Here is a 57285-nt window from a genome sequence, read left to right as displayed (position 1 = left end):
GATGGGCGCGCGCAGGTGCGCGACGTTGAGCTGGGCCAGATGCATGGGGCTCAGCACATCACTCTCGCGGCTTCTATGTCAATCTTCATTTGTTTTAGAAAGCGAGACGCAGCACTCCCCCGGCCGCGGATCCAGCCGCGCCCTGCCCGGGTCCTCGCCCATGCCCTCCAGCAGCCCCTGGCACAGCGCCAGGTTCATCGAGCACACCAGCAGCGGCTGCTCCTGCGACAGCAGGTGGAAGGGGCAGTTGCGCAGCCGCAGCGCGCCGCCCTCGTCGTAGGGCTCGTAGCCGCGCTCGCGCAGCACCCGGCCGACGGGCTCGCCGCCGCGCCCCCTGCCGATGCGCGCGCCCGCCCGGCGGGCCGCCTGCTCGGCCTGCTCCTCGGCGCCGAGCAGCTCCACCACGTCGGCCAGCACCGCGGCGGGCGTGGCGTAGTCGCGCGGGGGCAGGCTGACCGTGCGCTCGCCCTTGGCCCTGCGGTAGACCTTGGCCGGGCGGCCGCTGCCGGGGCCCTTCCTGTCCTGGGGGCGAAAGCCGCTCTCCAGCAGCCCGGCCTCGACGAGCTTGTCGAGGTGGTGGCCGGCCAGCGTCCTGGACACGCCGGCCGCCTCGGCGGCCTCGCCCCTGCCGACGTCGCCGCCGCCGGCCGTCACGGCCTCGTACAGGCTGCGGCGCACGGGGTCGTGCAGCAGGCCGAGCGCCTGCAGGTCGTCGTCACTGCTCACAGCCGGAGTCTACGGAGCCTCAGTAGGCGGCCAGGACGTCCACGACGAACACGAGGGTGTCGGAGCCCTTGATCCCGTACGCGGGATGGCCCGGCGCGCCGTAGCCGTAGGCGGGCGGGACGACCATCAGCACCCGGCTGCCGACCGGCACGCCGACCAGCGCCTTGTCCCACGCCTTGATCACGGTGCCGTCGCCGATCCGGAACGCCTTCGGCAGGCCGGTCGACCAGGTGGCGTCGAAGACCTCGCGCCGGGCCCAGACCGCGCCCTCGTACTGGGTGACCAGGAGCTGCCCGGCCCGCGCCGGGCCGCCGCTCCCCCGCCGCAGCACCTTGGCGGCGAAGGCGCGCGGCGGCGCGGCGGCCGGGATCGACACCTTCGGCCGCTCGCCGCCGGTCACCCGGACGCCGGCCAGCGACCCGCCGGCCGCCTCGACCGAGGCGCCCTTGCGGTGGGCGCCCAAAATGTCCACGACGTAGACCAGGTCGTCGGCCGGGCCGACGCCGCGCGGCGGGGCGGCGCCGAAGCCCTGATCGGGCGGGACGGCCGCGAGCACCCTGCTGCCCACCGTGCGGCCGCGCAGCGCCCTGCCGAGCCCCGGCAGCAGCGAGCCCACCGGGAAGGCCGCCGGGGCGCCCCGGTTGAAGCTGGAGTCGACCAGGCGGTTGTCGCGGCCGTCCCAGACGTGCGCGGTGTACTGGACGACCGCGACGTCGTCGTCGCCCAGCCGGTCGCCGCCGCCCGTGGTCAGCTCGTCCACCTGGAGATCGGCGGCGGGCCGGCCGGCGGGGAAGACGATCGTGGGCCGGGCGCCGAACGCGCCGCCCACCTTCAGGTCGAGTTTCTCCGCCGCCTTGGGCGCGGGCTCGCCGGCCGTCGGGCCCGTGCAGGCGGCGGCCAGCAGCAGCGACGCCAGCGACGGCACGATCGTACGGCGGCGCATCTGCCCTCCCACGACAAAGTGGCCCGGCGGCGAGACGCCACCGGGCCACGAGATGCTACCGCGTCGTCGGACGGCCCGTCAGGAGATCACCCGGTCAGGAGGCCGCCAGCACGTCGACCACGAACACCAGCGTGCTCTTGGCGGGGATCTTGTCCTGGGCCTGGTCGCCGTAGCCGAGGTCCGGCGGGATGCTCATCACGACCCGGCTGCCGACCGGCACCCCGGCCAGGCCCTTCTGCCAGCCCTGGATCACGTTCGCGAGCGGGAACTCGGCCGGCTCGCCGCGCTCCCAGCTGGAGTCGAACTGGCTGTCGGTGCCCCAGATCTTGCCCGTGTAGTGGACGGTCAGCGTCTGGGTGGGCTGCACCTTGGCGCCGGTGCCCTCGATGATGGTCTTGACCACCAGCTCCTTGGACGGCTTGTCGCCGGTCTTGGTGGTCAGCGTCGGGGCCTTCTCCCCACCCGGGTTGTCCACCTTGACGCCCTTGAGGGTCTGGCCGGTCTCCTTGCCCGTGGCCGCCTTCAGCGCCGGGGGCCGGGCGCCGACCACGTCGAGCACGAACACCTTCGTCGGCTCGGCGCCGGCCGTGGCCTGCCCCGCCGGGGCCGAGTCGTTGGCCAGCACGGCCAGCAGCCGGCCGCCGTGCTTGACCTTCGTGAAGCCGTCGCGCAGCACCTGCGGCAGCTGCTCGTTGACCGGGACGGTCTCGGGCTGCTTGGTGTCGTAGGAGGAGCCCTGGATCGCGTTGCCCTTGCCGTCCCAGTTGTAGACGGTCAGGTTGACGATCAGCTTGTCGCCGGTCTTGACCTCCGGGCCGGTGCCCGGCTGGATCACCTTGTAGGACGACTTCGTCGCCGGCGAGCCGGCGGGGAAGGTCACCGTGGGTTTGACGCCCACGTTCCCGGTGACGGTGAGCCCGGCCGCGTCGGTGCCGGTGGTGGCGCCTCCGTTCGCCCCGGCGTCGGTGTCGCCGCACGCGGCGGTGACGAAGATCAAAGGCACGGCTGCCAGTACGGCCAGAGCGCGGCGCATGGACTTCCCTCGGAAAAGACGTCAGATTCGCGTCACCCTACCCGACATCGAGGTAGGGCCGAGGTAAACACCACGCCCCGGCCGTCGCCTCACATGCCGGCGATGAGCTTGTCGACGCGCTCGTCCACGCTGCGGAAGGGGTCCTTGCACAGCACCGTGCGCTGGGCCTGGTCGTTCAGCTTCAGGTGAACCCAGTCGACGGTGAAGTCGCGCCGCTTCTCCTGCGCCTTGCGGATGAACTCGCCGCGCAGACGCGCCCTGGTGGTCTGCGGCGGCACCGACTTGGCCTCGAAGATCTTCAGGTCGGAGGCCACCCGCTCGACCGAGCCGCGCTTCTGCAGCAGGTAGAACAGGCCGCGCTTGCGGTGGACGTCGTGGTAGGCCAGGTCGAGCTGGGCCACCCTGGGCGAGGACAGCGGCAGGTCGTACTTCTTGCGGTAGCGCTCGATCAGCTGGTATTTGGTCACCCAGTCGATCTCGCGCGAGACCAGGTCGAGGTCGCCGGTCTCGACCGCGCGCAGCGTGCGCTCCCACAGCTCCAGCACCCGGCGGGTGATGGCGTCGCCGCCGCGCCGGTCGACGAAGTCCTGGGCCTTGGACAGGTACTCCTGCTGGATCTCCAGGCTGGAGGCCTCCCGGCCGTTGGCCAGGCGCACCCGGCGGCGGCCGGTCATGTCGTGGGAGACCTCGCGGATGGCCCTGATCGGGTTCTCCAGGGACAGGTCGCGCATCACCGTGCCGGCCTCGATCATGCGCAGCACCAGGTCGGTCGCGCCGACCTTGAGCAGCATCGTGGTCTCGCTCATGTTCGAGTCGCCGACGATCACGTGCAGGCGGCGGAAGCGCTCGGCGTCGGCGTGCGGCTCGTCGCGGGTGTTGATGATCGGCCGGGACCGGGTGGTGGCGCTGGAGACGCCCTCCCAGATGTGCTCGGCCCGCTGCGAGACGCAGTAGACGGCGCCGCGCGGCGTCTGGAGCACCTTGCCCGCCCCGCACACGATCTGCCGGGTCACCAGGAACGGGATCAGCACGTCGGCCAGGCGGCCGAACTCGCCGTGCCGGCCCACCAGGTAGTTCTCGTGGCAGCCGTAGGAGTTGCCGGCCGAGTCGGTGTTGTTCTTGAACAGGTAGATGTCACCCGCGATGCCCTCTTCGCGCAGGCGTTTCTCGGCGTCGACGAGAAGGCCCTCAAGGATGCGCTCGCCCGCCTTGTCATGGGTGACGAGTTCGATGACGTTGTCACACTCGGGTGTTGCGTACTCAGGATGGCTGCCCACGTCGAGGTAGAGACGTGCGCCGTTGCGGAGGAAGACGTTGCTCGATCGGCCCCAGGACACGACCCGCCGGAACAGGTAGCGCGCGACCTCGTCGGGGGACAGCCTGCGCTGTCCCCTGAACGTGCAGGTCACGCCGTACTCGTTCTCCAGCCCGAAGATGCGACGATCCATCACCTCACACTATGCCCACGGATCGGCGATCGGGAGAGATCTTCACAGGTGTTTTCCGGTGGACGTCCCATTTGCCAGATTTGCTGGGTGGGTTTTACCAGGTCCGCGCCCGCCCCCGCGAAGCGCGGAGCCGGGATCACGGGGTGTAGATCTCCTGCACCTTGACGATCTTGCCCTGGTGCACCGTGATGAGCGACGGCTGCCGCTGCTTGTCGTGCCGCTTGACCAGGACGGACGCGGGGCAGCGCTTGGCGCCCAGGCCGGTGTTGCGGTCGACGGTCATGGCCGCCATCACCGGCTTGCAGCCGTAGGCCGACAGGAAGACGACGTCCTTGGCGATCGGGGAGGCGTAGGCCGTCACGTCGCCCTCGGGCGGGCCGACGAAGTAGCCCTCGGTGGTCTTGGACCGCTTCCACTTGATGGGCTCGTACTCGGCGACGCCGTCGCGCACGTCGGTGATCCAGCCGCGCAGGATGCCGTTGTGGCGGGAGTGGATGCCCTTGGTGAAGTCGTGGCCGGGGTCGGCCTGGAAGCTCGTGCCGAAGATCGCGGGCTTCTTGTACGCCGGGTAGGCGGTGACGGCCTGGCTCGCGGTGGCGGTGGCGGTGGCCGTGGCCGCGTGGGCGGCGACGCCGGAGGCCAGCAGCGCGGCGGCGGCGGTGCCGCCGGCGAGGAGGGTGCGCATCGTTGTGTTCACGCTTGCTGAGATCCCACCTCGCGCCCCGGGGTTCACCGCCACGCCAGTGATACAGGTCACACAGCGCGGGCCCTGTCGCGGGCGGTGAGCTCACGGGAAAGGGCGAGGGCCGTCATGGTGGCCCTCGCCCTTTCCCGGCGGTCTTCGAAGGCTCAGAGCGGCCCGGATCCGTCGTCGACGTCGCCTTCGGGGCCCGTGGGCGGACCGGTCGGCGGCGCGGCGGGCGGGGTGGCGGGCGGGGTGGCGGGCGGGGTCTCAGGCGCCGTCTTGGACGACTCCGCGGCGGGCCCGGTCGGCGGGGCCTCGGGCGGCGTGGCGGGTTGCGTGGCGGACGTCGTCGTCTGGGCGAGCAGGCGCTCCAGCCGCGCGCCCGTCAGCCGCAGGAACTTGCGGTGCTCGCGGTTGCGGTCGAGCACCGCGACCTCCAGCTGGCTGACCGGCGGCCGCTCGCCGCCCGGCTCGGTGAGCGCGGCCAGCGCCACCTCAAGGGCGTCGGCCAGCGACATCGACTCGCGGTAGCGCTCCTTCAGCCGCCCGGCCACGGCGTCGGCCTGGCCGCCCATGGCCGCGAAGCCGTGCTCGTCGAACACCGAGCCGTCGAAGGTCAGCCGGTAGATGGCGTCGCCGTCGGGCGTGTCGCCGACCTCGGCGACGACGACCTCCACCTCCAGCGACTTGATCGACTCGGTGAAGATGCGGCCCAGGTTGGAGGCGTAGAGGTTGGCCAGCCCGCGGCCGGTCACGTCGGAGCGGTCGTAGGTGTAGCCGTTGATGTCGGCGTAGCGGATGCCGCCGAGGCGCAGCTCCTCGAACTCGTTGTAGCGGCCGACGGCGGCGAACCCGATGCGGTCGTAGATCTCACTGATCTTGTGCAGCGCCCGCGACGGGTTGGGCGCCACGAACAGGATGCCGTCGACGTACTGCAACACGACGACCGACCGGCCCCGCGCGATGCCCTTGCGCGCGTAGTCGGCCTTGTCCCGCATGATCTGCTCAGGGGACGCATATCCAAAAGGCATGGACACGGGCAGTGGTCCTTTCTAGCGCAGCGGGGCGATGGGGCCGTCGGGCGAGATCATCCGGGCCTCCAGCATCTGTTCGACCTTGGCGGCCACCTGCTGGTCGGTCAGCCTGCGGAAGCCGTCGGCGTCGATCACCGACACGATCGGCCAGATCTTCCTGGACACGTCGGGCCCGCCGGTCGCCGAGTCGTCGTCGGCCGCGTCGTAGAGGGCCTGGATCACCGTCATCACCATGTCGTCGGCCGAGGCGCCGTCGCGGTAGAGCTTCTTCAGCGAGCCGCGGGCGAAGATCGAGCCGGAGCCGATGGCGTCGTACCGGTCGCGCTCGTAGGGGCCGCCCGCCACGTCGTAGCTGAAGATGCGGCCCTCGTCGCGGTCGGGGTCGTAGGCCGCGAACAGCGGCACCACCACCAGGCCCTGCATCGCCATGCCGAGGTTGCCGCGGATCATGGTGGCCAGGCGGTTGGCCTTGCCCGCCACCGAGAGCGTGCGGCCCTCCATCTTCTCGTAGTGCTCCAGCTCCACGCGGTAGAGGCGGGCCATCTCGATGCCGGTGCTGGCCGTGCCCGCGATGCCCATGCACGAGTAGTCGTCGGAGCGGAACACCTTCTCGATGTCACGCTGCGAGATGATGTTCCCCGACGTGGCCCGCCGGTCGCCCGCCATCACCACGCCGCCGGCGAAGGTGGCGGCCACGATCGTGGTCGCGTGCGGGACCTGGTCGCCGATCGGAGTGGCCAGCGCCTGGTGACGCTGCGGCAGCAACTCGGGCGCGTAAGAGCCGACGAACTCGGTGAACGAGGAGTTCCCTGAGTTTCGGAAAAGCTGGTCCACCAGGCCGACGGGCAGATCCCTGTTCGGTGCCACGCGACTCCCTCCCAACATCAGTGTCTCTAGGCCGACCCTACTCATGTTGCGTTGCTGTCTGCACTTCCCACGATCAGCTCACGGCGAACCGTTCATCAGATCGTTTCTTTACGCCCGCCACACCCCGTGCGATTGTCGGTATGTCTGCACGTCCTGAACAGGAGGCCGACTTGCGACTTCCCAGCCGGCCCGCGCTCGTCGCGGCCGCAGCCGTCCTGGCCCTCACCTCCTGCGGCTCCGGCACCCAGTCCGGGGGCAGCATCACCCTCACCATCACCGCCAACTCCATCGAGGGCGGCAAGAACTCCGAGTCCGCCGCCTGGATCAAGAAGTGGGTCATCCCCGAGTTCGAGAAGACCCACCAGAACGTCAAGGTGCTCTTCCAGGGCAACGGCGTGGACGACGAGCAGTACAAGACCAAGATCGCCCTCGACCTCAAGTCCCGGACCGGGGCCGACGTCATCGACCTCGACGGCATCTGGGTCGGCGAGTTCGCCCAGGCCGGATACATCAAGCCGCTCACCGAGGTCGGCGGCGCCGGCGTCGAGCAGTGGGAGGGCTGGTCGCAGATCCCGCAGGCCGTCCAGGGTCTCGGCATCTTCGACGGCAAGAAGTACGGCCTGCCCCAGGGCACCGACGGCCGCGTGCTGTTCTACAACAAGGCGCTGTTCAGGAAGGCCGGGCTGCCCGAGACCTGGCAGCCGACCAGCTGGCAGCAGATCATCGACGCCGGCGTCAAGCTCAAGGCCGCGGGGGTGCCCACGCCCCTCCAGATCGACGCCGGCACCGCCATGGGCGAGGCCACCACCATGCAGGGCGTGCTGCCGCTGCTGGCCGGCGCCGGGGCGGAGATCTACGCCTCGGGCAAGTGGACCGGCGCCTCCCAGGCCGTCAAGGACGTCCTCGGCTTCTACCAGCAGGTCTACGGCGGCAGCGGGCTCGGCGACCCCAAGCTCCAGCAGGAGGCCAAGGGCCGCGACAAGTCCTTCGCGCAGTTCGCCGCCGGCAAGATCGCCATCCTGGCCGAGAGCGACTACTTCTGGCGCTCGGTCATCGAGCCCAAGGCCGGGGTCGCCCCCATGCCCGACCGCGACCAGGTCGTGGGCTACGCCAAGATCCCGGCCAGGCAGCCCGGCGGCGGCATCCGCGGCCAGGACTTCGTCAGCATGTCCGGCGGGGCGGTCCGCGTGCTCAACCCCTTCTCCAAGAACCCCAAGGCGGCCTGGGAGCTGCTGGCCTTCATGCACTCGGCCGCCGCGACCAAGTCGCAGCTGGCCGGGCAGGCCCGCGTCAGCGCCCGCACCGACGTCAACGAAGAGGTGCTGAGCGCCGACCCCATGCTCAAGTTCGTCGCCGACGAGGTGCTGCCCATCACCGCCTACCGGCCGGGCCTGGCCGTCTACCCGCAGGTCTCCACCGCCCTGCAGGAGGCCACCGCGGCCGTGGTGGCCGGGAAGAGCGCCGACGAGGCGGCCGCGGCGTACCGGAGCAAGCTGGAGGGACTGGTCGGTGGCGCGGCCAACGTCGGCGGCTGACGCCGCCGGACTGGGCCGGGGCAGGGCGGTCGCGTTCGTCCTGCCCGCCCTGGTCCTGATCGGCGTCTTCCTGCTCTTCCCTGCCCTGTGGACCATCTACCTCGGCCTGACCGACTACCGGCTGACCGGTCTGGCCGCCGCCGATCCTCAGGTCGTCGGACTGGACAACTACACCGCCGCGCTCGCCGACCCGCGGTTCCTGTCCTCGCTGTGGCTCACCCTGCTGTACGTCGGCGGCTCGGCCGTCGTCGGGCAGGCCGGGCTGGGCTTCGCCCTGGCCTGGATCCTGCGCTCGCGCACCGGCCCGCTGCGCCGGGTCGTCGAGGGCGCGGTGCTGCTGTCGTGGATCCTGCCCAGCACCGTGGTCGGCATGTTGTGGTTCGCGCTGCTCGACCGCGACGACGGCACGCTCAACGCCCTGCTGCACACGCCCGGGTTCGCCTGGCTGCTGGACTACCCGCTGTTGTCGATCATCGTCTTCAACGTGTGGCGCGGCACCGCGTTCTCGATGATGCTCTACTCGGCCGCCCTGGAGAACGTGCCGCCCTCGCACCTGGAGACCGCCCGGCTGGCCGGCGCGAGCGTGCCGCAGCAGCTGCGCGACGTGGTGCTGCCCGCCATCAGACGGCACGTCCTGACGAACCTGCTGCTGATCAGCCTGTGGACGTTCAACGACTTCACGCCGTTCGTGCTGACCGGCGGCGGGCCCGAGGGCCGCTCGGAGATCCTGCCCGTGTACGTCTACCGCGTCGCCCTCCAGGACGGGCAGCTCGGCGTGGGCGCCGCCATCTCCTTCCTCATCCTGCTGATCAACCTCGTCTTCGCCCTGGCCTACCTGCGGTTGCTGCGCGGACGTCGCCGCACGCGGGAGGTCGCGGCCGCCGGAGGACCGCCCGCATGATCCGCCACACGCTCGGACGGCTGGCCGCCACCGTGTTCGTCGCCGTCGTCCTGGCCTTCTTCGCGCTGCCCATGCTCTGGCTGGCCAGCGCGCCCTTCGACGACACGCCGACGATCACCACGTCGATCCCCGAGTTCACGTTGCGCAACTTCGCCGCCGTCCTGGACAACCCGTACGCGCTGGGCTCGATCCGCAACTCGCTCATCCAGGGGGGCGGGGCGGCGGTGCTGGTCGTCGTCCTGTCGGCGCTGGCCGCCTACGCCCTGTCGCGGGTGCGGCTGCCCGGCCGTGACGTCCTGCTCTACCTGCTTCTGCTGCTGTCGTCCGTGGTCACCGGCACCGCGGCGATGGTGCCGATCTTCGAGCTGGCCACCCGGCTCGGCCTCATCGACACCCATCTCGGCGTCGTCCTCGTGGTCTCGGCCGGTCTGCTGCCCGCCGCGATCTTCATCCTGAAGGACTTCATGGACGAGACGCCCACCTCCTACGAGGAGTCGGCCCGGGTCTTCGGCGCCTCGTCGCTGCAGATCCTGCGGCACATCGTGGTGCCGCTCGTCCGGCCGGGGCTGGCCACCATCGCCGTGTGGGCGCTGGCCAGCGTGTGGGGCGGGTTCCTGTTCCAGTTCATCCTGCTGCGCGACCCCGAGAAGGCGCCCGGCTCGATCATCCTCTACACGCTCTACACCGAGGGCGGCGCGCCCCGGCTCGACCTCATCTCCGCCTTCTCGCTGCTGTACTCCCTGCCGGTGGTGCTGATGTACCTGTTCGTCTCCCAGCGGTACGGTTTCCGCTTCCACGGAGGAATCAAGCGTTGATCTCCCTGCACGGCCTGACCAAGGTGTTCCCCGGGGGCGTGCGCGCGCTCGACGACCTCGCCCTCACCATCGAGGACGGCGAGTTCTTCGCCCTGCTCGGCCCCTCCGGCTGCGGCAAGACCACCCTCCTGCGCAGCATCGCAGGCCTGGAGACCCCCACCTCCGGGACCGTCGCCATCAACGGCAAGGACGTCACCGCGCTGCCGCCGGGCGAGCGCGACGTCGCCATGGTCTTCCAGGACTACGCGATCTTCCCCCACATGGACGTCACCGCCAACATCGCCTACCCGCTGCGCATCAGGAAGGTCCCCCGCGCCCGCCGGACGGAGAAGGCGGCCGAGGTCGCGGCCCGGCTCAGCCTCACCGAGCTGCTGCTGCGGCGTCCGTCCGAGCTGTCCGGGGGCCAGCAGCAGCGGGTGGCGCTGGCCCGCGCGATCGCCTGCCATCCGGCCGCGTTCCTGTTCGACGAGCCGCTGTCCAACCTCGACGCCCGCCTGCGCCTGGAGGCGCGCACCTTCCTCAAGCGGCTGCAGCGGGAGCTGGCCGTCACCACCGTGTTCGTCACCCACGACCAGGCCGAGGCGCTCGCACTGGCCGACCGGATCGCCGTCATGTCCAGGGGCTCGATGATCCAGGTCGGCACCCCGGCGGAGATCTTCCACCGGCCGGCCACCACGTTCGTGGCCTCCTTCATCGGCTCCACCCCGATGAACCTGCTGCCGGCCCAGGTCACCGGCTCCGGGCTCAAGGTGGCCGGCGCCCTGCGCCCCCTGCCCGACGGCCTGACCCCGGACGACGACGCCCCCGTGACGTACGGCGTGCGCCCGGAGTACATGGACCTGTCCCCCGCCGAGCGCCCCGACGCCTTCCCCGGCGTGGTCTCCGTCCTGGAGAACATGGGCACCCACACCCTCATCACCCTGGAGTCGCCGGACGCGCTCATCCAGGCCGTCGTGCCGGAGGGCGAGGAGCCGCCGCTCGGCGCCGCCCGCTGGGCCGTGCCGCGCCGCGCCCTGGTCTACCGCGACGACCGGCTGCTGTGAGCCCGGGGCGGCCCGCCTCGCATACTGGACTCATGGCCAGGTCCTGGATCCTGCACGTCGACCTCGACCAGTTCATCGCCGCCGTCGAGCTGCTGCGCCATCCCGAGCTGCGCGGCAGGCCCGTCGTCGTGGGCGGTTCCGGCGACCCCGCCCAGCCCCGCACGGTCGCCGCGACCGCCACCTACGAGGCCCGCGCGCACGGCGTGCACTCCGGCATGCCGCTGCGCACCGCGCTGCGGCGCTGCCCCGACGCCGTCTTCCTGCCCAGCGACCCGCCCGCCTACGAGGCCGCCTCCGAGCGCGTCATGGCCGCCTTGCGCGAGCTGCCGGTGCTGGTGGAGGTCTGGGGCTGGGACGAGGCGTTCGTCGGCGCCACGACCGACGACCCCGAGGCGCTGGCGGCCGACCTGCGGCGGGTCGTGCTCGACCGCACCACGCTGAGCTGCTCGGTCGGCATCGGCGACAACAAGCACCAGGCCAAGCTCGCCTCGGCCTTCGCCAAACCGGCCGGCGTCTACCGCCTGACCGGCGAGAACTGGGCCGAGGTGATGAACGACCGGCCGACCGACGCGCTGTGGGGCATCGGCGCCCGGACGGCGAAGAAGCTCACCGGGCTCGGCCTGCGCACGGTCGCCGACCTGGCCGCCGCCGACCCCGCCGAGCTGGCCCGCGCCTTCGGTCCGGTGAACGGCCCCTGGTACCGCTACCTGGCCCTCGGCAAGGGCGAGGCCGAGGTGGACACCACTCCCTGGGTGGCCCGCGGTCACAGCCGCGAGATCACCTTCCCCCGTGACCTCACCGATCGGGAGGCCGTCGCCGGCCAGGTGGCCGATCTCGCCGGGCAGGTGGCCCGCGACGCCGTGGCGGCGGGGCGTCTCTGCGCGCGGGTGACGGTCAAGGTGCGCTTCACCCCGTTCCTGACCCGTACCCGGCAGTGCACGCTCCCCGAGCCCACGGCCGACGCCGGCGCGCTGACCGAGGCGGCGCTCGCCGCGCTGGGCCGCTTCGACCTGGACCGCCCGGTCCGGCTGCTCGGCGTGGCGGTCGACTACACGGCACCCGCCTGAACAGCACCGGGCTGGTCCGAGGAGTGAGCCCCGGCCGCATCGGCCGGGGCTCATCCTTCCCCATGGTCAGAGCGGTGAGGACAAGGCCCTACTGGCCCTACTCGCCACCCTTTTGCACATAGGAACGCACGAATTCCTCTGCGTTCTCTTCGAGCACTTCGTCGATTTCGTCCAGGATCGCGTCCACATCGTCAGTGAGCTTCTCCTGTCGCTCCTGCACGTCCGGCGCCGCCGAGGCCTCGGTCTCCTCAACTTCGGCCTCACGCCGGCCGGTCTGCTTCTGCCCGCCGGTGTCCTTGGTTGCCATGTCCTACCTCCGCTTGGGGGACTGCCTCTAAGGCATATCTTCCCCGAACCGGACGACATTTCGCGTCGAACGCCCTGCGATCTTGGCGGCTTGACTGGATAGCACTCCTATCCAATAATGGATCCACCTATACACAAGGAGATCCCGACATGTCGCCTTCGTCGCTGCACACCGCAGGTGTGCTCCTCATCACAGTCCCCGGCGTCGCGTTCGGCGGCGTGACGCTGCTGCGTTTCCTCATGCGCAACGAGCCGGGCTATCTGGACAACCCCGTCCGCAGGGGCCTGTGGCGGGCCGGGCACGCGCACGCGGGCGTCCTGGTGCTGTTCAGCCTGGTCGCGATGGTGTACGTGGACCAGGCGAGCCTGTCCGAAGGCGTGAAGGCGCTGACGCGCACGCTCATCGTGGCCGCGCCCATCCTGATGCCGCTGGGCTTCTTCCTGTCGGTGCTGCGTCCGCGCGACACCAAGCCGAACCGGCTGATCTGGTTGACCGCGGTGGGCGGCGCCTCGCTGGCGGCGGGCACGCTGACGCTCGGCATCGGCCTGCTGTGAGCCCAGGGACGGCCCGGGGCCCCGGCTACTCCCCGGTGCCGGTCAGCGCCGCGACCAGCTCGGCCGCGGTGCGGCAGCGGTCGAAGAGCTCGCCGACGTGGGCCTTGGTGCCGCGCAGCGGTTCGAGCGTGGGCACGCGCTGCAGGGACTCCCGGCCGGGGATGTCGAAGATCACCGAGTCCCAGGAGGCGGCGGCCACCGACTCGCTGTACTGGCTCAGGCAGCGCCCGCGGAAGTAGGCGCGGGTGTCGGTCGGCGGCAGCTCGATCGCGCGCTCGACCTCCTCCTCGCTGATCAGGCGCTGCATGCGCCCGCGCGCCACGAGCCGGTTGTAAAGGCCGCGGTCGGGGCGGATGTCGGAGTACTGGAGGTCGACGAGCTGCAGCCGCGGGTGGGACCAGGGCAGGCTGTCGCGGGTGCGGTAGCCCTCCAGCAGCTCCAGCTTGGCGACCCAGTCGAGCTCGCGCGAGAGCTGCATCGGGTCCTCGGCCAGGCGCGTGAGCACGGACTCCCAGCGGTCGAGGACGTCCTTGTTCATCTCGTCCTGGGCGGTGCCGCGTTCCTCGACGTACTTGCGGGCCTGCTCCAGGTACTCCATCTGGAGCTGCACGGCGGTGAGCCTGCGGCCGTCGCGCATCGGGATCTCGTAGCGGCAGGTCGGGTCGTGGCTGACCGCCCGCAGTGACTGGACGGGGTTCTCCACGGCCAGGTCGCGGGTCAGGAAGCCCTCCTCGATCATGGCCAGGACGAGCGCGGTGGAGCCGAGCTTGAGATAGGTGGAGATCTCCGACATGTTGGCGTCGCCGATGATCACGTGCAGCCGGCGGTACTTCTCGGGGTCGGCGTGCGGCTCGTCGCGGGTGTTGATGATGGGCCGCTTGAGCGTGGTCTCCAGGCCCACCTCGACCTCGAAGAAGTCGGCGCGCTGGCTGATCTGGAAGCCCTCGCCCCTGGAGTCCTGGCCGATGCCGACCTTGCCCGCGCCGGTGACGACCTGCCGCGAGACGAAGAACGGCGTCAGGTGCCGGACGATGTCGGCGAACGGCGTGGCCCGCCGCATCAGGTAGTTCTCGTGGCAGCCGTAGGAGGCGCCCTTGGCGTCGGTGTTGTTCTTGTAGAGCTGGATCGGCGCGTTGGACGGGATCGCCGAGGCGCGGGTGGCCGCGTCGTACATCACGCGCTCGCCGGCCTTGTCCCAGATGACCGCGGCCCGTGGGTTGGTGCACTCCGGCGAGGAGTACTCGGGGTGGGCGTGGTCGACGTAGAGCCTGGCCCCGTTGGTGAGGATGACGTTGGCCAGCCCGAGGTCCTCGTCGGTGAGCTGGCTGGGATCGGCGACCTCGCGGGCCAGGTCGAAGCCGCGCGCGTCGCGCAGCGGGTTCTCCTCCTCGAAGTCCCATCGCGCTCTGCGCGCGCGTGCCGCCGAGGCGGCCAGGTAGGCGTTCACGACCTGGGAGGAGGTCACCATCGCGTTGGCGCCTGGCTGACCTGGTACGGAGATGCCGTATTCGGTCTCGATGCCCATCACCCGACGCACCGTCATGCAACACCCTCTGTTCGTCCGGATCTGCCTATCCGCCGTTTATATGCCCGAGCCTATGCCCTTCACAGTGCCCCGAGGCCACAGAGTTATGGCACCGACGCCTTCTGAATCTGTACGGCGGAGCTTGTTGTGGTTTGCGGTGATCTGCGGGGCTTGAGGAGTCGCTGGATCGGCCGTTCGGCAAAGGAGTAGATCAGATACGACAGCACGACGGCGGCCAGCGTCGTGACCAGGGCCACCGCCCAGGGGGGCAGGTCGCCGGTGAGCAGCGGGATGAGCGCCGCCGCGGTGACCCCATGGAAGAGGTAAAGCGGGTAAGTGGTGGCGCCCAGCGCGGTGAGCGTCCTGGACGGTTTGAGACGGATGAGGCCGAGGGCGACCAGGGCCATGGCGGCGAAGATCAGGGTGATGGTGACGATCACGCTGGTGTCGGTGACGGGCATGTTCTTGAACCCGGCGGCGTCGATGCGGCGTTGCACGCGGTCCAGCGCGGCGGGAATGGCCATGGCGTATCCGGCAGCGACGTACAGCCACGGGAGCAGGGCCTTGCGGTTCTGGTGGATGAGATAGAGGGCCATGCCGGCGACGAAATAGGGGGCGTAGTCGGGCATGACGATCTCCTTCAGCAGATCGTTCTCCACGAATCTGGCGGCCAGCGCGGCGGCCAGCCAGACGCCCGAGAAGACCAGCACGCGCCCGTACGTGACGCCGGCGATCACCAGGATCGCGATCAGCAGGTAGAAGCGCAGCTCGGCCCAGAGCGACCAGTAGACGCCGCTGGCGTCGGCCACCTTGAACAGCCGCTGGAACATGGTGGCGTTCACCAGGTACTGGCCTGGTGAAAGTTTTGGGTCCAGCGCGGTGGCGCCGGTCAGACCGTACAGGGCCGCCACCGCGCCGAGGCTCAGCCAGTACGCCGGGTAGAGCCGCACCAGCCGCGACCGGGCGAACGCCCCGAGCCCCCGCCCCCACACGGTCATGAGGATGACGAACCCGCTGATGACGAAGAACAGCTCGACGCCGAGGATGCCCAGCCCGGCGAAGGGCGCCAGCGCGGGGAACAGCGCGGCGGGCCTGGCCCCCCAGACCGAGGCGAAGGCCACCAGGTAGTGGAAGGCGACGACCGCCAGGGCGGCGAGGAAACGCAGCAGGTCGAGCTCGGCCAACCGGCCGTCTCCCCGAGCATGCTTTGGCCGGTTAGCTTGATGCACGCCCCTTTGACGACCCGCTGATCACTTTGGTTCCACGGGTCCCTCTGTTCCCACCAGCAACACGCGTGCTGCCGGGCCGAGCGCGATCGCCTCGCGGGTGCCCGGGTCGAGGGCGAGCAGCCCGGCGGCCCCCGCCGCGCCGCACTCCGACAGGGCCACCCCGCGCTCGGCCAGCAGCGCGGCGGCCTCGGCGGCCTGCTCGTCGGCCACGGTGACGAACAGGTCGGCCTGGCGGCTCAGCAGGTCGAAGGCGATCAGGGACGGCTCCAGGCAGTCGAGCCTGCCCAGACGCGTGGGCGAACCGGTCGCGTGCACCGGCCGTCCCGCGCGGGCGCTCTCCAGCAGGCAGGGCGCGCCGTCGGGCTCGACCACGACGATCCTCGGCTGCTCGCCCCAGCGGTCGCGCGTGTACCCGGCCGCGGCGGCGGCCAGCCCGCCCACCCCGGCCTGCACGAACACGTGGGTGGGCGGGATCTCGATCTCGTCGAACAGGACGGTGTAGCCGCGCATCACGTCCAGGGGGATGTCGTCGTAGCCCTCCCAGGAGGTGTCGGCGACCAGGCGCCAGCCGTGCTCCTGGGAGGCGTGCAGGGCGGCGGCCAGGCTGGCGTCGTAGTCGACGCCCTCGCGGCGGACCTCGGCGTCCAGGGCGCGCAGCCGGTGCGCGAACGGCTCGGGCACCTGCTCGCTGAGGTAGACGACGCAGTGCGCGCCGAGCTCCCTGGCCCCGGCCGCGACCGAGATGCCGTGGTTGCCGGCGCTGGCGCAGACGTACGTGGTGCCGCCGCCGTCGCGTTCGGACAGCCGGTGCACGGCGTAGGCCCCGCCGAGCGCCTTGAAGCTGCCCAGGCCCATGCGGCCGCTCTCGTCCTTGAGGTGCACGGTGCCCGCCCCGGCCAGATCGGTCAGGGTGTGCACGGGCGTGGGCCGGTAGGCCGGGTGCCGGGCGAAATGGGCGCGGGCCAGCCGGGCGTGCTCCACACCGATCAGCTCACGGTCGCGTTCGGCGTAGGGCGTGCGGCCGGGGTTGAAGAAATGCATGATCGCCATGCTAGGACGGGCCGGGCGGCGTTCCCCGGCACCTGGCGGGCGCGCCCGGCCGTATGTCACGCGGACCGGTCGCGGGCGGCGGCCACGGCGGCCTGGCCGAGGCTGAGGCCGCCGTCGCCGGGCGGCACCCGGGTGTGGGTGAGCACCCGGAACCCGGCCCCGCGCAGGCGCTCGACGGCCCTTTCCAGCAGCAGCGCGTTCTGCAGCACCGAGCCCGACAGCGCCACGGTGTTCAGGCCGGTGCCGTCCCTGAGCATGACGCAGCAGCGCACGACGGCGTCGGCCACGCCGTTGTGGAAGCGGCCCGCGATCGAGCCGGTGGCCACCCCGGCCGCGACGTCGGCGGCGGCGGCCCGGACGAGGTCGGCGGCGTGCACGACGAGCAGGTCGCCCTCGGTGATGGTCGCCGGGTACGAGCCGCTCTCGGCCGGGTCGGCGCGCTGTTCGAGCTCGGCGGCCGCCTGCCCCTCGTAGGTGACGGCGTCCCGGATGCCGAGCAGCGCCGAGACGGCGTCGAACAGCGGCCCGGCGCTGGAGGTCATGGGCGCGCCCAGCCCGGTGCGGGTCCGGGCGAGCACGTCGGGCCATTGGGCGGCGTTGCGGCGGACGACGTCCAGGCCGGGGTGCTCGTCGCGCAGGTAGGCGGCGGCCATGCGCCACGGCTGGCGGACCGCGGCGGCGCCGCCGGGCATCGGGACCAGGGCCAGGTGTCCGAGCCGGTGGCAGGAGGTCAGGTCGGCACGCAGGAACTCGCCGCCCCACAGCGTGCCGTCGAGGCCGTGGCCGGGGCCGTCGAGGGCCACGCCGATCACCGGGCCCGTCTCGCCGTTGTCGGCCAGGCAGGAGGCGATGTGGGCGTGGTGGTGCTGGACGCCGACCAGCTCGACGCCGGTCAGCTCCAGGGCGTGCCTGGTGGACAGGTAGCCGGGGTCGAGGTCGTGGGCGACGACCTCGGGACGGATGTCGAACAGGCCGCAGAAGTGGTCGATGCCCTCGACGAAGGAGCGCAGGGTCTCCTGGTCGTCCAGGTCGCCGATGTGCTGGGACAGGAACGCGCGCCGGCCGCGTACCAGGCAGAAGGTGCTGCGCAGCTCGGCGCCGCAGGCCAGCACCGGGCGGGGCGCGGGACGGCGCAGCGTGAGCGGCTCGGGCGCGTGGCCGCGGGCGCGGCGCAGCACGGTGTGCCCGCCGGACCAGGGGCGCAGCACCGAGTCGTCGGCAGGCACGTGGATGGCCCGGTCGTGGACCAGGAAGGCGTCGGCGATGCCGCCGAGCCGGGTGACCGCGTCGGCGTCCTCGTAGGCGAGGGGCTCGTCGCCGACGCTGCCGCTGGTCAGGACCATGGGCTCGGCCAGCTCCGCGAGCAGCAGGTGGTGCAGCGGCGTGCAGGGCAGCATCAGGCCGAGGTCGCGGCTGCCGGGCGCGACGGCGTCGGCGACGGGCGCGCCGGGCAGCCGGGGCAGCAGCACGATCGGGCGCGCGCGGCCGGTGAGCAGCGCGGCGCCCTGCCCGTCGACCGCGCACAGCCGGCGGGCCTGGTCGAGGTCGGCGACCATGACGGCGAACGGCTTCTCCGCGCGGTGCTTGCGGGCCCGCAGCGCAGCGGCGGCCTCCTGGTGGGCGGCGGGCACGGCCAGGTGGAACCCGCCCAGCCCCTTGACGGCGACGACGCGGCCGGCCCGCAGCAGGGTCGCGCAGGCGCTGACCGGGTCGCCGCACAGCTCGGCGCCGCGGGCGTCCAGCAGGCGCAGGGACGGGCCGCAGGCCGGGCAGCAGGTGGACTCGGCGCGGAAGTGGCGGTCGCCGGGGTCGTGGTACTCGGCCGAGCAGCCGGCGCACATCGCGAACCCGGCCATGGTGGTCAGCAGCCGGTCGTAGGGCACGCCGCGCACGACGGTGAAGCGCGGCCCGCAGTTGGCGCAGGCGATGAACGGGTAGCGGTGGCGGCGGCCTGCCGGGTCGGCCAGCTCGCGCAGGCAGTCGTCGCAGGTGGCGAGGTCGGCCGGGACGAGGGCGCGGCGCGGGCCGGCCGGGTCGCCGGCGGCGATGCTGAAGCCCCGGTGGCCGGCGGGCGCGCCGCTGACGACGGTGACGCTCTCGATCTCCGACAGGGCGGGCGCGTCGCGCTCCAGCGCGGTCAGGAACTCCTCGACCCCGGCCAGGGCGCCCTCGACCTCGATGAACACCCCCTCGACGTCGTTGCGCACGCGGCCGGCCAGGCCGAGCCTGCTGGCCAGCGAATACACGAAGGGGCGGAACCCCACGCCCTGGACGACGCCTTCGACGCGGACGTCCACCCGTTTACGGACGGTCACAGGCCCCAGTGTGCGCCTCGCCGGGGCGGCTTGTACGCCGGATGACGCGTGTCGCGGCCTTCCTCTCAGGAAGTCAACGTGCCCATCTCCCCCGGTGGGCATGGAAAGGGCCGCGCGGACGGCCGCGCGGCCCTTTCCAGACGTTCCCTACAGGTACTGGCCGGTGTTGGCGACCGTGTCGATCGAACGGCCGGCCTCGGTGCCCTGCTTGCCGGAGACCAGCGTGCGGATGTAGACGATCCGCTCGCCCTTCTTGCCGGAGATGCGGGCCCAGTCGTCGGGGTTGGTGGTGTTGGGCAGGTCTTCGTTCTCGGAGAACTCGTCGACGCAGGCGGTGAGCAGGTGTTGCACCCGCAGGCCCTTCTGACCGCTCTCCAGGAACTGCTTGATGGCCATCTTCTTGCCCCGGTCGACGATGTTCTGGATCATCGCGCCGGAGTTGAAGTCCTTGAAGTAGAGGACTTCCTTGTCACCGTTGGCGTAGGTCACCTCGAGGAAGCGGTTCTCCTCGCTCTCGGTGTACATGCGCTCCACCACACTCTGGATCATGCCGTGGATGGTCGCCTCGCGAGAGTCGCCGTGCTCGGACAGATCGTCGGGGTGCAGGGGAAGCTCGGCCAGCAGGTACTTGGAGAAGATGTCCTTGGCCGCCTCGGCGTCGGGCCGCTCGATCTTGATCTTCACGTCCAGGCGGCCCGGCCGCAGGATCGCGGGGTCGATCATGTCCTCGCGGTTGGAGGCGCCGATCACGATGACGTTCTCCAGGCCCTCGACGCCGTCGATCTCCGACAGCAGCTGAGGGACGATGGTGTTCTCCACGTCGGACGAGACGCCGGAGCCTCGGGTGCGGAAGATCGAGTCCATCTCGTCGAAGAACACGATCACCGGGGTGCCCTCGGAGGCCTTCTCACGGGCCCGCTGGAAGACCAGGCGGATGTGCCGCTCGGTCTCGCCGACGTACTTGTTGAGCAGCTCCGGGCCCTTGATGTTGAGGAAGAAGCTCTTGCCGGACTGGCCGGTCTTCTCCGCGACCTGCTTGGCCAGGGAGTTGGCGACCGCCTTGGCGATGAGCGTCTTGCCGCAGCCGGGCGGGCCGTAGAGCAGCACGCCCTTCGGGGGACGGAGTTTGTGCTCGCGGAACAGGTCGGCGTGCAGGTAGGGCAGCTCGATGGCGTCCCTGATCTGCTCGATCTGCCGCATGAGCCCGCCGATCTCCTCGTAGGAGATGTCGGGGACCTCCTCGAGCACGAGCTCTTCGACTTCGGACTTGGGTATGCGCTCGTAGACGTAGCCGGAGCGGGGTTCGAGCAGGAGCGAGTCACCGGCCCTGATGGGCTGGCCGACCAGCGAGTCGGCCAGTCGCACGACACGCTCCTCGTCGGCGTGCGAGATGACCAGGGCCCGCCTGCCCTCGTCCAGCAGTTCCTTGAGCATGACGATCTCGCCGACCTCTTCGTAGCCGAGCGCCTCGACCACGTTGAGTGCTTCGTTGAGCATGACCTCCTGGCCACGCCTCAGCGAGTCGACGTCGACGGCGGGGCTGACGTTCACCCGGAGCTTGCGCCCTCCGGTGAACACCTCGATCGTGCCGTCTTCTCGGGCTTCAAGGAAGGTGCCGAAGCCGGACGGCGGCTGCGCCAGCCGGTCGACCTCCTCCTTGAGAGCGACGATCTGGTCCCGGGCCTCCTTGAGTGTGGCCACCAGGCGCTCGTTCTGGCCTGTCACGGCCGCGAGATTCGCCTGTGCCTCATGGAGACGTTCTTCGAGGACTCTGGCCTGACGGGGTGACTCGGCCAGCTTCCGCCTCAGCGCGGTGATCTCCTCCTGGAGGAAGGAGACCTGTGTTGAAAGATCAGCGACCTCCCGTTCGCGCTGCGCGGCTCGAGCCTCAGCATCATCGCGAGCTGCCACGCCCCGTCACCTCCTTCCCAGTCGAGGGCGACTACTAAGGACCTTACCTATCTCGGGCCCCTCCGTAACCTGGCCGGGCAGTGTTCGTCGAGTGACATGCAGTATTCGGTGAATAATCCCCAATGGTGCGTTTAATACTCCCAGCATATGAACACGGCGATCTGTTCCCGTGTCACGCACCAACGCACCCTCGTGGCCAAATTGTCATAGTTCCTCGGTGGTTCCCTTCGGTCGGCGGCGTCGCGGCGGCGGCGTCACTCCGTCTGCCATGCGGCGGGCGCTGACGAGGAAGCCGGTGTGGCCGATCATCCGATGATCGGGACGAACCGCGAGCCCTTCGACATGCCAGTCGCGAACCAGGGTCTCCCACGCATGAGGCTCGGTGAAACACCCGTGATCGCGAATGGCCTCCACGGTCTTGGACATCTGGGTGGTGGTGGCGACATAGCAGCAGATGACGCCGCCCGGCGTGAGGGCCTTGGCGGCGGCGTCGACGCACTCCCAGGGGGCCAGCATGTCGAGGATGACGCGGTCGACGTCGGCCTCGTCGATCGAGGAGACCAGGTCGCCGACGACCAGGCGCCAGTTGTCCTCCATCGGGTCGCCGAAGAACTTCTCCACGTTCTTGCGGGCCACCTCGGAGAACTCCTCGCGGCGCTCGTAGGAGGTGACGTGGCCCTCGGGGCCGACGGCGCGCAGCAGGAAGCAGGTCAGGGCGCCGGAGCCGACGCCGGCCTCGATCACCCGGGCGCCGGGGAAGACGTCGGCCATGCCGACGATCATCGAGGCGTCCTTGGGATAGATGACGGCCGCGCCGCGCGGCATCGCGAGCGTGTAGTCCTGGAGCAGGTGGCGGAAGGCGAGGTAGGCGGTGCCGCCGGAGGACCGCACGACGGAGCCTTCAGGCTGCCCGATCAGCTCGCTGTGCGGGATGGCGCCCTTGTGCGTGTGGAAGACGCCGTCCTGCTTGAGCGTGATCGTGTGGCGCTTGTTCTTGGGGTCGGTGAGCTGCACCTGATCCCCTGCCTGGAACGGCCCATGCCTGCGGAAACCCATGGCGGCAAGGTTATATGGGTTTCTCACGCGCGCGGACGCGCGGTATCTATGGGGGATGCTCCCGCGCGACGTGATCTCCACCGGTCCCCTGATCCTGCGAATGCCCGCCGACCCCGACGCAGAGGCGATCGCGCGCATGATGGACGATCCCGTCACCGCCCGGCATCTGCCGCTGCTGCCGTCGCCGTACCGGATCGAGGACGCCCGCGCCTACCTGAAGTTCGCCGAGGACAAGTGGGCGTCGGGCGGCGCGGAGTGGGCCGTCACCGAGGACGGCCGGTACGCCGGCGCGATCGGGGTCCGCCCGCCCGACCGCTGGGGCACGGCCGAGATCGGCTACGTGGTGGCGCCGTGGGCGCGCGGCAGGGGCGTGGCCGCCCGGGCCGCCAGAGCGGTGTCCGACTGGCTCACCGACCAGGGTGTGCACCGGGTGGAGCTGCAGGCCGAGGTGGAGAACGTGGCCAGCCTCAGGGTCGCGCTCAGGGCCGGGTTCCGCGAGGAGGGCCGGCGGCGCAAGGCCAAGCGGCTGCGCGACGGGCGGTGGGCCGACCTGGTGTCCTTCGCCCGGATCGCCGGGGAGCCGGCGGCGGCCGAGGAGCCGTACCTGCCCTTCTTCGACGGCGGCGAGCTGACCGACGGCGTGGTGCGGCTCGTGCCGCTCTCGGTGGAGGACGCCCCGGAGTACCACCGGATGATGTGCGACCCGAGTGTGACCGCCTACTCCCTGACCCCGCCCGCCTCCCTGGAGGAGGACGAGCAGCGCTGCCGCTGCACCGGCTACTGGTGGGTCACCGGGCAGCGGATCGAACTGGCGGTCAGGGACGCCGCCACCGGCGCGTTCGCCGGGCACCTCCAGCTCATGCAGGTCGTCCCCGTGCTCGGGCAGGCCATGATCGGCTACTCGCTGGTGCCGGATTTCCGCGGCAGGGGGTTCATGACCCGCGCGGTGCGGCTGCTGGTCGACTGGGCGTTCGCGCGCACGGCCCTGCACCGGGTGGTGGCGGGCACCGACGTGGTGAACGCGGCCTCGCACGCGGTGCTGGAACGTGCCGGTTTCAGCAGGGAGAGCCTGCACCGGGAGCTGTTCCCGAAGCCGGACGGCACGCGGGCGGACGACGTGGAGTGGGTGCGGCTGCGCTCGTCGTGAACGGCTCGACCGGCCCTCCCTGCGAAATGCGGAAAAATCGCAATTTCCTGTTGAGGGGTAGTCAAGAGCCGCGTCGAGGGTGATACTCCGGGCACCGTTCGGAGTTTCGCGTGATCGGGCCGCGCGATCTCTTCCCCCCTCCACCCGAGGGAATCACCGCGATGCCAAACAACCGTGTCGATATCGCCATGCGTGAACTCATCACCGCGTTCTCCTGCCTGGAGGTCGCCGACGTGATCGATCGGCTCGCGCGCGCCGCGGCGGCCGTGGCGGGCACCGCGTACGCGGGGTTCGTGCACGTGGACGTCCTGCGGCGGGACGCCCGTCCGCTGCACGTCCACGCGCCGCCGGGAGACCCGCTGCGGGTTCGGCGCTGGTTGTCGGGGTCCGGGGTGCTGAAGGAGCTGGCCGCCGCGGAGGGGTCGCTCCGGCTGGCGCGGGACGAGACGATGGGCGAGCCGGGGTTCCTGGCCGTGCCGGTGCCGGCGCAGGTCCGCGACCACACGTTCGTGTGGGTGGCGGGACGGGGGTTCCAGGAGGGGGACGAACACCTGCTCAGCCGGTACGCGACGGCGGCGGGACGGGCGGTGGAGGGGGCCCGCGGCCTGGAGGCGGCCGTGCGCCTGCTGCGCGGCGTACGCACCTTCCGCCCCACCTGACCCCCAGCCCCAGCCACCCTCCCGGACCGCCCGCCCCTTCGGGCATGGACCGCCCCTTCCGAACCCCCACCCCCTCGAAACACCTGCACCTTCGGGCCTGCATGCCCCTTCAGGGCGGGCTGCACCTTCGGGTCTGCCACCTCTTCAGGGCGGGCTCCACCTTCGGACCGCCCGCCCCTCGAAACGGCTGCACCTTCCGGACTTCCGCCCCCTCGGAACGACTGTCCCATCGGCACGGCCGCCCCTTTGGGACGGTCCGGATCCCTCTTTCGGAAAGGGCCGCGAGCCCGGTCCCGACTTTTCCCGAAATATCGCCCAGCGCCCACGAAATCCCCTTACTCACCCCCTCCCCCGGCCCCGACAATTCCCATTCAGCCATTTGCCACCGGACATTCCTGACGCATTTCCTAAAGAGTTTCCGGAAACACGAACGCCCGCACCCCCGGGAAAGAGGTGCGGGCGGACAGGTGCCGGGATCAGCCCCGGTGGGCCTCGAAGCGGAGCGTGCGGGAGACGCCCACGCGGACCGTCGTGCCGGGCGCGATGGTGACCGGCTCGTTGGGCGGGATGTCGTAGAAGTTGGGGTCGCCGGGCGGCTGGATCTGGGTGCCGTTGACCGAGCCCAGGTCGACCAGGTTGACGTCCCAGCCGTCGAGGGCCACCCGCAGGTGGCGGCGCGAGACCGAGCCGTCGGGGCTGGTGACCTTGGCGGGCCGGGCCGAGCCGCCCGCCACCTCGGGCGCGCGCTCGGGGTCACGGCCCAGCAGGTAGTCGCTCTCCAGCGGCAGCGCCGTGCCGTCGTCGAGGATGAGCACCCCGAGCGAGGGCCGCGGCCCCTTGTACGGCACCAGCGTCCGCTGCACCAGGGCGATGCCGCAGACGGCGCAGTAGGGCACCCTCGGGTCGTTGAAGTGGTCGTTCTTGCAGTCGACCCCGTAGACCAGCGGGCGGTCGCCGTGGTCGCCCTGCTGCTGCTCCTGCGGCGGCGGCCCCGGGTGGTCGAAGTGCTCCGGCGGGCCGAGCACGGGCGGGGCCGGCTGGTCGAAGTGATCGGGCGGACCCATGTGCTGCTGCTGGTCGGCCATGCCGTTGCCGGACGGCGGCAGCTCGTCGTAGGACGGGAACTGCTGCTGGGGCTCGGGCTGGGGCTGCTCCTGCACGGGCAGGAAGGGAGGCTGGTCCTGGGGCGGGAGGTAGGGCGGCTGCTCGTGCCCGAACGGGGCCTGCTCCTGACCGAAGGGCGGCTGCTCGTGCCCGAACGGCGGCTGGTCCAGCGACGGCGGGCCGGAGTGAGGACCGGAGTGGGGACCGGGCTGAGGGCCCGGGTGCGGGACGCCGGCCTGCGCGCCCGAGGGCGGACCCTGGACGATCGGCGGCTGGTCGGCCAGCGGATAGGGAGGCCGCTCGACGGGCCGCTCCACTGGCCGCTCGGCGGGCCGCTCGGGCGGCGGCGCCAGGTCGGGCTCCATGTGCAGGGCCGTGTTGGGCATCTCGCTGGTGAGCGGCCTGGACCGGTCGGCCGCCTGTCCCTGGGGACGGACGTGCGACGGCTGGTCGGTGAGGTCGCCGATCAGGCCGCCGCCGTGGACGACGCCGCCCTCGAAGCCGACCGCGGGATGCGCACTGCCGGCGCCGGGCAGGGTGAGCTCGACGCGCTCGACCGGGCCGCTGATCAGCCGGTCGGCCCAGGTGAGGGAGTCGCTGCCGGCCAGGCGCGTCTCGCCGCCGGAGGTGCTGACCGAGGCCGAGGCCGAGCCGCTGACCAGCACGGCCACGCCGCCGCCGACGGGACCGGCGACCGCGCACGTGGCCGGGTCGCCCGCCATGTTGGCGGCCAGCACCTGCGCCGCGCGGCGGGCCAGCGCCCGGCCGTCGCCGCCGGAGGCCGCCGTCTCGCGCAGCGCCTCGATCAGGCCGTCGGCGGCCGCCTCGCCCGCGTCGCACACCAGCAGCAGGCCGCCGATGTAGGCGACCAGCCCGTCGCCGGGAAGGGGACGCACCACTCCGAAGCCCTGGCCGCTCATGCGCCCTCCCTCATGACGACCGTGCTGCGCTCATCGGTGCCCTCGCTGCGCTCGGTCACTCAACTCTCCTCCCGGAAGCCGGCGGTATTACGGCACCCGCACTGCCGTGCCGGCCACCAGCCATACGCATACCCAGACGACGACGCCGTGTCGCGGCCCAGGCGTCTCGATTCGGTGAACCGGTGGACCACGACCAACCCGTCAACTGTGCAAGTTCGGCCAAACAGAAGACTATCGGCCTGCCGTCCTGGCATCGAAATCGCCGGGCTACGGGAAGTGGCCGGACAAGACCTTAGCCGCAAACGCGCCGGGCATGTCAGACCCCGGTGAAGACGCGGTTGACGTCGGCGGTGGCGAGCACGCCGTAGATGTCGCCGCCTTGCTCCACCAGCAGGTACTCACCCGCGGGGGCCGAGCGCATGGCGTCGATGAGCGGCTCGCCGGTCAGGTCGGCGGCCAGCACCATGGTCGGTTCGAGCGCCTTGGCCAGCGAGCCCACGTCGACCCACGGGCGCCGGTGCTCGGGGGTGGCCTGGACGGCGGCCTCGTTGACGATGGCGACCGGCCGTCCGTCGTGGTCGACCACCACCAGGGCGCCCGCCCGCTGCTCGGCGGCCTGCCGCAGCGCCTCGGCCAGCGGCGTCTCGGCCGCCACCGGGATCGCCCTGCGGGCCAGCGCGCGCGCGTTGACCTGCGGGATGCGGGCGCGGATGCGGGCCACGCGCAGCGACTGGGTGGCGCCCATCCAGATGAAGGAGGCCAGCACCACCGGCCACAGCAGCTCGACCGGGTCGAACTCCTGCCCGCTCGTCATCGACGTCGCGAACGGCAGCACGACCAGCAGCACGGCCAGCACGCGCCCGCCCCAGGCGGCCACGACCGTGCCGGAGCCGGGGTTCCTGGTCAGCTTCCACACGCCCGCGCGCAGCATCCGGCCGCCGTCGAGCGGCAGGCCGGGCAGCAGGTTGAACACGCCGACGATGAGGTTGGCCACCCACAGCTGCCAGATGAGCACCTCGGCGATGCCGCCGTCGTTGATCACGTACGTGTCGGCGAGCAGGCCGAGCCCGGCCAGGCCCAGCGACAGGGCCGGCCCGGCGGCGGCGACCAGGAACTCCTTGCCCGGCGTCGGCGGCTCCTTCTCGATCTCCGACACGCCGCCGAGGAAGTAGAGGGTGATCCGGCGCACCGGCAGGCCGAACATCTTGGCCAGCACGCTGTGGGCCAGCTCGTGCAGCAGCACCGAGACGTAGAGCAGCACGGCGAAGACGAAGGCCACCGCGTAGGCGACGGTGCTGTCCAGCTCGGGCAGCATGTCGCGCATGCGGGGGCCGAACATGACGGTGATGAAGGCAGCGACGATGAACCACGTCCAGGAGACGTACACCGGGATGCCGAAGGGCCGCCCCATCCGAAGGCCGGGGAACTCCTGACGCGGGCTCTGCTCGCTCACCGCACTCCTCGTACGTCCATTACGTGCTGTTGCTGCCTCGATGCTACGCGCCGGATCACGTGATCCTCGTCCCGGCGAGGGTTATTCTGTCGGGCTCTTGACCTAGAGTGCGGTGCATGACGTTGACCGAACCGGTGATCATCGGAGCTCTCTCCCCGTCCCGGGCAGGCGATTTCATGACCTGTCCCCTGCTCTACCGGTTCCGGGTCATCGACCAGCTGCCCGAGAAACCCTCCCCCGCGGCCGTGCGCGGCACCGTGGTGCACGCCGTCCTGGAGCGGCTCTACGACCTGCCGGCGCCGCGCCGGTCGGTGCAGGCGGCGCTGGAGCTGCTGGAGCCCCAGTGGCAGCGCCTGCTGCAGGAGGACGAGCAGTACGCGCGGATGTTCGCCGACGACGCCGAGCAGGCCGAGTGGCTGGCGCAGGCGCGGGCGATGCTGGAGCGCTACTTCACGCTGGAGGACCCGACCCGGCTGGAGCCCGCCGAGCGCGAGCTCTACGTGCAGGCGGTGCTCGACGGCGGCCTGATGCTGCGGGGCTACGTCGACCGGCTCGACGTGGCGCCCACCGGCGAGGTCCGGGTGGTCGACTACAAGACGGGCAGCGCGCCCGGCCCCGACTTCGAGGCCAAGGCGCTGTTCCAGATGAAGTTCTACGCGCTGGTGCTGTGGCGGCTGCGCGGGCAGGTGCCCCGGCTGCTGCAGCTGGTCTACCTGGGCGGGCGCGGCGAGGTGCTGCGTTACGCCCCCGACGAGGCCGACCTGCTGGCCACCGAGCGCAAGGTGATGGCGCTGTGGACGGCGATCGAGCGGGCGCTGGAGACCGGCGAGTGGCGCGCGCGCCGCAGCCGGCTGTGCGACTGGTGCGACCATCAGGCGCTGTGCCCGGAGTTCGGCGGCACCCCGCCGCCGGTGCCCGACCGCCAGCCCGGCGACACGGTGCGCAGCAACCGGCGCGCCGCCACCGACGAGCTGTAGCCCTGGGCCCGTAGCCCTCCCGCAGGCCGCCCCTTATCCTCCGAAGGGAGGAGTTCAAGGCTCTCACCTGGGCCTACAGTGAAGCGGTGCGGATCGACCGACCCCTGTTCCACGACACGGTCCTGGCCGTGGTGGTGGCCGCGGCCTCGGTGACGCTCTTCCTCCTCTACGGGCCCGAGCGCCTGGAGCCGGCGGAGCTGACGACGGTGAGCATGCGCGCTCCCGACGGGCTCGGGGCGACGCTGCTGGTGCTGGCCGCCGCGCCCATCGCGGTGCGCAGGCGCTGGCCGCTGGCGGCGCTGTGCGCCGGCCTGATCCCCGAGACGGCGCTGACCGCGCTGGGTTACGGCACCGGCGCGTCGGGGGTGTCCAGCCTGGTGCTGGTGTACTCGGTGGCCTCCAACCGGGGGCTGGCGGTGGCGCTGGGCGGGCTGCTGGTCTCGCTGCTGACGTACGCGGTGGGGGCGGTAGCAGGGCCGGTCACGCCGCCGGGCGCGAGCGGGCACGTGGTGGCGGTGCTGGTGCTGCTGGCGGTCTGGGGGGCGGGCAGGAGCCTGCGGCTGCGGCGGGCGTACCTGGAGGAGCTGCGCGACCGGGCGGCCCGGCTGGAGCGGGCCCACGCGGCCGACACGCGGGCCGCGCGGGCCGAGGAGCGCTCGCGCATCGCCCGTGAGCTGCACGACGTGGTGGCCCACCACGTGAGCGTGATGACGGTGCAGGCGGCCGCGGCGCGGCGGGTGCTGGCCGCCGATCCCGACCTGGCGCGGGAGGCGCTGTCGGCGATCGAGAACACCGGGCGGCTGGCCATGTCCGAGATGCGCAACATCGTGGGCGTGCTGCGGACCGACGCGCGGGCCGAGCTGGGGCCGCAGCCGGGCGTGGGCGACCTGCCGGGGCTGGTGGAGCAGATGCGCGAGGCGGGGCTGCCCACGCGGCTGCGTGTGGAGGGCGAGCCGCGGCCGCTGCCCGCGGGGGTCGACCTGGCCGCCTACCGGCTGGTCCAGGAGGGGCTGACGAACAGCCTGCGGCACGCCGGGGCCGGGGCCGAGGCGGTGGTCACCGTCTCGCACGCCCCCTCGGGCCTCGACGTACGCGTCGAGGACGACGGCAGGGGCGCCGCGCCTGCGGCCGACCGGACGGGCCACGGCCTGGTCGGCATTCGCGAGCGGGTCGCACTCTATGGTGGAATTCTGAACATCGGTCCGCGACCGGGGGGCGGTTTCGAGGTGCGGGCGAGGTTCCCGTTGAAGGACGGCCAATGACGATCAGAGTGCTGCTGGTGGACGACCAGCCGCTGCTGCGCACGGGATTTCGCCTGATCTTGGAGGCCGAGTCCGACATCACGGTGGTCGGCCAGGCCGGCGACGGCAAGGACGCGATGGAGCAGACCAGGGCGTTGCTGCCCGACGTGGTGCTCATGGACATCCGCATGCCGGGCGTCGACGGCATCGAGGCGACCCGCCGGATCGTGCGGGAGGCCGCGCCCACGGCGCACGTGCCGAAGGTGCTGGTGCTGACCACGTTCGACCTCGACGAGTACATCGTGGAGGCGCTGCGGTCGGGGGCGTCGGGCTTCCTGCTGAAGGACGTGCCGCCCGACGAGCTGGTGCAGGCGATCCGGGTGGTGGCGGCGGGCGACGCGATCGTGGCGCCGAGCGTGACCAGGCGGCTGCTCGACCGGTTCTCCAAGCGGCTGCCCTCGGCCTACGAGCAGGCCACGCCGGCCCGCCTCGACCGGCTGACCGAGCGGGAGCTGGAGGTGCTGCGGCTGATCGCCAAGGGCATGTCCAACGCGGAGATCGCGGCCAAGCTCGTGGTGAGCGAGACGACGGTCAAGACGCACGTGGGCAACGTGCTGACCAAGCTGGGGCTGCGCGACCGCGTGCAGGCCGTGGTGCTGGCGTACGAGACCGGGCTGATCACGCCCGGCGCGACGTCCTGAGGCCGCCGCCCCGGCAGGAGGGCGGCGGCCGCAAGGTCTCAGGGCCCGCGTCAGGCCCGCGTCACACCGGGGTCAGGCCTGCGTCGCCGCGGCGGTCGCGGCGGCGGGCGCGTTCTCCGGGAAGTGGCAGGCCACGCGGTGGCCGCCGGCCAGCTCCTCCAGGGGCGGCTCGACCGTCTTGCAGATCTCCTGCGCCTTCCAGCAGCGGGTGTGGAAGCGGCAGGCGGGCGGCGGGTTGAGCGGGCTCGGCACGTCGCCGGTGAGCCTGATGCGCTCGCGTTCCTTGCGCGCCTTGGGGTCGGGCACGGGCACGGCCGACAGCAGGGCGTTGGTGTAGGGGTGCATCGGCGAGCTGTAGAGGCTCTTGCGGTCGGCGATCTCGACGATCTTGCCCAGGTACATGACCGCGACCCGGTCGCTGATGTGGCGCACCACCGACAGGTCGTGGGCGATCACGACGTAGGTCAGGTCGAGCTCGTTCTGCAGGTCCTCCAGCAGGTTGACGACCTGGGCCTGGATGGACACGTCGAGCGCGGAGACCGGCTCGTCGGCGATGATGAGCTTGGGCTTGAGCGCGAGCGTGCGGGCGATGCCGATGCGCTGCCGCTGACCGCCGGAGAACTCGTGCGGGTAGCGGTTGTAGTGCTCGGGGTTGAGCCCGACCAGGGCGAGGATGTCCTGGACCGCCTTCTTGACGCCGTTCTCGGTCTGCACGCCCTGGATGCGGAAGGGCGCGCCGACGATGGTGCCGACGGTGTGGCGGGGGTTCAGCGACGAGAACGGGTCCTGGAAGATCATCTGCATGTCGCGGCGGAGCGGCCTGAGCCTGCCCTGCCCCATGTGCGTGATGTCCTGGCCCTCGAAGACGACCTTGCCGCCGGTCGGCTCAAGGAGCCTGGTGACCAGGCGGCCGGTGGTGGACTTGCCGCAGCCGGACTCCCCCACCAGGCCGAGCGTCTCGCCCTTGTAGACGTCGAAGCTGACCCCGTCGACCGCCTTGACGGCGCCGACCTGCCGCTTGAGCAGGCCCTTCGTCACCGGGAAGTGCTTCTCCAGCCCCTGGACGGAAAGAAGCGGCTCGTTCGCGGTCACCGTCTCGCTCACTGGCTCTCCAGCACTGGCTTGATCTCGTTCTCCCACAGCTCCCGCCGCTCCGTCCTGCTCATGTGGCAGCGCACCAGGTGGCCGCCCTCGGTCTCGATCAGGCCGGGCACCTCGCTGCTGGACTTGCCCCCGGTGCGCTCGGCGTAGGGGCAGCGGGGGTGGAAGGCGCAGCCCGAAGGCACGTTGATCAGGGACGGCGGCGAGCCCTTGATCGGCAGCAGCCGTTCGGTGGGCTCCCGGTCGAGGCGGGGCATCGATCCCAGTAGACCCCATGTGTAGGGGTGCTCGGGACGGTAGAAGATGTCGTCGGCGGTGCCGTACTCGATGCACTTGCCGCCGTACATGACCAGGATGTCGTCGGACAGCTCGGCCACCACGCCCAGGTCGTGGGTGATGATGATCAGCGCGGAGTTGAACTCGCGCTGCAGGTCGACCATGAGGTCGAGGATCTGGGCCTGCACGGTCACGTCGAGCGCGGTGGTCGGCTCATCGGCGATGAGCAGTTCGGGGTCGCACGACAGCGCCATGGCGATCATCGCGCGCTGCCGCATGCCGCCGGAGAACTCGTGCGGGTAGGAGTCGACGCGGCGCTGGGGCTCGGGGATGCCCACGCGGCCCAGCATGTCCACGGCGTGCTTCTTGGCGACGGCCTTGGTGACCTTGTGGTGGATCCGGTACGCCTCGACGATCTGGTCGCCGACCGTGTAGAAGGGGTGCATCGCCGACAGCGGATCCTGGAAGATCATCGCCATCTTCTTGCCGCGCAGCCCGCGCACGTGCTCCTGCGAGGCGCCCACGAGCTCCTCGCCGTCGAGCCAGATCTCGCCCGAGACGTTGGCGCCCTTGCCCTTGTGCAGGCCGAGGATGCCGAGGCTGGTCACCGACTTGCCCGAGCCGGACTCGCCGACGATGCCGAGGGTCTTGCCGCGTTCGAGGCTGAAGGTCAGCCCGTCGACGGAGCGGACCAGGCCGTCGTCGGTCGGGAAGTGGATCTTCAGGTCCTTGACGTCGAGGAAGGGACTCACGCCAGCCTCACTCTCGGGTCAACGACCGCGTAGAGCAGGTCGACGATCAGGTTGGCCAGGATGATGAAGGCCGCCGCGACGATCGTGACGCCCATCACCTGGGGAAGGTCGTTGTTGCTGATGGCGTCGACGGCGTACTTGCCGATGCCGGGCAGCGAGAAGGTGCTCTCGGTCAGGACGGCGCCGCCGAGCAGCAGCCCCAGGTCGAGGCCGAACATGGTGACCACGGGGGTGAGCGTGGCCCGCAGCCCGTGTTTGAGCACCACCTTCCGCTCGGGCAGGCCCTTGGCCCTGGCCGTGCGGATGTAGTCCTCCGACATGGTCTCCAGCATGCCCGCGCGGGTGAGGCGGGCGTAGCCGGCGGCGTACAGGAAGGCGAGCGTCACCCAGGGCAGCATGAGGTTGTTGGCCCAGGTGAGCGGGTCTTCGCTGATCGGCACCCAGTCGGCCACGTCGCCGACCAGGCCGAGCTGGTCGCGGAAGATGGCCAGGGAGACGATGCCGGTGAAGAAGATCGGCAGCGAGACGCCGGCCAGGGCGATGCCCATGGACAGGCGGTCGAAGAAGCTGCCGCGGCGCAGCGCCGACAGCACGCCGGTGGCCACGCCGAAGATGACCCACACCACGGCCGCGCCGAGCGCCAGCGACAAGGTGATCGGCAGGCGGTTGAGCAGGTCGGGCAGGACCGGGTTCTGGCTGACGTAGCTGTAGCCGAAGCAGGGCGCCGGGCAGTGCTCGATGCCGGGGCCGTAGTTGCGGTCGACGCCGACGAAGATGCCCTGCACGAAACGCCCGTACTGGACCAGGATCGGGTCGTAGAAGCCGAGGCGCACAGCCGTGTCGTGGATCACCTCGGCGTTGGCCGCCTTGCCCACGTACCGGGAGGCCAGGTCGTCAGCGGACATCCCAGCGAGCCGAGGCACGAGGAAGAAGATGGCGAACGTCGCGATGCTCACCACGAAGAGCAGCATGACGGCCGCTATCAACCGTCTGAGAATGTATGTGAACACTGATCTCGGCCATGGCGGCCGGGCCTTGTGAGCCCGGCCGCCGAAGCCTTCACCTGCTTTCGGTACGGGACGTTCCGGCAGTATGCGCCGTTGCTACTGGGTGCTCAGCGTGAGGAACTCGTACATGCCCCAGTTCTGGGAGACGAAGACGTTCTTCAGCTGCGGCGGACGGTAGAACAGGCCGTGCGCCCAGACGTAGGGAAGGATGTAGGCCGACTCCATGACCTGCTTGTCGACGGCGGCCCAGATGCTGTTGCGCTTGGTCGCGTCGGTCTCGCCCGCGGCCTGGTCGATCAGCTCGTCGATCTTGGGGTCCTTCACGCCGAGGTTGGTGTTACCGGCGGGACGGATGACCCGGCTGTCGACGATCTGCTGGAAGAAGCCGAAGCCCTCGGGGTAGTCGGCGCCCCAGCCGTAGACCATGAGGCCCAGGTTGTTCTTCTTGGCGAAGTCGGGCTTGCCGGCGTACAGCTTGAAGTAGTCACCCTGCGGGAAGCCCTTGAGCTCCAGCTTGATGCCCACGCGGCCGAGCGACTGCTGCAGCGACTCGGCGGTCTGCTTCTCGGCAGAGCGCTCGTTGCGGAAGGAGATGGTGGTGCTGAAGCCGTTGGGCTGGCCGCAGGCCGCCAGTTCTTCCTTGGCCTTGGCGATGTCGCCGGTCGGGTTGGCCTCGACGCCGTAGGGGTCGATCTTCTCGTAACCGGTCATCTTGGCCGGCATGAGGCTGAGGGCCACGTCGCCACCGGCGTCCGGGCCGCCGTAGGCGCCCTGGATGGCCGAGCGGTCGGTCGCGTACAGCACGGCCTTGCGGCAGTGGATGTTGTCGAACGGCGGCACGTCACCGTTGATGTTGGTGAACCAGGTGCGGTCGATCGGGGCCGAGTCGGCGTACTGCTTGACCTTCTCGTCGGTCAGGACCGTCTTGCGGGCGTTGGCCGCCACGCCGGTGCTGTTGACCTTGACGTCGATCTTGCCGGAGAGCAGGCGCTGGTCGAGGTCGTCCTCGTTCTGGCCCAGCAGCACCTCGATCGAGTCGTTGAGCTGCTTGCGGTTGGGGTCGGTCGCCGCGTCCCAGTTCGGGTTCTTGACGAGCTCGATGCGCTTGGTGAGCTCGTGCGCCTTGAACATGTACGGGCCGGTCGCGACCGGGTGCTCCTTGTACTTCGAGCCGGTGTCCTTGGCCTCGGGCACGGGGGCCGTCTGCGGGAGCATGGCGAAGTAGTCGAAACCGCCGTACGCCTTCTTCAGGTGGAAGACGATGGTCTGGTCGTCGGGGGTCTCGATCGCCTTGAAGTCGTCGAGCTTGCCCTTCATCTTGTACGGGCCGGTGTAGCTGCCGACGTCGAGCCAGTCGTTGAAGTACGTCGGGCCGCTGGGCAGGATGTCCTTGTCCAGCGAGCGCGCCACGCCGTACTTGACGTCCTTCGAGGTGACCGGGGTGCCGTCCTCGAACTTGACGCCCTTGCGCAGCTTGTACGTCCACGTCTTGCCGCCGTCGCTCGGCGTGCCCAGGCCCTCGGCCAGGTCGCCGACGAGCTGCAGGCCCTCCTCGCCGGGGACCGGCTTGAACATGGTGAGCGCGCGCGTGTAGAGGCGGGCGAAGTTCCAGGCGTAGCCGTAGTACATGTCGCCCGGGTCCACCGAGTCGAAGTCGCCGGGCATGCCCATGTGCAGGGTGCCGCCGACCTTCTCCGACGGGTTGATGACCGCCGTCACGCCCGCGTTGTACTTGCTGGACGGCTTGTCGTCGCTGCCCGAGCCGCTGGTGTTCTTGCTGCCACCGCCGCCGCCACCACACGCGGAGACGACCACGGCGAGAGCGGCGGTCACCGCGATCGCCGACGCCTTAGATCTCATCTTCATCGACCTGACACACCCCTTGAATCTAGGAGTTGAGAGAACTTGCGGATAACTACTCACGAGGCCTTATCGGGCCTTGGGATCGAAGGCGTCCCTGAGGCCGTCACCGAGCAGGTTGAACGCCAGCACGGTGATGAAGATCGCGAGGCCGGGGAAGATCATGAAGTTGGGCGCCACGTCGTAGTTGTGGACCGCCTCAGCCAGCATGCCTCCCCACGTGGGGGTCGGCGGCCGCACGCCCACGCCGAGGAAGGAGAGTGCGGCCTCGAACAGGATGTTCGACGGGATCAGCAGCGTCGAGTACACGAGGATCGGCGCGAGCAGGTTGGGCAGGATCTCCTTGAACAGGATCGTGTGGCTGCGCGCGCCCAGGCTTCTGGAGGCGTCGACGAACTCCCGCTCGCGCAGGGAGAGCGTCTGGCCCCGGATGATGCGCCCGATGTAGGGCCAGTTGAAGAAGCCGATGATGAACACCAGCAGGCTGATCCTGAGGGTGTCGCCCGACATGCCGAACGCCTTGTCGGGGATGACGCCGGCCAGCGCCAGCGCGAACACCAGCAGCGGGAAGGCGAGGAAGATGTCCATGAGGCGGGAGATGATGGTGTCGACCCAGCCGCCGAAGAAGCCGGCGATCATCCCCAGCACGGTGCCGATCACCACGCACAGCAGCGTCGCGAAGAACGCGATCAGCAGCGAGATGCGGGCGCCGTACAGGATCCGGCTGAACAGGTCGCGGCCCGTGGTGGGCTCGACACCGAACAGGAAGTCCCAGCTCATGCCGCCGAAGGCGCCGATCGGAGCCTGGATCGCCGGGTCGATCTTCTCCCGGTGCCATTCGGCCGGGTCGTGACCGAACCACGACACCAGCAGCGGCGCGAAGATCGCCACGAGGATCAGCAGGACGATGACGATGCCGCCGATCATCGCGATGCGGTCGCGCTTGAGGCGCATCCAGGCGATCTGCCCGAGGGAACGCCCCCGGATGACTGAAGACTCCGCCCCCTCAAGAACGGTCTCCGGCCCGGCCTCGACGGCCGAGTCAGGAACATCGAGCGGTGCGGTCATGCCAGTGGCCCCCTGGATTCCAGACGACGTCGTCCGTGTCGGCGCGACCCGGTCAGGGTAGTGCGCCCGTGCAAGGCGAGTCCGCAGAGTCGCGGCCCCAGGAGGCAGAATCTATGGCCTGAGCTGGTATGACCAGTCCCTCAGCGCTCGATGTGGCTCAACTGTGATTGACGCGAAACTTATTCGTATCGATCTTGATGTGAATGTCTACGGCCCGTCCCGGTTGGGTCTCGGAACTGTGACAGTGCCGATCCACGACCGTTTCCGTCCGAAATCAGCTGATGCCGCGGCGCTTCAGAAGCGCTTCGATATCGGAGAAGTCATCGTCGGTCTTGGGGGTCTTCGGGGCCACCGACGGCTGGGGCTTGTTCGCTACGGGCTGAACCGGCGGCTTCCCTCCCGGCTCGGGAGCGGCCTTCTTCTTGCGCCCCAAGGACAGCCTGCGGCCGCGCATCACCCCGGAGACCACGAACAGCACGGCGGCCAGGCCCGCCACGGCCACACCGGCCCACACCATCGGGTTGAGCACCAGCCCGGTGACGAACCCCACCGCGGTCGCCCCGATCGTCCACAGCGCGCTGAGCGCGCCGGTCAGGTAGGCCGCCACCGGCAGCAGGGACCAGGCCGCCAGCCTCATCCCCGCGGCCGCACCCCGGCGCCTGAAGGCCAGGAAGCTCAGCACCAGCCCTACCGCCGTCACCCCGGCGCACAGCGGCAACCAGGCGATCTGATTGAACATTACGGCCGCCCCTCGTCTCGACTACGCCTTCCATCCTGGCACGCGAAACGACGGGGGCCTCTCCTCCGCGAGGACCAGACGCCCCCTAGGGGATCAGCGCGCGCAGATCGGCGACGCCGACGCCGGCCAGCGAGGAGACCACCAGACGGCCGGGGGCCGGCTCGACGGGCAGCAGGTTGGGGACGGCCACGACGGCGCAGCCGGCCGCCGTGGCGGCCGCCACGCCGTTGGGTGAGTCCTCCAGCACCACGCAGCGCACCGGCTCGACGCCGAGCAGCCCGGCCGCCTTGAGGTAGGGCTCGGGGTCGGGCTTGGTCCGCTCGACGTCGGCGGCGGTGACGACGACGTCGAAGCGGTCTTCGCCGAAGCCCTTCAGCACGGCGTCGGCGATCTCCTTCATCGACGAGGTGACCAGGCCGACCGGCACCCCCTCGTCGCGCAGCGCCTCCAGCAGCTCCGCGGCCCCCGGCATGACGGCGACGCCCTCGGCCAGGCGCTCGACCATGCCGGCGACCATCCACTCCTGCACCGTCGGCGCCGGGACGTCGGCCCCGGAGACGGCGAGCATGTAGTCGAGCGTGCGCTCCATGGACCCGCCGACCAGGTGGGCCTGGTGCTGGGGCGTCCAGGCGGCGCCGAGCCTGGCCATCACCCTGGTCTCGATCTCCAGCCAGACCTTCTCGCTGTCGACGAGCAGGCCGTCCATGTCGAAGAAGACCGCTTCCACGTGCTTTCCCCCGATGACGAACTAGACGTTGAAGTACTTGGCCTCGGGGTGGTGCGCGACCAGCGCCGAGGTGGCCTGCTCGGGGTGGAGCTGGAACTCCTCCGACAGGCTGACGCCGATGCGCCCCGGGTCGAGCAGCTCGAACAGCTGCTGCTGGTCCTCCAGGTTGGGGCAGGCCGGGTAGCCGAAGGAGTAGCGGCAGCCCTGGATGTTGACCTTGAGCATGTCGTCGAGGGTCTCCTGACCGCCGATGCCCCACTCCGCGCGCACCCGGGCGTGCCAGTACTCGGCCAGCGCCTCGGTGAGCTGCACCGACAGGCCGTGCAGCTCCAGGTAGTCGCGGTAGGCGTCCTTGGCGAACAGCTCGGCGGTGGCCTGGGAGATCTTGGCCCCCATGGTGGCCACCTGGAAGCCGACGACGTCGACCTCGCCGGAGTCCTTACTCCGGAAGAAGTCGGCCAGGCACAGGTGCCGGTCGCGGCGCTGGCGCGGGAAGGTGAAGCGGGTGCGCTCGTTGCCGTCGTCGCCCAGGATGATCAGCGAGTCGCCGTCGCTGACGCACGGGAAGTAGCCGTAGACGACGGCCGCCTCCAGCAGGCCCTCGGTCTGCATGCGCTCCAGCCACATGCGCAGCCTGGGCCGGCCCTCGGTCTCGACCAGCTCCTCGTAGCCGGGCCCGTCGCCGCCCCTGGTGGGCTTGAGGCCCCACTGGCCCAGGAACAGGGCGCGCTCGTCGAGGAAGGCCGCGTACTCGTTCAGCGAGATGCCCTTGACCACGCGGTCGCCGTGGAAGGGCGGCGTGGGCACCGGGTTGTCGGCGGCCACGTCGGAGCGGGCGGGCAGCTCCTCGACCGGGGTGCGCTGCAGCACCGCGCCGGTCTTGACCCGCCGCTCGCGCAGCGGCGGCAGCGTGGCGCCCTCGACGCCGCGCTTGACGGCCATGAACGAGTCCATCAGCCGCAGGCCCTCGAACGCGTCGCGGGCGTAGCGCACCTCGCCCTCGAACAGCTCGGCGAGGTCCTGCTCGACGTAGGCGCGGGTGAGCGCGGCGCCGCCGAGCAGCACCGGGTACTTCTCCGACAGGCCCCTGGAGTTCATCTCCTCCAGGTTCTCCTTCATGATGACCGTCGACTTCACCAGCAGCCCGGACATGCCGATCACGTCGGCCTTCTGCTCGTCGGCGGCCTCCAGGATGGCCGAGACCGGCTGCTTGATGCCGAGGTTGACCACCTGGTAGCCGTTGTTGGACAGGATGATGTCCACCAGGTTCTTGCCGATGTCGTGCACGTCGCCCTTGACCGTGGCCAGCACGATGCGGCCCTTGGTCTCGCCCTCGACGCGGTCCATGTGCGGCTCCAGGTAGGCCACGGCGGCCTTCATCACCTCGGCCGACTGCAGCACGAACGGCAGCTGCATCTGGCCGGAGCCGAACAGCTCGCCGACCGTCTTCATGCCGTCGAGCAGCACCTCGTTGATGATCTCCAGCGCGGGCCGCTGGGTGAGCGCGTCGTCGAGGTCGGCCTCCAGGCCCTTGCGCTCGCCGTCGATGATGCGCCGCTTGAGCCGCTCCCACAGCGGCAGCGCGGCCAGCTCCTCGGCCTTGCCGGCGCGCATGGCCGCGGCGTCGACGCCCTCGAACAGGTCCATGAAGCGCTGCAGCGGGTCGTAGCCCTCGCGGCGGCGGTCGTAGACCATGTCGAGCGCGACCTGGCGCTGCTCGTCGGGGATGCGGGCCATCGGCAGGATCTTGGAGGCGTGCACGATGGCGGAGTCGAGGCCGGCGTTGACGCACTCGTTGAGGAACACCGAGTTGAGCACCATGCGGGCGGCCGGGTTGAGGCCGAAGCTGATGTTGGACAGCCCCAGCGTGGTCTGCACGCCCGGGTAGCGGCGCTTGAGCTCGCGGATGGCCTCGATGGTCTCCAGGCCGTCGCGCCTGGTCTCCTCCTGGCCCGTCGCGATGGGGAAGGTCAGGCAGTCGACGATGATGTCCTCGACGCGCATGCCCCAGTTGCCGGTCAGGTCCTCGATGAGGCGGGAGGCCACGCGCACCTTCCAGTCGGCGGTGCGGGCCTGGCCCTCCTCGTCGATGGTCAGCGCGACGACGGCCGCGCCGTGCTCGCGCACCAGGCGCATGATCTTCTGGAAGCGGGAGTCGGGGCCGTCGCCGTCCTCGTAGTTGACGGAGTTGACGGCCGCCCGGCCGCCGAGCATCTCCAGGCCGGCCTGGAGCACGGCGGGCTCGGTGGAGTCGAGCATGATCGGCAGCGTGGAGGCGGTGGCGAAGCGGAAGGCCAGCTCCTTCATGTCGGCCACGCCGTCGCGGCCGACGTAGTCGACGCACAGGTCGAGCATGTGGGCGCCGTCGCGGGCCTGGTCGCGGGCGGTCTCCACGCAGTCGTCCCAGCGGCCCTCCAGCATCGCCTCGCGGAAGGCCTTGGAGCCGTTGGTGTTGCAGCGCTCGCCGATGGCCAGGTAGGAGGTGTCCTGGCGGAAGGGGACCGTCTGGTAGAGGGAGGATGCGCCGGGCTCGGGGTGGGGGCGGCGCGCGACCGGCTCCTTGCCGCGCACCCGCTCGACCACCTGGCGCAGGTGCTCGGGGGTGGTGCCGCAGCAGCCGCCGACCAGCGACAGGCCGTAGTCGCGGGCGAAGGTCTCGTGCGCGTCGGCCAGCTCCTGCGCCGACAGCGGATAGTACGCGCCGTCGGAGGTGAGCACCGGCAGGCCGGCGTTGGGCATGCAGGACAGCTTGAGCCGGGAGTGGCGGGCGAGGTAGCGCAGGTGCTCGCTCATCTCGGCCGGGCCGGTCGCGCAGTTGAGCCCGACGATGTCGACGCCGAGCGGCTCGATCGCGGTGAGCGCGGCGCCGATCTCCGAGCCGAGCAGCATCGCGCCGTTGGTCTCGATCGTCACCTGGGCGATGATCGGGACGTCCCGGCCGGCCGCCTCGACGGCCCGCTTGGCGCCGATGACGGCGGCCTTGACCTGGAGCAGGTCCTGGCAGGTCTCGATGATGAGCGCGTCGGCGCCGCCCGCGATCAGGCCGGCCGCGTTGTCGCGGTAGGCGTCGCGCAGACTCCGGTAGGGCAGGTGGCCCAGCGTCGGCAGCTTGGTGCCAGGCCCCATCGAGCCGAGGACGAAGCGCGGCTGCTCCGGCGTGGACCAGTGGTCGGCCCGCTCGCGGGCGATGCGGGCGCCGGCCTCGGAGTACTCGAAGACGCGCTCGCCGATGTCGTACTCGCCGAGCGCGGCCAGGTTGGCGCCGAAGGTGTTGGTCTCGACGCAGTCGACGCCGACGGCGAAGTACGCGTCGTGCACGCCCTGGACGATGTCGGGACGGGTGACGTTGAGGACCTCGTTGCAGCCCTCGTGCCCCTCGAAGTCGTCGAGCGTCGGGTCCTGCGCCTGGAGCATCGTGCCCATAGCCCCGTCGGCCACGATCACGCGCTGGGACAACACTTCTCGGAAGGACGGGGAGATGCTCATGCCGTAGAGCTTATCGGCTGAGTCCCGACCGCTTATTCTTCCGCCTGTCAATTGACCTGGCGTCCAATACCGGTGGGCCCGTCCGGCTTCCTTCGTGTCGTTCCGGCGGGCGTCCGCCCCCTTTCGGGGTGATCCGCTAGGGGCGAACGAAAGGGAGGGGTGAGCGCCGTGGGACGGGGGATAGTCGCGTGGTGGGCTGGGCGAAAGGGGTGGGCCGGTGGCTCGGAGCGTTCGCGGGGAGATCGGTGACGCCGACGCCTGCTTACCGCATAGGCTTAGCGCGATGAGGGAGAGAGGAGGCGACACGTGATCGAGCTCGAAGGGCTCCCCGAGCTCGTCGACCCGGTGCTCATTGCCGCGTTCGAGGGGTGGAACGACGCGGGCGAGGCTTCCAGCGGTGTGATCGCCCATCTCGAGTCGTCCTGGAAGGCCGAGCCGCTGATCGCGCTCGACCCCGACGACTACTACGACTTCCAGGTCACCCGTCCCGTGGTGGAGATGGGCGACGGGCTGACCCGGTCCATCGTGTGGCCGACGACGCGGCTGTTCCACGCCCGTCCGCCGGGCAGCGAGCGCGACGTCGTGCTGCTGCGCGGCATCGAGCCCAACATGCGCTGGCGTTCCTTCTGCGCCGACATCATCCAGGTCTGCCGCGAGCTGGGCGTCGAGCTGGCGGTCATGCTGGGCGCGCTGCTCAACGACTCGCCGCACACCCGTCCTGTGCCGATCCTGGGCGGGGCCACCGACGAGGCGCTGGCCCGTTCGACCAACCTGGAGCTCAGCCGCTACGAGGGCCCCACCGGCATCGTCGGCGTGCTCCAGCACGCCTTCGGCGAGGCCGGGCTCGACGCGATCTCGTTGTGGGCCTCGGTCCCCCACTACGTCGCCCAGCCGCCCAACCCGAAGGCCACCCTCGCGCTGCTGCGCCGCATGGAGGACGTGCTGGAGATCCCGATGCCGCTCGGCGACCTCGACGAGGAGGCGCGCGCCTGGGAGCGCGGCGTCGACGAGCTGGCCTCGCAGGACAGCGAGGTGGCCGAATACGTCAAGGAGCTGGAGGAGCGCAAGGACGCGGCCGAGCTGCCGGAGGCGAGCGGCGACGCGATCGCCGCCGAGTTCGAGCGCTACCTGCGCCGCCGCGACCGCGACACCGACAGCTGACCCCAGGCTCAGACCACCACACCCGTTGGCCGACTCCTGGGCTCCTCATCCCGGCCCAGACCGTTACACCCGACGACTGACTCCGGGGGCAATCCCGGCCCAGGCCGCCACACCCGTTGGCTGACTCCCGGGGCATCCCTGGCTTGGGCTGTCCAGGTCGCGCGTGTGCATCCCTGAGGCCGGAAGGTGAGGGATCGCTCGGCTACATGCCAGGCCCGGGGCTGAGGGGGCGATCGGCTACAGCTCGGGGCGGGCTGACGAGGTCGGTCGCTGCATCTCTCCATGCCTGTGAGGTCGCGGCCGGATTTCTGAGGGCCGGGGTTACGTCCGGGCGGCGGGGGTCGGGTGCGGGTGTCGGTGTGTGAGGGACTGGTCGTAGCGGTGCCAGATGAGGGCGGTCACGGCGGGGTCCGGGGCGAGCGGGGCGGTGACCAGGTCGGCGCCCGAGGCGGTCAGCCGGTCGTGGAAGAAGCCGGGGGCCAGCACGTACGAGGCCACCACCACCCGGCCACGGGACGTCCTGCGCGCCTGGTCAACCGCGTCCGGCAGCGACGGCGTCCCCGAGGCGGCGAAGGCCGCCGTGACCGGCCGCGACAGGCGTACCGAGAGCCGCCGGGCCGCGGCGCGCACGTCGGCGAGCCCGGCGGGGTCGGACGAGCCCGCCGCGCCCAGGATCACTGTGTCGTCGGCGCGCAGCCCCGCCTGGGCCAGCGTGCGGACGAGCGCCGAGGTCAGCAGGGCGTGCGGACCGAGCCGGCCGGCCACCAGCGCGTCCGGACGGCGGGCGGCGACCACCTCGGGCAGGTCGACGTGCACGTGGTAGCCCCCGGCCAGCAGCAACGGCACGACCACCACCGGCCCCGGCACGGCCGGCAGCACGTCGGCGAGCAGCGGCGCGCTGATCTCCAGGAAACTCGGCTCGACCCGGCACCCCGGCCGGGCCCTACGGACCGAACGGGCCAGCGCGGCCAGCGCCCGCTCCCCCGCCGCACTCCGCGTGCCGTGCGCGGCCAGCACCAACGTGGGCAGCGGCCCCTCCTTCAGCGCGGACCCACGCACCAGAGGGGACACACTCACCAGAGCGGGCGGACGCACGAGAGCGGGCGCATGCACGTGCACAGGTGCACCCACGGCGTCGGGCGCACGTACGAGAGCGGGCACACGTACGAGAGCGGGCGCGTGCACAGGTGCACGCACGACATCGCACGCACTCACGACATCGGGTGCACGCATGAGGACCGGGGCACGCACGAAGGCCGGGGCACGCATGAGAGTGGGCCCGATGTCCGGGGCCAGGCCGGGGTGGGTGGGGTGGAGAGGGGTCATGGGGTGGGCTGGTGGGGGCAGGCCAGGCGGTAGCCGCGTTTGACGACCGTCTCGACGATGCCGGCCGGCCCCAGGGCGCGGCGCAGCCGGGTGACGGCCATCTCCACCGCGTGCTCGGCCGAGTCCCGGGCCGCGCTGCCCGGCAGCACCGTGCGCAGGTCGGCGCGGGAGACGACGTGGCCCGGCTTGTCGGCCAGGCGTTTGAGCACCGCCATCGGCGCGGGCGGCAGCGGACGCAGGTCGCCGTCCACGACGACGGCGTGGCCGCGCACCTCCAGCCGGTGCCCGCCCGCGACCAGCCGGGTGACGCCGTGCTCGGGCAGGTGCCTGGCCAGCGCGCGGGCCAGGGCGCCGAGACGGGACCGGTCGGGCCGCAGGACGCGTACGCCGCGCGAGGTCAGCGGCTCGGCCGTCACGGGCCCCACGCAGGCGGCCACGACGGGCCCGCCGAACGCGGCCAGCAGCGCGTCCTCCAGCCCGTCGGAGCGGGCCGCGCCGAGCATGGCATGGACGGCGGGCGCGCTGGTGAAGGCCACCGCGTCCACCGCGCCCGAGACGGCCTGGCTGATCAGGCGGCGCAGGGGCGAGCCGTCGCGGCAGGGCAGCCACCGGTAGACCGGGATCTCGATCACCTCGGCCCCGGCCGCGCGCAGGGCCGCCACGAAGGCGGTGAGCGGCTCGCCGTGCTGCTGGACCGCGATGCGCCGGCCGCGCAGGTCCTGGGCGAGCAGGTGCTCCTTGACCTCGTCGCAGGACTCGGTGACGGGAGTCCAGTGGTCGGTCAGCCCGGCGGCCCGGACGGCTCCCCTGGCCTTGGGGCCGCGGGTGAGCAGGCGGGCCCGGCCGAGGTGGTCGCCCAGGTCGGCGGACAGGCCCCAGCCCTCGGCGGCGGCCATCCAGCCGCGGAAGCCGACGCCGGTGGTGACGACCACGTCGTCCAGGGGGGCCTGGAGGGTGAGCCGGGTGGCGGCGAGCAGGTCGGCGTCCTCGGCCAGGGGCACCAGGCGGATGGCGGGCGCGCTTACGACGCGGGCGCCGCGCCGCGCCAGCAGCGCGGCGAACTCCTCCCGCCGCCGCGTGGCGGTCACCCCGATGGTGAACCCGGCCAGCGCGTCGGGCGCCGTCTCAGGAGACCCTCGGGTGAACCCGGCCAGCGCGTCGGACGCCGTCTCAGGAGACCCTCGGGTGAACCCGGCCGGCGCGTCGGGCGCCGTCTCGGGAGACCCTTCGGAAAGGGCGGTCATGCCAGCACCTCTGGGCAGGCGGGGCCGGGTCGGGCCCCGAGCGCCCGGCCGGGCGTCACAGGCGCGGGCGACGCAAGTGAGATCACCCTCCGATCCTGCTTTCGGGTGGTTTCACCCTTGGGTCTCCACTGTTACCGCTGTGCTACAAGGCCCGGCCTTCAGGGTTGAGGGGATCCGGCGACGGGAACCGTTCCGCATGACGATCGCGGCGTTTCGGGGAGTTGCGGGTGACGGTCCGGCCTATTCGCGTGTTCGACGATCCGGTGCTCCGCGTGGTGGCGGAGCCGGTGCACGACTTCGACCGGGAGCTGCGGCGCCTGGTGAAGTCGCTGACGCTCACCCTGCGGGCGGGCACGGGCCGGGCGGGCCTGTCGGCCCCGCAGATCGGCGAGCCGGTGCGGGTGCTCGTCTACTCCTACGACGGCCGATCCGGTCATCTGGTCAACCCGCGGCTGGAGCTGTCGGAGCGGCGGATCACCGCCGACGAGGCGTGCCTGTCGGCGCCGGGCCTCTGGCGTCCGCTGGAACGCTCCTACATGGTCACGGCGCGCGGCCGCGACATGTTCGGCAAGCCGGTGACGCTACGGGCGCTTGGCGTGCTGGCGAGGGTGCTGCAACACGAGGCCGATCATCTCGACGGGGTGCTGTTCAGCGACCACCTCGAAGCTGAGGAGCGGGAACGCTTTCTTGCCGAGGCACTGCCGGCGAGCTGAGCTCACGCCGCTGTTCGGGGTCGGTGCCGCCCCACACGCCGTGCGCCTGACGGGTGTCCAGCGCGTACTGCAGGCAGGGCCGGCGCACGGGGCACCGGCCGCAGATGGTCTTGGCCTTCTCGACCTGCGAGCGGCCGGGGCCTTCGAGCGAGATCGGGAAGAACAGTTCGGGGTCCAGTTCCAGGCAGGCTGCCCTGCGTGACCAGTTGAGCATCATCATGCCCATCGCGCCTACCCATGCCTTCCGGCGTCATACCTGTCAGATCCCGGCTCGGACCTCGACTTGCATTCCGGCTCAGATCTCGGCCAGCAGCCGGTCCCAGTCCCGCAGGAACCTGGGCAGGCCGTAGCGCGCCAGGGCGGCGGCGCGCGCGGCCTTGCCGGCCTGGGCGGCCCGCTCGGGGTCGGTGACGAAGGCGTGCAGGGCGTCGGCCAGCACGTCCACCCTGGTGGAGAGCACCCCGGCCTCCTGCGGCACCGCCTCGACGGCCTCGGTGGTGGCCAGCGCCACGACGGGCATGCCCAGGGTCATGGCCTCGATGAGGGCCAGGCCCAGCGACGTCCAGCGGTAGGGGTGCAGGTAGGCGCGTCTGCGGGCCAGGGCGGCGTGCATGACGTGCTGCGGCAGGTCCTCGTAGGTGCCGTACGGCAGTCCGTCCACCTTCATGCCGAACACGTCCAGCGGGACGCGCTCGGCGAAGCGCGGCAGCAGGTCGGTGCCGGCGACCCTGGTACGGCGTACCGGCTCGTTGACCACGACGCCGGCCCTGGCCAGCTCGCCGGTGTACAGGTGGCCCGGGTCGGGGACGCCGTGCTCGATCACGCGGGTGGGCGCCCGGCCGTTGTCCCAGAACAGCTCGTTGAAGTGGGTCACATGGACGATCGTGATGTCACTCTGGCCGGACAGCGGATGCCTCGTGCGCGGGACGTCGCCGGCCGGCGTGTTGTGCTCGACGTACACGCCGGGGGCCGCGCGGCCGAGCCACTCGCGGGCCAGGTCGATCTCGTGCGGCCGCTGGTAGACGACCACGTCGATCGGCTCGTCGCGGAGCCGGTCGTAGGCCACCTCGCGGACGTTGTCCGGCCAGTCGTAGGTGGCGGCGCGCCCCCGGCCGTCGGGACCGCGGCCGGGAACGAGCGGCAGCACGTAGTCGTGGCCGCCGCTGACGAAGGCGCTGGTCCACGAGCCGTGGACGTGCCAGATGAGGATCCTCACCAGCGGCTCCAGCCCATGGCCCGGGCCCAGGGCGCGGACGAGGCCGCCGCCACGGGCATCTCGGGCGCGCTGAGCACCCGGTCGACGACGTCGGTGAGATCGTCGGCGACCTCGGCCGCCTGCTCGATCTCCTCCTCCAGGGTCTGCCTGGTCGGGACGAGGATGCCCCGGGCCCCCGCGGCCCTGGCCGCCTCCATGTCCCGGCCGATGTCGCCGACCACCACGCAGTCGCGCGGGCTGACGTCGAGGACGGCGGCCGCCCTGATCACCAGCCCCGGCGCCGGTTTGCGGCAGGTGCAGCCGTCGGCGTCGTCGTGCACGCAGATGGCCCACGCGTCGAACGGCCCGAGCAGCTCCTCCACCCTGGCGTTCACCTGGTCCATCTCGTCCGGCGAGAGCAGGCCCTTGGCGACGCCGGACTGGTTGGTGACCACCGCGACGGGCACGTCGGCCCGGCGGAGCCTGCCGAGCGCCTCGACCGCTCCCGGCATGGGCTCGACGAGGCGCGGGTCGCCGTTGTACGGCACGTCTTTGATCAAGGTTCCGTCCCGGTCGAAGAGGACGGCCCCGGGACGTCGCTTTTCGAACACCTCTCACCTCCGTCGCGTGGTCCGGCAGCTACCCGGGCCACCACCCGGCAAACAACTACTCAGAGTGACTAATCCCAGGCGGTTTCGCCCGTTTTCGCATCTCCCGAGGTAGCCCCAGGTTTGAGAGCCGCTTCTCTCGGTAGCGGTTCTCGACATCTGCGGGGGAGGAAACGATGAAGTTTCTCGGCATCAACGCGATCTTCCACGACCCGGCCGCGGCGCTGGTCGTCGACGGGAAGATCGTGGCCGCGGCGGAGGAGGAGCGCTTCAGCCGCCGCAAGCACGGCAAACGGCCGCTGGCGTTCTCCGCGTGGGAGCTGCCCGAGCAGGCCGCCGCCTGGTGCCTGCACGAGGCGGGCCTGTCCCCCGAGGACCTGGACGCCGTGGCCTACTCCTACGACCCGGCGCTGGTGGTCCAGCGGCCGGAGGGCGACTGGGAGGACCTGCGCACGAAGTACGCCGTCCGGGCCCCCGCCTTCCTGGCGACCGCGCTGCCGGGCCTGGACGCCGGGCAGGTCACCTACGTGCCGCACCACGTGGCGCACGCCGCCTCGGCCGGCCTGGCCTCCCCCTGGCGCGACTGCGCGGTGCTGGTGTGCGACGGGCGCGGCGAGAACGTCTCGCACCTGGCCGGCCGCTACCGCGACGGCGAGTTGGAGGTGCTGGCCGCCCAGGAGCTGCCGCACTCGCTCGGCCTGATGTACGAGGACGTCACCCAGCACCTGGGCTTCCTGCGCTCCAGCGACGAGTACAAGGTCATGGCCATGGCCTCCTACGGCCGGCCGCGCCACCTGGAGTCGCTGCGCGAGATCATCTACACGACCGGCGACGGCGGTTTCCGCGTCGAGCCGGTCGACTGGAACGTCTACGTCAAGGCCCTGGCCATGGGCGAGCCGTGGACCTCCGACCACGCCGACCTTGCCGCCAGCGTGCAGGCCCGGCTGGAGGAGGTGCTGCTGGAGCTGGCCCGCTGGCTGCACGAGCGCACCGGCGAACGGCGGCTCGCGCTGGCCGGCGGGGTGGCGCTGAACTGCGTGGCCAACACCCGGCTGCTGGACGAGGGGCCGTTCGAGGAGGTGTGGGCCCAGCCGGCCGCCGGCGACTCCGGCACGGCGCTGGGCGGCGCGCTGCACCTGGCGCAGACCTACGGCGAGCCGGCCGGTCCCATGCCGGGCGCGGCGCTCGGGCGCGGGTTCACCGACGAGGAGCTGGGCGCCTGGCTGGACGTGGCGCGGGTGCCGTACACGCGGCCGGCCGACCTGGGCGCGGCGGTGGCCGCCGAACTGGCCGCCGACCGGATCGTGGCCTGGTTCCAGGGCCGGTCCGAGTACGGGCCGCGGGCGCTCGGCCGCCGGTCGCTGCTGGCCCATCCGGGGCACGCGGGCAACACCGAGCGGCTCAACGACGTCAAGGGCCGGGAGCAGTTCCGGCCGATCGCGCCGATGGTCCTGGAGTCCAGGGCGCCGGAGATCTTCGGGCGAGGGCCGGTGCCCTCGCCGTACATGCTGTTCGTGCACGACGTGCGCGAGCCCTGGCGGGACCGCATCCCGGCGGTGGTGCACGTGGACGGCACCGCGCGCATCCAGACGATCTCGCCGGCCGACGACCCGCTGATGGCGCGGGTGCTGACCGAGTTCGAGGCGCGCACGGGGCTGCCGGTGGTGGTCAACACCAGCCTGAACACCGCGGGCCGGCCGATGGTCGACGACCCGCGGGACGCGCTGGAGTGCTTCGGCTCCTCGCCGGTGGACGTGCTGGCGCTGGGGCCTTACCTGGTGCGGCGCGGGGAGGTGTTCGCGTCGTGATCACCGTCGTGATCCCCACCATCGGCCGCGCCACGCTGCGGGAGACGCTGGCGGCGGTGGGCCGGTCGGTGCCGGTGATCGTGGTGGACGACCGGCGGGCGGGCGCCGCCGCGCTGGAGCTGCCCGATCACGTGCGGGTCGTGCGCTCGGGCGGCCGGGGCCCGGCCGCGGCGCGCAACGCCGGGTGGCGGGCCGCCGGGACGCCCTGGGTGGTGTTCCTCGACGACGACGTGATCCCCGCGCCCGGGTGGGCCGAGGCGGTCTGGAAGGACCTGGTGGACCTGCCCGACGACGTGGGCGGCAGCCAGGGCCGGATCGTGGTGCCGCGACCGGTCGGCCGGCGGCCCACCGACGCCGAGCGGCACACGCTGGGGCTGTCGGACGCGCTGTGGGTGACCGCCGACATGGCCTACCGGCGTTCGGTGCTGGAGCAGACCGGCGGGTTCGACGAACGTTTCCCCCGCGCCTACCGCGAGGACGCCGACATCGCCCTGCGGGTGGCGCGGGCGGGCCACCGGCTGGTCGCGGGCGAGCGGGTGACCACGCACCCGGTGCGCCAGGACGGGTTCTGGGCGAGCGTGCGCTTCCAGCGCGGCAACGCCGACGACGCGCTGATGCGGCACCTGCACGGGCCGGACTGGCGGCAGGCGATCGGCGGCTCGGGCGGCCGGCTGCGCCGCCACGCCGCCACCTCGGCCGCCGCGCTCACGGCCGCCGCCCTCGGCCTGGCCGCCACCGTGGCCCGCCCGTCCGGGAAAGGGCGCGCTGACCGGTGGCCGGAGAGGCGGCCCGGCAGTCGGCCCGGCAGTCGGCCCGGCAGTCGGCTCGGCAGTCGGCCCGGCAGTCGGCCCGGCGGGCGGCTCGATCGGCGGCCCGGCGGGTGGCGGGCGTTGCCGGTGCTGGCAGCGATCGCCGGAGCCCTGTGGGCCGCGATGACCGCCGAGTTCGCCTGGCGGCGCATCGCCCCAGGGCCGCGTACTCCGCGCGAGGTGTGGCGCATGGCCGTCACCAGCGTGGTGATCCCGCCGGTCGCCTGTGTGCACCGGCTTCGGGGGGAATGGAGGTGGCGGCGATGAGACGTCGCGATCCGGCGGCTCGGTGCGGCCGCGGCCGTACGAACGCCACGCAGTGCCGCGGCAAGGCCGGACGGGCCGCCCGCAAGCCCGCGGAACCCACCACAGCGGAACCCGCCACAGCGGCGGCGTGCCGGGCGGCCGGAGAGCACGGCGGCGGCCGGGGACGCGTCCTGGTGGCGCGGCTCGACGACGCCGGCGACGTCCTGCTGGCCGGGCCCGCCACCCGGGCCGTGCGCACGCTCGCCGACGAGCTGGTCTTCCTGGCCGGTCCCAACGGCCGGGCCGCCGCCGAGCTGCTGCCCGGCGTGGACCGGGTGATCGAGTGGCGGGCGCCGTGGATCGACCACTCCCCCGCCGCCGTGTCCAACGCCCAGGTCGCCGACCTGATCGCCCGGGTGGAGGGCGTGGACGAGGCGCTGCTGCTGACCTCCTTCCACCAGTCGGCACTGCCGCTGGCCCTGCTGCTGCGGATGGCCGGCGTGCGGCGCGTCTGCGCGATCAGCAACGACTACCCCGGCTCGCTCCTGGACGTCCGGCACGTCGTGGACGAGACGCTCGACGTGCCCGAGGCCGAGCGCATGCTGGCCGTCGCGCGGGCCGCCGGGTTCGATCTGCCACCCGGCGACGACGGCAAACTGGCTGTTCGGCGGCCCTTGCCGGATATCGGCCGGGAAAGCGGGCATCTCCTAGGCGTCGGCGGCGCTGCCGATGAACGCTCGTACGTCGTGGTGCATCCAGGGACGTCAGCCCCCGCCAGAACGTGGCCGGCCGACAAGCATCGGCAGGCCGTCAGGGAGCTGGTGGACGACGGGCACCGGGTCGTCGTGACCGGCAAGGAACGTGACCTCACCGCCTACGTGGCCTGCGACGCGGCAGTCGACCTCGGGGGCAGGACCACGTTCGCCGAGCTGGCCGCCGTGATCGAAGGCGCCAGTGTGCTGGTGGCCGGGAACACCGGTCCCGCACACCTGGCCGCGGCGGTCGGCACACCGGTCGTGAGCCTGTTCGCCCCTGTCGTCCCCGCCGCTCGATGGGCCCCGTACGGCGTTCCCACGGTGCTGCTCGGCGACCAGCAGGCGCCCTGCTCGGGAAGCAGGGCGCGCACCTGTCCGGTGGCCGGGCACCCGTGCCTGTCCCTGGTGACAAGTGAGCAGGTGGTCAAGGCAGTGAGGGAGCTGACGCAGTGAAGGTCGATCTCATCTCCGAACACGCCGATCCGCTGGCGGCCATCGGTGGCGTGGACGCGGGCGGGCAGAACGTCTACGTCGCGCACCTGGCCGTCGCACTGGCCGAGCGCGGGCACACGGTCGTCGTCCACACCAGGCGCTCGGCGCGGTCGCAGCCCGACGCGGTGACCATGGCGCCCGGCGTCACGGTCGAGTACGTCACGGCGGGGCCGGCCGCGGTCGTGCCGAAGGACGAGCTGCCGCCGTACATGCCGGAGTTCACCGAACGCCTGGCCGACCGCTGGGCGGCCGACCCGCCGGACGTGGCCCACGCGCACTTCTGGATGAGCGGCCAGGCGGCCCTGCGGGCCGCCGCCGGGGGCGTGCCGGTGGTGCAGACCTTCCACGCGCTCGGCACCGTGAAGCGGCGCTGGCAGGGCGAGGCCGACACCAGCCCGGCGCACCGGATCGACACCGAGCGCGAGATCGGCAAGCGGGCCGACGCGGTGCTGGCCACCTGCAGCGACGAGGTCAGCGAGCTGTGCGCGATGGGCGTGCCCGAGCGGCGCGTCACGGTGGTGCCCTGCGGGGTGGACCTGACGGCGTTCCGCCCGCAGGGGCCGGTCGCGCCGCGCGCGGGCGCCAAGGTGGTGCTCAGCATCGGCCGGATGGTGCCGCGCAAGGGCGTGGACACCTTGATCGCCGCGCTGCGCCAGCTCCCGGACGCCGACCTGGTGATCGCCGGCGGCGGCCCGGACGACGAGGAGGAGACCGCCCGGCTGCGCGACCTGGCCCTCGCCTACGGGCTCCAGGACCGGGTGCACCTGATCGGCAGCGTCCCGCGCACGCACGTGCCGGCGTTGATGCGCTCGGCCGACGTCGTGGTCACCGTGCCCTGGTACGAGCCGTTCGGGATGGTCCCGATCGAGGCGATGGCCTGCGGCGTGCCCGTCGTGGCCTCGGCGGTCGGCGGCCACCTGGACACGGTCGCGGGCTGCGGCGTGCTGGTCCCGCCGCGCCGCCCGCGGGCGCTGGCCAGGGCGCTGCGCGACGTGCTCGCCGACCCGGGCAGGCGCGCGGCGCTGGGCGCGGCGGGGGCGCGGCGGGCCCGCGAGCGGTACGGCTGGTCGCGCATCGCCGAGCAGACCGAGGCGGTGTACACGCAGGTCATCGACGGCAAGCTCTGCCGCCTGGCCGCTCTGGGGGGTTGATCATGGACAGACATCTGGAAAAGCTCTGGACCACGCTGGAGAAGGTCGACGACCACGCGGTCACCATCCGCGCCTGGGGCGGGAAGCTGGCCGGCGTGCTGTCGGCCGGCGGCCGGCTGCTGGCCTGCGGCAACGGCGGGTCGGCGGCCGAGGCCCAGCACCTGACGGCCGAGCTGGTGGGCCGGTTCAGGGCCGACCGGCCGCCGTACGCGGCGATCCCGCTGCACGGCGACAGCTCCTCGATGACCGCGATCGCCAACGACTTCGGCCACGAGGAGGTCTACGCCCGCCAGGTGCGGGCGCACGGCCGTCCCGGTGACGTGCTGATGTGCCTGTCCACCAGCGGCGGCAGCCCGAACGTGCTGGCCGCGGCCCGCGCGGCGCAGGAGGTCGGCGTGGTCGCCTGGGCGCTGACCGGGCCCGCGCCGAACCCGCTGGCCGACCTGTGCGACGAGGCCGTGGCCGTGCCCGCGCAGGAGACGGCCACCGTCCAGGAGGTGCACCTCGCCATGATCCACCTGCTCTGCGACGCCATCGAGGAGGCCGTCTGATGGGCCCCCTCGTCGTCATCGGCGACACACTGCTCGACGTGGACGTCGAGGGCGACAGCGAGCGGCTGTGCCCGGACGCGCCGGTCCCGGTGGTCGACATCGCGGCCGAGCACGCCCGCCCCGGCGGAGCCGGGCTGGCCGCGCTGCTGGCCGCGCGGGACGGCGCGGAGGTGGTGCTGATCACCGCGATCGGCGACGACCCCGACGGTCACCGCCTGTGCGCGCTGCTGTCGGAGGAGGTCGAGCTGGTACGCCTGCCGCTGAACGGCGGGACCGTGCGCAAGACCAGGGTCAGGTCGAGAGGCCAGACCATGCTCAGGCTCGACAGCGGCGACGGCGTCACCCGGTCCGACCCGCCCGGCGAGATCCCCGAGGAGATCACGGCCGTGCTGGCCCGCGCCGGCGCCGTACTGGTCTCCGACTACGGCAGGGGCGTGGCCGGCATGGCCCGGGAGCTGCTGCGCGAGGCCCGCGTACCGGTCGTGTGGGACCCGCACCCCCGGGGCGGGCCGCCCATGCCGGGCTGCACGCTGGTGACGCCGAGCGAGGCGGAGGCCAGGATGTTGTGCCCGGACGGCTACCGCGGCCCCGACCACGCGGCCCGCCGCCTGGTGCGGGAGCTGCGCGCGGGAGCCGTGGCGGTCACCACCGGCGGCAACGGCGCCACGCTGGCCGTCCAGGGCGGCCCGCTGACGCGGGTGCCGCCGCCGGTGACGGCGGCCGGGCAGGACGCGTGCGGCGCGGGCGACCGGTTCGCCGGCGCCGCGGCGCTCGCGCTGCGGGACGGCGCGGACGTCGAGGAGGCGGTCACCATCGGCGTCGGCGAGGCCTCGCGCTTCGTCGAGCGCGGCGGGGCCGCCACCGTCAGGACCCAGGAACAGCGGCTCGGCGACCGGCCGCGCACCGCGCTGGAGGTGGCCAGGCTCACCCGCGCGCAGGGCGGCCGGCTGATCGCCACCGGCGGCTGTTTCGACCTGTTGCACGCGGGGCACGTGAGCCTCCTGCGGCGGGCCAGGGCGCTGGGCGACGCTCTCGTCGTCTGCGTCAACTCCGACGACTCGGTGCGCAGGCTGAAGGGCCCGTCCAGGCCCGTGGTCGACGCGCGGGACCGGGTCGAGGTGCTGCGGGCGCTGAGCTGCGTGGACGCGGTCCTGGTGTTCGAGGAGGACACCCCGGCCGAGTCCATCGAGCTGCTGCGGCCCGACGTGTGGGTGAAGGGCGGGGACTACGAGGGGGAAGTCCTGCCCGAGTCAGAGGTCCTGGAGCGGCTCGGCGCCGAGTTCGTCGCCCTCAGCACGCTGCCGGGACGTTCGACCAGCAATCTGATCAGGGAGATCCAGTGAATATTTTGATCACCGGGGGCGCCTCCGGTCTCGGCCTGGCCACCGCCGAAGCGGTCGAGAAGGAGGGCTGGCGGGCGCTCGTCGTCGACGTGCGCGAGCCGGACCAGCGCTTCGACCACGTCACGGCCGACCTGGCCGACCGCGGGCAGGCCGAGCGGGCCGTGCGCGAGCTCGCCGAGCGGGCCGGCGGCCTGGACGGCGTGGTGACCGCGGCCGGCATCGACGCCTGCGGACGCCTGGAGGACGTGCCCGCCGACGACTGGGAGCGGGTGATCCAGGTCAACCTGCTCGGCACGGCCGCCGTCGTCCGGGCGGCGCTGCCGTATCTGAAGCGGAGCCGCGGCAAGGTGGTGACCTGCGCCTCGACGCTCGGGCTGCGCCCGCTGAGCGACGCCTCGGCGTACTCGGCCTCCAAGTTCGGCGTCGTCGGCTTCACCAGGGGCCTGGCGGTCGAGCTGCGCGGCGAGGTGGGGGTGACCCTGCTGATCCCGGGCGGCATGCGGACGAGCTTCTTCGACGGGCGTCCCGAGCAGTACAAGCCGGGCCCGGAGGCGGGGCTGAACGACCCGGCCGACGTCGCCCAGACCGTCGTGTTCGCGCTCCGGCAGCCGGCCGGGTGCGAGGTCAGAGAGCTGGTCGTCTGCCCCTCGACGGAGACGTCATGGCCCTAGAACTGCTGGCGTTGCGCGGGCTCGGCCTGGGCGACCTGCTCACGGCCGTCCCCGCGCTGCGGGCGCTGCGGCAGTCGTTCCCCGGGCACCGGATCACGCTGGCCGCGCCGAAGTCCCTGGAGGCCCTGCTGCCGCTGATCGGCGCGGTGGACGCCCAGGTGGACGTGTCCGGGCCGGGCCCGGTGCCGTTCCAGCGGCCCGACATCGCGGTCAACCTGCACGGCAAGGGACCGCAGAGCATCGAGGCGCTGCGCGCCACCGACCCGGGCCGGCTGATCAGCTTCGGCGTCGGCCCGCCGTGGCAGGACGGCGGGCACGAGGTGCGGCGCTGGTGCGGCCTGCTGGAGTGGCACGGCATCCCCGCCGACCCGGAGGACCTGACGCTCGGCATCTCCGACCGGACGGGCCCGGTGATCGTGCATCCGGGGGCCGCCTACCCGGCGCGGCGCTGGCCGCCCGAGCGGTTCGCCGAGGTCGCGGCGGCGCTGGACGACGTGGTCGTCACCGGCAACGCCGACGAGGTGCCGATCGCCACGAAGGTCGCCGAGCTGGCCGGGCTGCCGCCGGAGCGCATGCTGGCCGGCCGCACCCGGCTGGCCGACCTGATCGACCTGGTCAGCCGGGCCAGGTTGGTGGTCTGCGGCGACACCGGGGTCGCGCACCTGGCGACGGCGTTCTGCGTGCCGTCGGTGGTGCTGTTCGGCCCGGTGCCGCCGTCGGAGTGGGGGCCGCCGCCCGGATGGCGGCACGTGGCCCTGTGGGCCGGTCGCAAGGGCGACCCGCACGGCCTGCGCCCCGATCCCGGCCTGCTCAGGATCGAGGTGTCGGAAGTGGTCGACGCAGCTCTGGAGGTCACGTCATGAGGGCTCTGGTCACCGGCGGAGCCGGCTTCCTCGGTTCCTACCTGTGCGAACGCCTGCTGGACGAGGGCGCCGAGGTCATCTGCATGGACAGTTTCCTGACCGGCGGCCCGCGCAACGTCGAGCACCTGCTGGACAATCCGGCCTTCCGGCTCATCGAGAGCGACCTGACCGGGTACGTGCACGTCCCGGGTCGGGTGGACCTGGTGCTGCACTTCGCCTCGGCCGCCTCGCCGGCCGACTACCTGCGCTACCCGATCGAGACGTTGCGGGTGGGCAGCGTGGGCACCCTGCACGCGCTCGGGCTGGCCAGGGAGAAGGGCGCCCGGTTCGTCCTGGCGTCCACCAGCGAGGTGTACGGCGACCCGCTGGAGCACCCGCAGAAGGAGACGTACTGGGGGAACGTCAACCCGGTCGGCCCGCGCAGCGTCTACGACGAGGCCAAGCGCTTCGCCGAGTCGCTGACCACCGCCTACCGCCACTCGCGCGGCACCGACACCGGGATCGTGCGCATCTTCAACACCTACGGCCCGCGGATGCGCCCGTTCGACGGCCGGGCGATCCCGACGTTCATCCGGCAGTCGCTGAAGGGCGAGCCGCTGACCATCACCGGCGACGGCACCCAGACCAGGTCGATCTGCTACGTGGACGACACGGTCTCGGGCATCCTGGCCATGGCCCGCAGCGACTTCACCGGCCCGGTCAACATCGGCAACCCGGACGAGCTGACCATGCTGGAGCTCGCCACCCTCATCCGCGACCTGACCGGTTCGGCCTCGGAGATCGAGTTCATCGACCGGCCCGCCGACGATCCGAAGGTGCGCCGGCCCGACACCACCCTGGCCGCCGAGCGGCTGGGCTGGCGGGCGGAGGTGCCCGCCAAGGAGGGGCTGCGGCGCACGATCGAGTGGTTCACCGCGGAGCTCGCCGCGAACGACAGGTTCGAGGAGCTGCGTGTGTGACGGAGAACGCCGAGGGATCGGCGACTCCACGGGAGGTCGTGGGCCGGGCGTGCCTCGGGCACGTACGAGGAGACCGTCGTGCCCGCCCGGTCGGGCGCCGCCGGACTGCCCATCACCTACCGGGCGGC

Annotated in this window: 52 protein-coding genes (1 of these 52 only partly in view); 22 read left to right on the top strand and 30 right to left on the bottom strand. The window is 71.7% G+C overall.

Annotated features, from left to right (window positions below):
• From AB0C33_RS43290 to prcB, 8 genes are all read right to left on the bottom strand, one after another.
• Positions 1–45, bottom strand: the 5' end (the start) of a protein-coding gene (locus AB0C33_RS43290) for a DUF3291 domain-containing protein (RefSeq protein WP_358299038.1). The gene continues 435 nt to the left of window position 1, outside the view; the window shows 45 of its 480 coding nt (coding positions 1–45); it begins with the start codon at positions 43–45; the stop codon falls past the left edge of the window.
• 33 nt (positions 46–78) lie between these two features.
• On the bottom strand, positions 79–726 hold the full coding sequence (locus AB0C33_RS43285) for a helix-turn-helix domain-containing protein (protein ID WP_358299036.1): 648 nt from the start codon (positions 724–726) through the stop codon (positions 79–81).
• 19 nt (positions 727–745) lie between these two features.
• Positions 746–1669, bottom strand: a complete 924-nt coding sequence (locus AB0C33_RS43280; RefSeq protein WP_358299034.1) for an FKBP-type peptidyl-prolyl cis-trans isomerase — start codon at positions 1667–1669, stop codon at positions 746–748.
• A gap of 94 nt (positions 1670–1763) precedes the next feature.
• Complete coding sequence (locus tag AB0C33_RS43275; RefSeq protein ID WP_358299032.1) at positions 1764–2672, bottom strand: FKBP-type peptidyl-prolyl cis-trans isomerase; 909 nt, start codon at positions 2670–2672, stop codon at positions 1764–1766.
• Positions 2673–2791: 119 nt separating this feature from the next.
• Positions 2792–4150, bottom strand: coding sequence for a Pup--protein ligase (pafA, locus tag AB0C33_RS43270; protein WP_125642647.1), 1359 nt, complete (start codon positions 4148–4150; stop codon positions 2792–2794).
• A 136-nt stretch (positions 4151–4286) separates the two neighbouring features.
• Positions 4287–4847, bottom strand: a complete 561-nt coding sequence (locus AB0C33_RS43265; RefSeq protein ID WP_358299030.1) for a hypothetical protein — start codon at positions 4845–4847, stop codon at positions 4287–4289.
• Positions 4848–4999: 152 nt separating this feature from the next.
• The gene (gene prcA, locus AB0C33_RS43260; RefSeq protein ID WP_358299028.1) at positions 5000–5866 is read right to left on the bottom strand and encodes a proteasome subunit alpha; all 867 of its coding nucleotides are present in this window, start codon (positions 5864–5866) and stop codon (positions 5000–5002) included.
• A 21-nt stretch (positions 5867–5887) separates the two neighbouring features.
• The gene (prcB, locus tag AB0C33_RS43255) at positions 5888–6736 is read right to left on the bottom strand and encodes a proteasome subunit beta (RefSeq protein ID WP_352364073.1); all 849 of its coding nucleotides are present in this window, start codon (positions 6734–6736) and stop codon (positions 5888–5890) included.
• Positions 6737–6906: 170 nt separating this feature from the next.
• On the opposite strand from prcB, the gene AB0C33_RS43250 reads away from it, so the two are divergent.
• From AB0C33_RS43250 to AB0C33_RS43230, 5 genes are read left to right on the top strand one after another with little or no spacing between them, the layout of a single operon-like run.
• The gene (locus tag AB0C33_RS43250) at positions 6907–8271 is read left to right on the top strand and encodes an extracellular solute-binding protein (protein ID WP_358299026.1); all 1365 of its coding nucleotides are present in this window, start codon (positions 6907–6909) and stop codon (positions 8269–8271) included.
• Complete coding sequence (locus AB0C33_RS43245) at positions 8246–9172, top strand: sugar ABC transporter permease (RefSeq protein WP_357977328.1); 927 nt, start codon at positions 8246–8248, stop codon at positions 9170–9172. Before AB0C33_RS43250 ends, AB0C33_RS43245 begins: the two co-directional genes overlap by 26 nt.
• Positions 9169–9987 (top strand): carbohydrate ABC transporter permease, encoded by an 819-nt coding sequence (locus AB0C33_RS43240; protein ID WP_352364067.1) that lies wholly within the window; start codon positions 9169–9171, stop codon positions 9985–9987. Before AB0C33_RS43245 ends, AB0C33_RS43240 begins: the two co-directional genes overlap by 4 nt.
• Complete coding sequence (locus tag AB0C33_RS43235) at positions 9984–11030, top strand: ABC transporter ATP-binding protein (RefSeq protein ID WP_358299024.1); 1047 nt, start codon at positions 9984–9986, stop codon at positions 11028–11030. Before AB0C33_RS43240 ends, AB0C33_RS43235 begins: the two co-directional genes overlap by 4 nt.
• Before the next feature lie 32 nt (positions 11031–11062).
• On the top strand, positions 11063–12097 hold the full coding sequence (locus AB0C33_RS43230; RefSeq protein ID WP_358299022.1) for a DNA polymerase IV: 1035 nt from the start codon (positions 11063–11065) through the stop codon (positions 12095–12097).
• 97 nt (positions 12098–12194) lie between these two features.
• Here AB0C33_RS43230 and AB0C33_RS43225 read toward each other — a convergent pair whose 3' ends face one another.
• Positions 12195–12404: a ubiquitin-like protein Pup gene (locus tag AB0C33_RS43225; RefSeq protein ID WP_132622197.1), complete on the bottom strand. Its 210-nt coding sequence runs from the start codon at positions 12402–12404 to the stop codon at positions 12195–12197.
• A gap of 149 nt (positions 12405–12553) precedes the next feature.
• Between AB0C33_RS43225 and AB0C33_RS43220 the strand changes: the two genes are divergently transcribed.
• Positions 12554–12958, top strand: a complete 405-nt coding sequence (locus AB0C33_RS43220) for a hypothetical protein (RefSeq protein ID WP_352327589.1) — start codon at positions 12554–12556, stop codon at positions 12956–12958.
• Positions 12959–12983: 25 nt separating this feature from the next.
• On the opposite strand, the gene dop is transcribed toward AB0C33_RS43220, so the two are convergent.
• From dop to AB0C33_RS43190, 6 genes are all read right to left on the bottom strand, one after another.
• Positions 12984–14501 carry a depupylase/deamidase Dop gene (gene dop / locus AB0C33_RS43215; RefSeq protein ID WP_358299020.1) on the bottom strand — a complete coding sequence of 506 codons (1518 nt, stop codon included), beginning with the start codon at positions 14499–14501 and terminating at the stop codon, positions 12984–12986.
• 86 nt (positions 14502–14587) lie between these two features.
• Entirely contained in the window at positions 14588–15667 is a 1080-nt protein-coding gene (locus AB0C33_RS43210; RefSeq protein WP_358299018.1) for an acyltransferase, read from the bottom strand.
• A 66-nt stretch (positions 15668–15733) separates the two neighbouring features.
• Positions 15734–16753 carry a pyridoxal-phosphate dependent enzyme gene (locus tag AB0C33_RS43205; RefSeq protein ID WP_358299016.1) on the bottom strand — a complete coding sequence of 340 codons (1020 nt, stop codon included), beginning with the start codon at positions 16751–16753 and terminating at the stop codon, positions 15734–15736.
• A gap of 65 nt (positions 16754–16818) precedes the next feature.
• The gene (hypF, locus tag AB0C33_RS43200; protein ID WP_358299014.1) at positions 16819–19077 is read right to left on the bottom strand and encodes a carbamoyltransferase HypF; all 2259 of its coding nucleotides are present in this window, start codon (positions 19075–19077) and stop codon (positions 16819–16821) included.
• Between the two features lie 147 nt (positions 19078–19224).
• On the bottom strand, positions 19225–20988 hold the full coding sequence (gene arc / locus AB0C33_RS43195) for a proteasome ATPase (RefSeq protein ID WP_358299011.1): 1764 nt from the start codon (positions 20986–20988) through the stop codon (positions 19225–19227).
• Positions 20989–21192: 204 nt separating this feature from the next.
• On the bottom strand, positions 21193–22044 hold the full coding sequence (locus AB0C33_RS43190) for a tRNA (adenine-N1)-methyltransferase (protein WP_352326892.1): 852 nt from the start codon (positions 22042–22044) through the stop codon (positions 21193–21195).
• A 55-nt stretch (positions 22045–22099) separates the two neighbouring features.
• On the opposite strand from AB0C33_RS43190, the gene AB0C33_RS43185 reads away from it, so the two are divergent.
• On the top strand, positions 22100–23191 hold the full coding sequence (locus AB0C33_RS43185; protein WP_358299008.1) for a GNAT family N-acetyltransferase: 1092 nt from the start codon (positions 22100–22102) through the stop codon (positions 23189–23191).
• Positions 23192–23379: 188 nt separating this feature from the next.
• Entirely contained in the window at positions 23380–23850 is a 471-nt protein-coding gene (locus AB0C33_RS43180; RefSeq protein WP_352364046.1) for a hypothetical protein, read from the top strand.
• Positions 23851–24326: 476 nt separating this feature from the next.
• On the opposite strand, the gene AB0C33_RS43175 is transcribed toward AB0C33_RS43180, so the two are convergent.
• Together AB0C33_RS43175 and AB0C33_RS43170 are read right to left on the bottom strand one after the other, a co-directional pair.
• Complete coding sequence (locus tag AB0C33_RS43175) at positions 24327–25874, bottom strand: FHA domain-containing protein (protein ID WP_358299006.1); 1548 nt, start codon at positions 25872–25874, stop codon at positions 24327–24329.
• Positions 25875–26190: 316 nt separating this feature from the next.
• Positions 26191–27327, bottom strand: coding sequence for a site-2 protease family protein (locus tag AB0C33_RS43170; protein ID WP_358299004.1), 1137 nt, complete (start codon positions 27325–27327; stop codon positions 26191–26193).
• Between the two features lie 116 nt (positions 27328–27443).
• Here AB0C33_RS43170 and AB0C33_RS43165 point away from each other — a divergent pair, with 116 nt between their 5' ends.
• The 3 genes from AB0C33_RS43165 to AB0C33_RS43155 all read left to right on the top strand — a co-directional run bounded on the left by AB0C33_RS43165 (position 27444) and on the right by AB0C33_RS43155 (position 30246).
• Positions 27444–28304, top strand: coding sequence for a RecB family exonuclease (locus tag AB0C33_RS43165; protein ID WP_352364040.1), 861 nt, complete (start codon positions 27444–27446; stop codon positions 28302–28304).
• Between the two features lie 86 nt (positions 28305–28390).
• A complete protein-coding gene (locus AB0C33_RS43160) occupies positions 28391–29566 on the top strand; it encodes a sensor histidine kinase (RefSeq protein WP_358299001.1) in 1176 nt (391 codons plus the stop codon).
• Positions 29563–30246, top strand: coding sequence for a response regulator transcription factor (locus AB0C33_RS43155; protein ID WP_358298999.1), 684 nt, complete (start codon positions 29563–29565; stop codon positions 30244–30246). The genes AB0C33_RS43160 and AB0C33_RS43155 overlap by 4 nt, the downstream gene beginning before the upstream one ends.
• A 72-nt stretch (positions 30247–30318) precedes the next feature.
• Here the strand turns inward: AB0C33_RS43155 and AB0C33_RS43150 are convergent, their stop codons facing one another.
• From AB0C33_RS43150 to metH, 8 genes are all read right to left on the bottom strand, one after another.
• Positions 30319–31350, bottom strand: a complete 1032-nt coding sequence (locus tag AB0C33_RS43150; protein WP_352326884.1) for a dipeptide ABC transporter ATP-binding protein — start codon at positions 31348–31350, stop codon at positions 30319–30321.
• Entirely contained in the window at positions 31347–32375 is a 1029-nt protein-coding gene (locus AB0C33_RS43145) for an ABC transporter ATP-binding protein (protein ID WP_358298997.1), read from the bottom strand. Before AB0C33_RS43145 ends, AB0C33_RS43150 begins: the two co-directional genes overlap by 4 nt.
• Positions 32372–33385 (bottom strand): ABC transporter permease, encoded by a 1014-nt coding sequence (locus AB0C33_RS43140; protein ID WP_352364030.1) that lies wholly within the window; start codon positions 33383–33385, stop codon positions 32372–32374. Before AB0C33_RS43140 ends, AB0C33_RS43145 begins: the two co-directional genes overlap by 4 nt.
• A gap of 93 nt (positions 33386–33478) precedes the next feature.
• On the bottom strand, positions 33479–35248 hold the full coding sequence (locus AB0C33_RS43135; protein ID WP_358298995.1) for an ABC transporter substrate-binding protein: 1770 nt from the start codon (positions 35246–35248) through the stop codon (positions 33479–33481).
• Positions 35249–35311: 63 nt separating this feature from the next.
• The gene (locus AB0C33_RS43130; RefSeq protein ID WP_352364026.1) at positions 35312–36310 is read right to left on the bottom strand and encodes an ABC transporter permease; all 999 of its coding nucleotides are present in this window, start codon (positions 36308–36310) and stop codon (positions 35312–35314) included.
• Between the two features lie 274 nt (positions 36311–36584).
• Positions 36585–37049, bottom strand: coding sequence for a cellulose synthase (locus AB0C33_RS43125; protein ID WP_358298993.1), 465 nt, complete (start codon positions 37047–37049; stop codon positions 36585–36587).
• An 85-nt stretch (positions 37050–37134) separates the two neighbouring features.
• Positions 37135–37776, bottom strand: a complete 642-nt coding sequence (locus AB0C33_RS43120; RefSeq protein WP_358298991.1) for an HAD family phosphatase — start codon at positions 37774–37776, stop codon at positions 37135–37137.
• Positions 37777–37797: 21 nt separating this feature from the next.
• Positions 37798–41262: a methionine synthase gene (metH, locus tag AB0C33_RS43115; RefSeq protein ID WP_358298989.1), complete on the bottom strand. Its 3465-nt coding sequence runs from the start codon at positions 41260–41262 to the stop codon at positions 37798–37800.
• A 306-nt stretch (positions 41263–41568) separates the two neighbouring features.
• On the opposite strand from metH, the gene AB0C33_RS43110 reads away from it, so the two are divergent.
• A complete protein-coding gene (locus AB0C33_RS43110) occupies positions 41569–42423 on the top strand; it encodes a PAC2 family protein (protein ID WP_352325653.1) in 855 nt (284 codons plus the stop codon).
• Between the two features lie 321 nt (positions 42424–42744).
• Here AB0C33_RS43110 and AB0C33_RS43105 read toward each other — a convergent pair whose 3' ends face one another.
• Both AB0C33_RS43105 and AB0C33_RS43100 read right to left on the bottom strand, forming a co-directional pair.
• Positions 42745–43500 carry a CbiX/SirB N-terminal domain-containing protein gene (locus AB0C33_RS43105; protein WP_358298987.1) on the bottom strand — a complete coding sequence of 252 codons (756 nt, stop codon included), beginning with the start codon at positions 43498–43500 and terminating at the stop codon, positions 42745–42747.
• A gap of 245 nt (positions 43501–43745) precedes the next feature.
• Positions 43746–44993: a uroporphyrinogen-III synthase gene (locus tag AB0C33_RS43100; protein WP_358298985.1), complete on the bottom strand. Its 1248-nt coding sequence runs from the start codon at positions 44991–44993 to the stop codon at positions 43746–43748.
• A gap of 248 nt (positions 44994–45241) precedes the next feature.
• Between AB0C33_RS43100 and AB0C33_RS43095 the strand changes: the two genes are divergently transcribed.
• Entirely contained in the window at positions 45242–45706 is a 465-nt protein-coding gene (locus AB0C33_RS43095; RefSeq protein WP_352364015.1) for a peptide deformylase, read from the top strand.
• On the opposite strand, the gene AB0C33_RS43090 is transcribed toward AB0C33_RS43095, so the two are convergent.
• The 3 genes from AB0C33_RS43090 to AB0C33_RS43080 all read right to left on the bottom strand — a co-directional run bounded on the left by AB0C33_RS43090 (position 45642) and on the right by AB0C33_RS43080 (position 47512).
• A complete protein-coding gene (locus AB0C33_RS43090; protein WP_357977583.1) occupies positions 45642–45926 on the bottom strand; it encodes a WhiB family transcriptional regulator in 285 nt (94 codons plus the stop codon). The genes AB0C33_RS43095 and AB0C33_RS43090 overlap by 65 nt on opposite strands.
• 75 nt (positions 45927–46001) lie before the next feature.
• Positions 46002–46922: a glycosyltransferase gene (locus AB0C33_RS43085; RefSeq protein ID WP_358298983.1), complete on the bottom strand. Its 921-nt coding sequence runs from the start codon at positions 46920–46922 to the stop codon at positions 46002–46004.
• On the bottom strand, positions 46919–47512 hold the full coding sequence (locus AB0C33_RS43080; protein ID WP_358298981.1) for an HAD-IIIA family hydrolase: 594 nt from the start codon (positions 47510–47512) through the stop codon (positions 46919–46921). The genes AB0C33_RS43085 and AB0C33_RS43080 overlap by 4 nt, the downstream gene beginning before the upstream one ends.
• A gap of 173 nt (positions 47513–47685) precedes the next feature.
• Here AB0C33_RS43080 and AB0C33_RS43075 point away from each other — a divergent pair, with 173 nt between their 5' ends.
• The 9 genes from AB0C33_RS43075 to AB0C33_RS43035 are packed head-to-tail and all read left to right on the top strand — an operon-like array spanning position 47686 to position 57157.
• Complete coding sequence (locus AB0C33_RS43075) at positions 47686–49317, top strand: carbamoyltransferase C-terminal domain-containing protein (RefSeq protein ID WP_352364009.1); 1632 nt, start codon at positions 47686–47688, stop codon at positions 49315–49317.
• A complete protein-coding gene (locus AB0C33_RS43070; protein WP_358298978.1) occupies positions 49314–50393 on the top strand; it encodes a glycosyltransferase in 1080 nt (359 codons plus the stop codon). Before AB0C33_RS43075 ends, AB0C33_RS43070 begins: the two co-directional genes overlap by 4 nt.
• Complete coding sequence (locus tag AB0C33_RS43065; RefSeq protein ID WP_358298976.1) at positions 50390–51580, top strand: glycosyltransferase family 9 protein; 1191 nt, start codon at positions 50390–50392, stop codon at positions 51578–51580. The genes AB0C33_RS43070 and AB0C33_RS43065 overlap by 4 nt, the downstream gene beginning before the upstream one ends.
• Entirely contained in the window at positions 51577–52770 is a 1194-nt protein-coding gene (locus AB0C33_RS43060; protein WP_358298974.1) for a glycosyltransferase, read from the top strand. The genes AB0C33_RS43065 and AB0C33_RS43060 overlap by 4 nt, the downstream gene beginning before the upstream one ends.
• Before the next feature lie 2 nt (positions 52771–52772).
• Entirely contained in the window at positions 52773–53321 is a 549-nt protein-coding gene (locus AB0C33_RS43055) for an SIS domain-containing protein (protein ID WP_357977238.1), read from the top strand.
• Positions 53321–54664 (top strand): PfkB family carbohydrate kinase, encoded by a 1344-nt coding sequence (locus AB0C33_RS43050; protein WP_358298972.1) that lies wholly within the window; start codon positions 53321–53323, stop codon positions 54662–54664. Before AB0C33_RS43055 ends, AB0C33_RS43050 begins: the two co-directional genes overlap by 1 nt.
• Positions 54661–55335 carry an SDR family oxidoreductase gene (locus AB0C33_RS43045; protein ID WP_352363997.1) on the top strand — a complete coding sequence of 225 codons (675 nt, stop codon included), beginning with the start codon at positions 54661–54663 and terminating at the stop codon, positions 55333–55335. Before AB0C33_RS43050 ends, AB0C33_RS43045 begins: the two co-directional genes overlap by 4 nt.
• Complete coding sequence (locus AB0C33_RS43040) at positions 55326–56198, top strand: glycosyltransferase family 9 protein (RefSeq protein ID WP_358298970.1); 873 nt, start codon at positions 55326–55328, stop codon at positions 56196–56198. The genes AB0C33_RS43045 and AB0C33_RS43040 overlap by 10 nt, the downstream gene beginning before the upstream one ends.
• Positions 56195–57157 carry a UDP-glucuronic acid decarboxylase family protein gene (locus AB0C33_RS43035; RefSeq protein WP_358298968.1) on the top strand — a complete coding sequence of 321 codons (963 nt, stop codon included), beginning with the start codon at positions 56195–56197 and terminating at the stop codon, positions 57155–57157. The genes AB0C33_RS43040 and AB0C33_RS43035 overlap by 4 nt, the downstream gene beginning before the upstream one ends.
• Positions 57158–57285 lie beyond the last annotated feature (128 nt).

The sequence above is a fragment of the Nonomuraea sp. NPDC048881 genome (genome assembly GCF_040649795.1).
GTDB lineage: Bacteria > Actinomycetota > Actinomycetes > Streptosporangiales > Streptosporangiaceae > Nonomuraea.
Note: the sequence above shows the minus strand (reverse complement) of the source record. Positions and strands in the feature narration are given on the sequence as shown.

Excerpts from the sequence above, each read along its gene's own strand:
- AB0C33_RS43225 (WP_132622197.1), bottom strand. The coding sequence starts at position 12,404 with ATGGCAACCAAGGACACCGGCGGGCAGAAGCAGACCGGCCGGCGTGAG.
- AB0C33_RS43075 (WP_352364009.1), top strand. The coding sequence starts at position 47,686 with ATGAAGTTTCTCGGCATCAACGCGATCTTCCACGACCCGGCCGCGGCG.
- AB0C33_RS43165 (WP_352364040.1), top strand. The coding sequence starts at position 27,444 with ATGACGTTGACCGAACCGGTGATCATCGGAGCTCTCTCCCCGTCCCGG.
- AB0C33_RS43175 (WP_358299006.1), bottom strand. The coding sequence starts at position 25,874 with ATGAGCGGCCAGGGCTTCGGAGTGGTGCGTCCCCTTCCCGGCGACGGG.
- pafA (WP_125642647.1), bottom strand. The coding sequence starts at position 4,150 with ATGGATCGTCGCATCTTCGGGCTGGAGAACGAGTACGGCGTGACCTGC.
- AB0C33_RS43035 (WP_358298968.1), top strand. The coding sequence starts at position 56,195 with ATGAGGGCTCTGGTCACCGGCGGAGCCGGCTTCCTCGGTTCCTACCTG.
- AB0C33_RS43180 (WP_352364046.1), top strand. The coding sequence starts at position 23,380 with ATGCGTGAACTCATCACCGCGTTCTCCTGCCTGGAGGTCGCCGACGTG.
- metH (WP_358298989.1), bottom strand. The coding sequence starts at position 41,262 with ATGAGCATCTCCCCGTCCTTCCGAGAAGTGTTGTCCCAGCGCGTGATC.
- prcA (WP_358299028.1), bottom strand. The coding sequence starts at position 5,866 with ATGCCTTTTGGATATGCGTCCCCTGAGCAGATCATGCGGGACAAGGCC.
- AB0C33_RS43055 (WP_357977238.1), top strand. The coding sequence starts at position 52,773 with ATGGACAGACATCTGGAAAAGCTCTGGACCACGCTGGAGAAGGTCGAC.
- AB0C33_RS43280 (WP_358299034.1), bottom strand. The coding sequence starts at position 1,669 with ATGCGCCGCCGTACGATCGTGCCGTCGCTGGCGTCGCTGCTGCTGGCC.
- AB0C33_RS43190 (WP_352326892.1), bottom strand. The coding sequence starts at position 22,044 with ATGGGTTTCCGCAGGCATGGGCCGTTCCAGGCAGGGGATCAGGTGCAG.
- AB0C33_RS43130 (WP_352364026.1), bottom strand. The coding sequence starts at position 36,310 with ATGACCGCACCGCTCGATGTTCCTGACTCGGCCGTCGAGGCCGGGCCG.
- AB0C33_RS43125 (WP_358298993.1), bottom strand. The coding sequence starts at position 37,049 with ATGTTCAATCAGATCGCCTGGTTGCCGCTGTGCGCCGGGGTGACGGCG.
- AB0C33_RS43155 (WP_358298999.1), top strand. The coding sequence starts at position 29,563 with ATGACGATCAGAGTGCTGCTGGTGGACGACCAGCCGCTGCTGCGCACG.
- AB0C33_RS43240 (WP_352364067.1), top strand. The coding sequence starts at position 9,169 with ATGATCCGCCACACGCTCGGACGGCTGGCCGCCACCGTGTTCGTCGCC.
- AB0C33_RS43135 (WP_358298995.1), bottom strand. The coding sequence starts at position 35,248 with ATGAAGATGAGATCTAAGGCGTCGGCGATCGCGGTGACCGCCGCTCTC.
- AB0C33_RS43100 (WP_358298985.1), bottom strand. The coding sequence starts at position 44,993 with ATGACCGCCCTTTCCGAAGGGTCTCCCGAGACGGCGCCCGACGCGCCG.
- AB0C33_RS43065 (WP_358298976.1), top strand. The coding sequence starts at position 50,390 with ATGAGACGTCGCGATCCGGCGGCTCGGTGCGGCCGCGGCCGTACGAAC.
- AB0C33_RS43185 (WP_358299008.1), top strand. The coding sequence starts at position 22,100 with ATGCTCCCGCGCGACGTGATCTCCACCGGTCCCCTGATCCTGCGAATG.
- AB0C33_RS43230 (WP_358299022.1), top strand. The coding sequence starts at position 11,063 with ATGGCCAGGTCCTGGATCCTGCACGTCGACCTCGACCAGTTCATCGCC.
- AB0C33_RS43090 (WP_357977583.1), bottom strand. The coding sequence starts at position 45,926 with ATGATGATGCTCAACTGGTCACGCAGGGCAGCCTGCCTGGAACTGGAC.
- AB0C33_RS43040 (WP_358298970.1), top strand. The coding sequence starts at position 55,326 with ATGGCCCTAGAACTGCTGGCGTTGCGCGGGCTCGGCCTGGGCGACCTG.
- AB0C33_RS43205 (WP_358299016.1), bottom strand. The coding sequence starts at position 16,753 with ATGCATTTCTTCAACCCCGGCCGCACGCCCTACGCCGAACGCGACCGT.
- AB0C33_RS43220 (WP_352327589.1), top strand. The coding sequence starts at position 12,554 with ATGTCGCCTTCGTCGCTGCACACCGCAGGTGTGCTCCTCATCACAGTC.
- AB0C33_RS43050 (WP_358298972.1), top strand. The coding sequence starts at position 53,321 with ATGGGCCCCCTCGTCGTCATCGGCGACACACTGCTCGACGTGGACGTC.
- dop (WP_358299020.1), bottom strand. The coding sequence starts at position 14,501 with ATGACGGTGCGTCGGGTGATGGGCATCGAGACCGAATACGGCATCTCC.